Below are 56225 nucleotides of genomic sequence, written 5' to 3'. Positions count from 1 at the left end.
GCCCCGCCTGGATGACCGGCTTCATCCAGGAGCAGGCCAAGGACTCGGCCGGCAAGTGGGACATCGCGGCCGTCCCCGGCGGCTCGGGCAACAGCGGCGGTTCGCACCTCATGGTGCCCAAGCAGAGCAAGCACCCCAAGGAGGCGGCCGAGCTGATCGACTTCCTCACCTCCAAGGAGAACCAGGCCAAGGTTTTCAAGGAGGAGGGCACGTTCCCGTCGATCCCGTCGCTGTACGACGACCCGTCGATCCAGAACTTCACCAAGCCGTTCTTCGGTGACGCCCCCATCGGCAAGATCTACTCCGACGCCGCCAAGGCGCTCAAGCCGCAGCACCTCGGCCCGAAGGAGGCCGACGTACGGACCGTCATCGGCAACGGCCTCGGCCGGGTCGAGCAGGGCAAGCAGACGCCCGACGAGGCGTGGGCCCAGGTGCTCCAGGACGTCAAGAAGATCAAATGAGCTCTCTTCCTCTCGCGGTCACGCAGAGGCGTAGGCGCAGCGTGCGGCACACCCTCGACATGAGGGTGTCGCCGTACGCCTACGTGGCCCCTTTCTTCCTGCTGTTCTGCGCCTTCGGGCTCTTCCCGCTGGTCTACACGGCCTGGGTGAGCCTGCACGAGTGGACGTTGCTGTCGGAGACGCAGGAGTTCATCGGCCTCGGCAACTACACGACGTTGCTGGGCGACTCCTACTTCTGGAACGCCACGTTCAACACCCTGTCCATCGGGATCCTGTCCACCGTGCCGCAGCTCGCGCTGGCCATCTGGCTGGCGCACCTGCTCAACAGGCGGCTGCGGTTCCAGACGCTGTTCCGCGTGGCGCTGCTGCTGCCGAACGTCACCAGCGTCGTCGCGGTGGTCGTGATCTTCAGTCAGCTCTTCGGCCGGGACTTCGGCCTGATCAACTGGATCCTGTCCTGGTTCGGCGTCGGCCACATCGACTGGGCGGCGGGCACCGCCACCTCGCACGTCGCGCTCTCAGTGATGATCATGTGGCGCTGGACCGGGTACAACGCGCTGATCTTCCTCGCGGCCATGCAGGCCGTGCCGCGCGACCTGTACGAGGCCGCCACCCTCGACGGCGCGAGCAGCTTCACCCAGCTCCGCCGCATCACCATCCCCATGATCAGGCCCACGATCATCTTCGTGGTCATCGTCTCGACGATCGGCGCGATGCAGATCATCGCCGAGCCGATGCTGTTCGGCCAGAGCAGCGGCAGCGGCGGCGGCATCGCGACGGGCGGGCCCGACCGGCAGTTCCAGACGCTGGCGCTGTTCGTCTACGAGCAGGGCTTCGCGAACTCGACGTTCGACTTCGGCTACGCCTCCGCGGCCTCCTGGCTGATGTTCGTCGCCGTGGTGATCGTCGCCGGCATCAACTTCCTCATCACCCGTCGCATGAAGGGCGGTCTGGTATGAGGCTGCGCTACCTGACCCTCATCGCGGTGGCGTTCTTCTCGGCCTTCCCGCTGTACTACAGCGTGGTGGTGGCCTCCAGGCACAACTCCGCGCTGGCCCAGGTGCCGCCGCCGCTGCTGCCCGGCGGGAACTTCTTCGCCAACGTCGCCCGCGTCTTCGACACCGTGCCGTTCGGGCTGGCGCTGCTGAACTCCGTCATCGTGGCCGGCTCGATCTCGATCGCGGTGATGTTCTTCTCGACGCTGGCCGGGTTCGCCTTCGCCAAGCTGAGCTTCAGGGGCAAGAACATCATGCTGGTGATCACGGTCGCGACCATGATGGTCCCCGCACAGCTCGGCATCATCCCGCTCTACATGCTCATGGTGAAGCTGGAGTGGACCGGCACCAACTACGCGCTCATCGTGCCCGCGCTGGTCAACGCGTTCGGCGTGTTCTTCATGACGCAGTACCTCCAGCGCGCGCTGCCCACCGAGCTGCTGGAGGCCGGCCGGGTGGACGGCTGCACGACCTGGGGGTTGTTCTGGCACGTCGTGCTGCCCGCCGCGCGGCCCGCGGCGGCGGTGCTGGGCATGCTGACGTTCATGTCGGCGTGGAACGACTACTTCTGGCCCCTGGTCGTGCTCACCCCGGACAACCCGACCGTGCAGGTGGCGCTGTCGACGCTGGCCAGCGGCTACGTCAACGACTACGTGCTCGGCCTGGCGGGCACCGCGATCGGCACGCTGCCGCTCGTGGCCGTCTTCGCGCTGTTCGGCAAGCAAATCATCGGCGGAATCATGCAAGGAGCTGTTAAGGGATGATCTTTCCCGAGGACTTCGTCTGGGGAGCCGCCACGGCCTCCTATCAGATCGAGGGGGCGGTCAAGGAGGACGGGCGGGGCCAGTCGATCTGGGACACCTTCTCCCACACCCCCGGGAACGTGGCCGACGGCGACACCGGCGACGTCGCCTGCGATCACTATCACCGCTTCCGCGATGACGTCGCCCTGATGCGGGAGCTGCGGCTGGGCGCCTACCGGTTCTCGGTGGCCTGGCCGCGCATCCAGCCGGACGGCCATGGAGCGATCAACCCTCGCGGCCTGGCCTTCTACGACCGGCTCGTGGACGAGCTGCTGGCCGCGGGCATCACGCCGTACATCACCCTCTACCACTGGGATCTCCCCCAGGCGCTCGAGGACCGGGGCGGGTGGACCGATCGCGACACCGCGTACCGATTCGCCGATTACGCCCAGGTCGTGCACGACCGGCTCGGCGACCGTGTCCGCAACTGGGCCACGCTCAACGAGCCGTGGGTGTCGGCGTTCCTCGGCTACGGCAACGGCGTGCACGCGCCGGGCCGCCGCGACCCCGCCGAGGCCCTGCGCTCGGCCCATCACCTGCTGCTCGGCCACGGGCTCGCGGCCAGGCGGCTGCGCGATTCTGGTGCGGGGGCCGTGATGCTCGTCGTCAACTCCGCGCCCGTGCTCACCCCCGCACAGGTCAACGACCCGTCGGCGGTGGCGAGCGAGGAGGACGCGGCCGCGGTGGACCGCGTCCACGCGCTGCTGACCCGGCAGTTCCTCGACCCCGCCGTGTACGGCAGGTACCCGGACGAGGTCGTCGCGGCGGCCGAGCGCAACGGCGGCACCGCGCACATCCGGGACGGCGACCTCGCGCTCATCAACGCACCGCTCGACCTGATCGGCATCAACTACTACAACCCGTGCGTGGTCGAGGCCGGTCCCGGGCTGCCCGCCGACCCCGCGTGGCCGGGCTCGGAGGGCGTCAGGTTCGCCGAGGCCGACGCGCCCACCACCGCGATGGGCTGGCCGATCGTCCCCGACGGCCTGTCCCGCCTGCTCATCCGGCTCTCGCAGGACTATAAGCAGGTCGGCCTCATGGTCACTGAGAACGGCGCGGCCTTCGACGACGTCGTCGAGAACGGCAGGGTGCACGACGACGACCGGGTGGCGTACCTGGACGGGCACCTGCGCGAGGTGCACCGGGCCATCGAGGCGGGCGTCGACCTGCGCGGATATCTGGTCTGGTCGCTGCTCGACAACTTCGAGTGGGCCGAGGGTTACCGGCGGCGCTTCGGCATCGTGCACGTCGACTACGCCACCCAGGAGCGGCTGCCCAAGGACAGCGCGTTCTGGTACAGGGACGTGATCGTCAGGAACGGCCTGTAGATTTTTACCGTGGTCTTCCTATCGGTGCAGTCATGAGACGCCCGACCCTGGAGGCGGTCGCCGCCCGGGCGGGTGTCTCGCGCGCCACGGCCTCCCGCGTCGTCAATGGGCAGACGACGGTCGCGCCCGACATCCGCGACGCCGTGCTGCGTGCGATCGACGAGCTGGGCTACGTCCCCAACTCCGCCGCGCGCAGCCTCGTCACCCAGCGCACCGACTCGATCGCCCTGGTCGTCAGCGAGCCGGGCAACCGGGTCTTCTCCGAGGACCCGATGTTCTCCACCGCGATCAGGTCGGCGTCGGTGGAGCTGGAGGCCGTCAACAAGCAGGTCGTGCTCATGCTGGTGTCCTCGCCCAAGAGCCACGCCAGGGTGGAGCGTTACATCGCCGGCGGCCACGTCGACGGCGTGATGCTGCTGTCCATGCACGGCGCCGACCCGCTGCCGTCGGCCCTGTCGCGGCTGCGGGTGCCGGTGGTCTCCTACGGGCGGCCCGCGGTGCCGGTCGACATCCCGTACGTCGACAACGACAACGTCGGCGGGGCCGAGGCGGGCGTACGCCACCTGGTGGAGAGCGGGCGGCGCAGGATCGCCACCATCGCCGGGCCGCAGGACATGATCGCCGGTCAGGACCGCCTGGCCGGCTACCGCAACGTGCTGCGCGATTCCGACCGGCGCTCCATCGTGGCCGTCGGCGACTTCACCCGCGAGTCGGGGGCCGTCGCGATGCGGCAGCTGCTGCGCGACGACCCCGAGCTCGACGCGGTGTTCGTGGCCAACGACCTCATGGCGGTGGGGGCGCTGCAGTCGCTGCGGCAGGCCGGGCGGCGGGTGCCGGACGACGTGGCGGTGGTCGGGTTCGACGACATCGAGGCGGCCAAATACACCGAGCCGCCGCTGACCACGCTCCGCCACCCGATCGCGGAGCAGGCGGCGGCCATGGTGCGCCTGCTGCTCAACCTGTTCGAGGGCGGGCCGACCGACCCGGTCATCCTGCCGACCGAGCTGGTGATCAGGGAGTCGGCCTGAACGGCGAGATGTCCGAGGTGACCGTGCGGGACAACGGTGCCGCCGTGCCAGGAGGCGGTGCCGCCGTGCCAGGAGGCGGTGCGGCCGTGCCGGAAGCCGCTGTGCCCGGGGCCGCCGATGCGGCCGTGGCCGCCGTTCCGGTGTCCACCGAGGCGGCGGTGGCGGCGGCGGTCGCGGTGGCCGAGGAGCACGGGGTGCGGGTGCGGGAGCCCGTGGTGCTCAACGACTCGTTCAACGTCCGCGTCCACCTGCGGCCCGCGCCCGTGGTGGCCCGGGTGCCCACCGTCACCGCGCTCGGCCGGGCCCGCCCGCAGGACGCGCTGGCGCGCGAGCTCTCCGTCGTGTCGTTCCTGGCCGAGGCGGGCGCGCCGGTGGTCCCGCCCAGCGACCTGCTGCCGCCTGGGCCGCACGTACGCGACGGGGTGACGCTCTCCTTCTGGGCGTACGCCGAGCACGACCCGGAGCGCGAGGTGACGCCCGCGACGTTCGGGAGCATGCTGGCCGAGCTGCACACCGCGCTGCGCGGCCACCCCGGCGGGCTGCCGCTGCTCGGGCCCGTGCTGGACGAGCCGCTGCGGCTGCTCGACCTGCTCTCGGCGACCCTCGACCCCGGAACGCTGGCGCGGCTGCGCGAGGCGCACGCCGAGCTGGCGGAGCGGTTCTCCGGCGCGGCGGCGCAGGCGCAGGTCGTGCACGGCGACGCGCACCCGGGCAACCTGCTGGCGACGCCGGGTGGCCTGCGGTGGAACGACTTCGAGGAGTGCATGGCCGCGCCCGTGGCGTGGGACCTCGCCTGCCTGCTGCGCACCAGGCGGCTGGACGGGCGGGCGGCCGTGCGCGCGTACGGCGCCGACCCGGAGGATCCGCTGCTGCGGGCGTGCCTGGCGGCGCGCGGCCTGCAGGGCACGCTGTGGGTGCTGCTCTGGGCGCTGCGGTTCCCCGAGCGGGCCGGTGAGGCCCGCGCGGCGCTGGACGCCTGGCTCCGCGACCCGACCGGCGAAACCCGCTGACCGCCTCACCGCCGAACCACCCCACCGCCGGACCGCCGCGGACCGCCCCACCGCCGGACCGCTGGGATCTTCTCCCCTGCCCCGCCATGCGCCGGAAACCCGGCTATCGCCGGGCCGTATCGCGGTCAGACGCGGAAGACGCGGAGCTGGAGCGCGAGCGTGGTGTAGTAGCCGACCAGCGTGGTCAGCTCGAACAGCTCGCGCTCTCCCAGCAGCGCGTACTCCTCGTCGTCCAGGTCGCCCTTGGTGACCAGGGCGCGGGCGACGCGCAGCACCGCCGCCTCCACCGGGTCGTCGAGCCGGAGCGCGTCGCCGGCGCGCAGGGCGGCGAGCTGCTCGTCGGTGAAGCCCAGCTCGCGCGCGATCGGCTCGTGCGCGGCCTGCTCGAACGCGCTGTCCTGGTGCCCGGCCACCACGAGGATCGCCAGCTCCCTGGCCCGGTCGGGCAGCGTGGAGCGGTAGCGGATGGCCGCGCCGAGCCGCTGCAGCGGGTCGCCGACCGGCGGGCTGAGCAGCATGGCGTTGAACGGCCCGGTGAGCCCGCCATGCTCGTCCACCATGAACCGGCCGCGCGGCCCCGAGGTGATCGAGTCGTAGAGCGCCCGGGCCTCGGGGTCCAGGTCCTGCGGTGGTGTCCGACGCAGCCGTGCCATGCCGCCGATCGTAACGGGAGCATGGGCGCGGCGGCGGTCAGGCAGCCGCTTGAAACGGCCGGCTCAGGCGGTCGAGCCGGACCGCGACGCCGGCTGCTCAGGCGGTCAGCCAGGCCGTGGTGTCGGTGGACAGCAGGCCGTCCTCCAGCGGGCCGCTGGCCAGCACCACCCGGCCCTCCGGCAGCGCGACCGGTGCGGCGCCCAGGTTCGTGACGCTGGTCAGGCCCGAGTCGCGGGTGAAGGCCAGCACCTCCTCCCCCATCGGCAGCCAGGTCAGCGTCCCGTCGCCGAGCAGCTCCCTGCGGATGGCGAGCGCCGACCGGTAGAGGTTGAGCATGGAACCCAGGTCCGTACGCTGCGCCTCGGCGGTCAGCTTGCGCCAGCTCTCCGGCTGCGGCAGCCACGGCGTGCCGGTGCCGAAGCCGAACGGCGGCTCGTCACCCGACCACGGCAGCGGGATGCGGCAGCCGTCGCGGCCCGGGTTCTTGCCGCCCGAGCGGCGATACATCGGGTCCTGGCGCACCTCGTCCGGCAGGTCCTCCACCTCGGGCAGGCCAAGCTCCTCGCCCTGGTAGACGTAGACCGAGCCGGGCAGCGCCATCGCGAGCAGCGCGGCGGCGCGGGCGCGGCGGTAGCCGATCTCCAGGTCCGTCGGGCTGCCGTGCAGGGCGCCGCCGTGGGCGAAGGAGGTGTCGGCGCGGCCGTACCTGGTGACCGGCCTGGTCACGTCGTGGTTGGACAGCACCCACGTGGGCGGGGCGCCGATCGGGGTGTGCGTGGCCAGCGTCAGCTCGATCGACCTGCGCAGGTCGCGCGGGTCCCACGCGCAGGACAGGAAGTCGAAGTTGAACGCGGTGTGCAGCTCGTCGGGGCGCAGGTAGCGGGCGAAGCGCTCCTGGTCCGGCAGCCAGACCTCGCCGATGAGGACGCGGCCGCCGTACTCGTCGGCGATCTTGCGCCACCTGCGGTAGACGTCGTGCACCTCGTCGAGATCCTCGTACGCGGTGTCCGACTTGATCAGCAGGGCGGCCGAGTCGATGCGGAAGCCGTCCACGCCGCGCTCGAACCAGAACCGCAGCACGTCCTCGAACTCCCGGTGCACCTCGGGGTTCGTCCAGTTGAAGTCGGGCTGTTCCGGGGCGAACAGGTGCAGGTACCACTGGCCGTCGGGGACCTGCGTCCACGCCGGGCCGCCGAAGATCGACTGCCAGTCGTTGAGCGGCTCGTCGGCGAACCAGAACCGGTCGCGGGCCGCCGGGTTCGCCAGGGCCTCCTTGAACCAGGCGCTCTCGACCGAGCTGTGGTTCGGCACCACGTCGATGATGACCTTGATGCCGAGCCCGTGCGCCTCGTCGATGAACTGCTCGGCCTCGGCCAGCGTCCCGAAGACCGGCTCGATGTCGCGGTAGTCGGCCACGTCGTAGCCGCCGTCGGCCATCGGCGACGGGTACCACGGGTTGAGCCATATGGCGTCGATGCCGAGGTCCTTCAGGTACGGCAGGCGGGAGCGCAGGCCGGCGAGATCGCCGACGCCGTCGCCGTTCCCGTCGGCGAAACTCCGCAGGTAGACCTGGTAGATCGCGGCCCCCCGCCACCACGTTTGCGACATGCGCTCATCCCTTGATGCTTCCGGCGGTCAGGCCCGCCATGATGTGCCGTTGGAAGATGAAGAAAACGATGATCATGGGGATGCTGGTGATCAGCAGCCCGCCCATGACCTGGTTCTGGGTGACGGCCCCGGCCGTCTGCGACAGGCCCACGCTGATCGTCATCTTCTCGCTGTCCGTCATGACCAGCAGCGGCCAGACGAAGTCCTTGAACGAGGTGACGATTGTGAAGATGGAGACCACACCCAGGATGGGCCGGGAGACCGGTAGGACCACCGACAGCAGGGTCCGTACCGCCCCCGCCCCGTCGATCTGCGCCGCCTCGATCAGCTCCCTGGGGATCGAGTCGAAGAAGCGCTTGAGCAGGAAGATGTTGAAGCCGTTGGCCGCGGCCGGCAGCCACAGCGCCCACGGGTTGTTGAGCAGGCCGAGGTCGACGACCGTGACGTACAGCGGGATCAGCACCACCATCGCCGGGATCATCAGCGTGGCCAGCATCATGCCGAGGATGACGCCGCCGAACATCGGCCGCAGCTTCGACAGCGCGTACGCCGCCGACACGTCCACGGCCATGCAGACCACCCAGCCGCCCAGCGAGTAGTAGGCGGTGTTGAACAGCAGCGTCCCGATGTCGAACAGGTCCCACGCCTCGAAGAACGCCTCCGGCGACGGGTCGGCGGGAAAGAGCGTGGGCGGCATCTGCGCCAGCTCCTCCGGTGTCTTCAGCGCGCCGGTCGCCATCCAGTACAGCGGGAAGACGAACGCCAGCGTGAACAGCACGAGCACCGAGACCAGCACGAGCCAGTAGATGCGCCGGCCCCACCTGCTGTTGAGCTGGTGCGGCGAGACGATGGTGCGGAACTGCACCTCGATCGGCTTCGGCGCGCGCTTGTTCCCGCCCCGGTCGCGCCGGGCGGCCGCCCGGGCTCCGATGGAGATCACGCCTTGTCCTCCCTGGTGAGTCTGAGCTGGAAGGCGGCGAAGACGAGCAGCACGATCATGAGCATCATGCCGAGCGCCCCGGCCGAGCCGTAGTCCTGCAGCGTGAACGCGTTCTGGAACATCAGGTACGCCACCGTGATCGTGGCGTTCTCTGGCCCGCCGCCGGTCAGCATGTACGGCTCGATGAACACCTGCATGGTCGCCACGATCTGGAGCATCAGCATGAGCAGCAGGATCATCCTGGTCTGCGGAATCGTGACGTGCCTGATCCGCTTGACGATGCCGGCCCCGTCGAGCTCGGCCGCTTCGTACAGCTCGGGCGGGATGTTCTGCAGCGCGGCGAGGTAGATCAGCGTCGCGCTGCCCATGTTCATCCACGTCGAGACGATGACCAGGCTGATCAGCGCGGTGGACGAGCTGTCGAGCCAGGCGAGCGGCGGCAGGCCGAAGACGTCGAGCACCTGGTTGAACAGCCCGGGCCCCGGGTCGTAGAACCACCGGAACAGCAACACCGAGACGATCGGCGGCAACATGACCGGCAGGTAGACCACGAACCGCAGGTAGGCCCGGGCGTGGCGCAGCTCGTTCAGCACGAGCGCGACGACGAACGGCACGGCGTAGCCGCACAGCAGCGCGAGGAGCGTGAACTCCAGGGTGTTGAGCCAGGCCTCACCGAAGGCCGGGTCGGAGATCGCCGTCTTGAAGTTGTCGAACCCGACCCAGACCGGCTCGTTGATCAGGTCGGTCTTCTGGAAGCTCAGGATGAACTCCCTGACCATCGGATACCAGGCGAACACCGTGAAGCAGAACAGCGCCGCGCACAGGAACCCGTAGGCCGTCAGGTTGCGCCGGAGAATCCGCATGAAAGGTCAGCCCTTGGAGGCCAGCAGCGCGTTCGCCTTCTTCTCCGCGTCGGCGAGCAACTGGTCGATGTTCGCGTCCTTGCGGCTCAGCACGCCGGACATCGGCACGTCGAGGATGGCGTACAGCTCTTGGGCATGCAGCGGCTCGGCCTTGGGCGGGACGTTGCCCGCGGCCTCCACGTAGGACGCGTAGTTGGCGACCGGCAGCGTCGCGTTCTTCTCCCGCTCGGCCTGGATGGCCTTGCCGGTGAGCGAGTCGCCGTACACCGCGTTGTCCGGCACGCCGACCGGGTTGCCGATGGCCTTGCCGCGGGCGAAGTCGAAGCGGCCCTTGCCGACGGTGTTGTAGCGGAAGTCGAGCCACTGCAGCGCGGCCTTGGCCTGCTCGGGCGTCGCCTTCGGGTTGATCATGAACGCCTCGCCGCCGCTCAGCGACGCCTTGGCCTCGGGGAAGCCGGTGATGCCGTAGTCGTCGACGTCGCCCTTGAACTTGGTGACCACGTCGGTGATCACGTCGGGCGCGCCGAGCATCATGCCGACCTTGCCGCTGCCCATGGCCATCATCAGCGACTCCCAGCCGACCAGGAGCTTGGTGCCCATGCTGTTGTCCACCCAGCGCATGTCGTGCAGGGTCTGGAGCACGGCCTTGCCCTCGGGGGAGTTGAAGGCGGCCTGCTTGCCGTCGGGGGTCAGCACGTCGCCGCCGCGGCCGTAGAGCGCCTGGGTGAAGTGCCAGCCGCCGGTGTTGCCGCCGGAGTACTCGCCGTAGCCGACGTAGCCGGGGCCCAGCCCGGCGATCTTCTTCGCGGCCTCGCGCACCTCGGCCCAGGTCTTCGGCGGGGCGTCGGGGTTGAGCCCGGCCTTCTGGAAGAGCGCGCGGTTGTAGACCAGGCCGACGCTGTAGTGCACGTTGGGGACACCGTAGACCTTGCCGTCCTTGGTGAGCAGCTCCTTGTGGTCGGCGCGCAGGTCGTCCCAGTTCTTGATGAGGTTCGTGTACGGCGTGATGTCCAGCGCCTGACCCTTGGAGATCACGTCGTCGTAGTTGGTCATCGGCACGACGAACGCGGTCTCCATCTGGCCGCCCGCGAGCTTGGGACCGAAGGTCTTGGGGTCGAAGCACGGCTGCTGGTCCGTGCTCTTGACCGTCACGCCAGGGTGTTCCTTCATGAACGTGGCCACGTCGTCGTCCCACGCCTTGCGTTCCTTGGGCGCGGACTTGGCCGGCTGGCAGGCCACCGTGATCGACACGGCCGAGGCGCCGCCGGCGGACGAGGCGGGCTCGTCACCCGAGCCGCATGCGGTGGCCGTGAGGCTCAACGCGGTTACGAGCAGGAGTCCGGTGGATCTCTGCATGGTTGGACCCTTCTTGATGCGAGGTGCCCACACCATAGGTTCCTCGACGGAAGGGCGCAAGATTTCGACTTCATATTGCAAGATAACGACTGCATCACGCAGGCTCTCCGAGCTTGGCACGCTTTGTGGAGGGGCGGAGGAGACTCCGTCACGCGGGCTCTCAGACCTTGGCGCGGGCCGTGGAGGCGCGGACGACGAGCTCGGGCTCGAACAGCAGCTCGTCGGCGGGGACGACGGCCTTATCGATCTGGGCCACCAGCAGGTCCACGGCCGCGCGTCCCATGGCGTCGATGGGCTGGCGCACGGTGGTGAGCGGGGGCTCGGTGCAGTTCATCAGCGCGGAGTCGTCGAAGCCGATGACCGAGACGTCGGCGGGGACGGCGAGCCCGGCGCGGCGGGCGGCCCGCACGGTGCCGAGCGCGAGCAGGTCGCTGGCGCAGACGACGCCGGTGACGCCGCGCCTGACCAGGCGGGTGGCGGCGGCGTGGCCGCCTTCGAGCGAGAACATCGTGTGCTCGACCAGCTCGGGGTCGCCGCCTGAGGCCAGGAAGGTCTCCAGCTTGCGCCGCGACGGCATGTGGTCCTTGGGTCCGAGCACCATGCCGATGCGCTCGTGGCCGAGCGCCCGCAGGTGGGCGATGGCGATCTCGGCGGCCACCGCGTCGTCGCAGGACACCTGAGGGAAGTCGAGGTGCTGGACGGCGGCGTTGACCAGGACGGTGGGCAGCTTGCGCTCGTGCAGCAGCTCGTAGTGCCCGTGGGAGGCGTCGGCCTGGGCGTACAGGCCGCCGGCGAAGACCACCCCGCTGACCTGCTGCTGGAGCAGGAGATCGACGTAGTCGGCCTCGGAGACGCCGCCGACGGTGCGGGTGCACAGCACCGAGGTGAAGCCCTGCTGGGCCAGCGCGCCGCCGACGACCTCGGCGAAGGCGGGGAATATCGGGTTCTGCAGCTCGGGGAGCACCAGGCCGACGAGCCTGGCCCGGTCGCCGCGCAACTGGGTGGGGCGTTCGTAGCCGAGCACGTCGAGCGCCGTCAGCACCGCCTCGCGGGTCGCGTCGGACACCCCGGGCTTGCCGTTGAGCACGCGGCTCACGGTCGCCTCGCTCACTCCGACTTTCTTGGCCACCTCTGCGAGTCGTCGTGTCATGCGCAAACTATACGGCCTTCAGCGCAAGCGCTTGCAACGGCTTACGCTGACCTGACGTCGCGCCTTGCGCGGGGCTCACGGGGTTCGGGCTCGTCGTGCCCGCACTGACCAGCAGGGTTGGGCGAACTCCGACAACAGGAGTCAGTTCACCGTTTGCGAAATCTCGTCGAAATATTGCGGCCATCTGCTCGACATCTTATGGTGCGGCCATCCGCTTCACCCTCGAAGGGCCACCCCCATGAGAGCTCTGTTAGCCGCCCTCTCGTTACTCGTCCCACTCCTCGCCGTACCGCATCAGGCCGCCCTTGCCGCCGCCGAGGAGAACCTCGCGCTCGGCAAGCCGATCACCGCGTCCTCGCACACCCACGTCTACGTCGCCGCCAACGCCAACGACGGCGACGTCGCCACGTACTGGGAGAGCGCCGGATATCCCGCCACGCTCACCGCCGAGCTCGGCGCGGACGTCACGCTCAGTTCCATCACGCTCAGGCTCAACCCCGACCCCATCTGGGGCCGCCGCACCCAGACGCTCGCCGTGCAGGGCCGCACCCAGGACGGCGGGGACGGCGGCGGCTACACGACGCTCGTCCCCGAGGCCACGTACACCTTCGACCCCGCCACCGGCAACAGCGTGACGATCCCCGTCACCGGCCGGGCGGCGGACGTGCGGCTCCGCTTCACCGCCAACACCGGCGCGCCCGGCGGGCAGGTCGCCGAGTTCCAGGTCTTCGGCACCCCAGCCCCCAACCCCGACCTCACCATCACGGACCTGACCTACTCCCCTGCCTCACCCACCGAGACCGACGAGGTCACGCTGTCGGCGACGGTCAAGAACGCGGGCAGCGAAGGCGCGCCCGCGACGTCCGTGACCTTCTACGCGGGCGACGACAGGCTCGGCACCGCCGCCGTCGGCGCGCTGGCCGCGGGCGCGAGCACGACTGTGTCGGCGGACATCGGCGCGCGCGAGGCGGGGACGTACCGGCTCTCGGCCACGGTGGACGAGGACGGCGAGATCCCCGAGCAGGACGAGTCCGACAACACCGCGACCGCGACCCTGACCGTCAGGCCCGCAGAGACGGCCGACCTGGTCGCCTCCCCCGTCTCCTGGACGCCCGGCAACCCGGCCGCGGGCGAGACGGTGACGTTCACCGTCGCCGTCAAGAACCAGGGCACGGTGGCCTCCGCCGGCGGCTCCCACGGCATCACGCTCACCGTCACCGACGCGTCGGGCGACGTGGTCAGGACGCTGACCGGCGCGGTGAGCGGCTCGATCGCCCCCGGCGCCACCACGAGCCCGGTCACGCTCGGCACGTGGACGGCCGCGAACGGCAAGTACACAGTGAGGACCGTGCTCGCCGCCGACGACAACGAGCTGCCGGTCAAGCGCGAGAACAACACCAGCACGCTGCCGCTGTTCGTCGGCAGGGGCGCGAACATGCCGTACGACACGTACGAGGCCGAGGACGCCGTCATCGGCGGCGGCGCGACCCGCGTCGGCCCCAGCAGGGAGATCGGCACGATCGCCGGCGAGGCGTCGGGCCGGCGCGCGGTGACGCTGAACCAGACCGGCGCGTACGTCGAGTTCACCGCGAAGGCGCCGACCAACACCCTGGTCACCCGGTTCTCGATCCCCGACGCGCCGGGCGGCGGCGGCATCGACGCGACGCTCAACGTCTACGTGAACGGCACGTTCCGCAAGGCGATCGAGCTGACCTCGCGCTACGCCTGGCTGTACGGCCCCGAGTCGAGCCCGGTCAACGACCCGAACGCGGGACCGCCCCGGCACATCTACGACGAGGCGCACGTGCTGCTCGGTGAGACCGTCCCGGCGGGCGGCAAGATCCGGCTGCAGAAGGACGCGGCCAACACCTCGACGTACGCGATCGACTTCGTGGACTTCGAGCAGGTCGCTCCGAAGGAGAACCCGGACCCGGCGGCGTACGCCGTACCGGCCGGATCCACCCACCAGGACGTGCAGAACGCGCTCGATAAGGCCCGCATGGACCCCGCGCTGACCGGCGTCTACCTGCCGGCGGGCGACTATCAGACCGACGGCAAGTTCCAGGTCTACGGCAAGGCGATCAAGGTGGTCGGCGCGGGCCCCTGGTTCACCCGCTTCCACGCGCCCGCCGACCGGCGCAACACCGACGTCGGCTTCCGCGTGGACGGCACCGCGGGCGGCTCGTCGTTCTCCGGCTTCGCCTACTTCGGCAACTACGTCGAACGCATCGACGGCCCCGGCAAGGTGTTCGACCTCACCGACGTGGCGAACCTCACCATCGACGACGTGTGGGTCGAGCACCAGGTCTGCATGCTGTGGGGCACGAACGTGGACGACTCCACCATCAGGAACGCGCGGATCAGGAACGTGTTCGCCGACGGGCTCAACCTCACCAACGGCAGCACCGGCAACCGCGTGACCGACATCGAGACCAGGTCCACGGGCGACGACAGCTTCGCGCTGTTCTCGGCCACCGACAAGAACTCCGGCCAGCAGTTCGGCAACGTCTACGAGAACCTGACCTCGCTGCTGACCTGGCGGGCCGCCGGCCTTGCGGTTTACGGCGGCTACGGCAACACCTTCCGCAACATCTACGTGGCGGACACGCTGGTGTACTCGGGCGTCACGATCTCCTCGCTGGACTTCGGCTACCCGATGCACGGCTTCGGCGCCGACCCGCCCACCACCTTCGACGACATCTCGCTGGTCAGAGCGGGCGGGCACTTCTGGGGGCAGCAGACGTTCCCGGCGATGTGGTTGTTCTCCTCATCGAAGGTGTTCCAGGGCATCAGGATCAGCGATCTGGACATCGTGGACCCGACGTACAGCGGGATCATGTTCCAGACCGGCTACCAGAACCCGAGCACGCCGCTGAACCCGATCACGGACACGGTCTTCACGAACGTGTCGATCAGCGGGGCCGAGAAGAGCGGTGACGCCTTCGACGCCAAGTCCGGCTTCGGGATCTGGGTGAACGAGCTGCCCGAGCCCGGTCAGGGACCGGCCGTCGGGTCGGCCACGTTCACCAACCTGCGCTTCAGCGGCAACCACGAGGACATCAGGAACACGACCTCGACGTTCACGCTGACCATCAACTAGATCCCGCCGACTAGATCTCGGCCCTGGTGGGGAGCCCCTGCCAGTCGCTCACGCTGGTCACCGCGGCGGCGCTCAGCAGCGCCCCGCGGTGCAGGCGTTCCTGCGGGGTGAGGCCGTCGAGCGCGGCGCTGATGTAGCCGGCGGCGAACGCCTCGAACGCGCCGCAGGTGTCCACGATCGGCACCTGCCAGCCCTGGACGTCGTAACGCATCCGGTCGGCGCGCACGCTCGCGCCTTTCGCGCCCCTGTCCACGATGACCTCGCGCTCCGGGGTGAGGGCGGGCTTGACCAGGTCCAGCTCGTCCTGGCGGAGGAAGAGCAGGTGGGCGGCGCGGGCCAGCTCGCCCAGCACCTCTTCGGCCTCGCGTACGGAGGACCACAGCTCGGGGACGTACTCGACGGCGAACGAGATCATCACGTCGGCGTTCCTCGCCGCGTTGACGGCGACGCGGACGGCTTCGCGCGCGTCCCTGCTGAGTCCCGCCGTGATGCCGGTCACGTGCAGCATCTTGGCGGCGCCGATCCGGTCGATCGGCACGTTGCCCGGCGAGAGCAGCGAGCCCGCCGAGCAGGTCCGGTAGTGCGAGACGCGGACCTGCCTGGCCACCCGGGTGTCGCGAAGGAGCAGGCCGGTCTGCACGCCGTCCACCACCCGGATGTCGGTGACGTCCACGCCCTCACCGCGCAGCACGGTGAGCGCTCTGGCGCCCAGCTCGTCGTCGCCGACCTTGCCCAGGTACGCACAGCGGTGCCCGAGCCTGGCGAGCGCGACGGCGAGGGTGAACTCGGGGCCGCAGACGTCCAGCCTGGCCTCGCTCTCGTGGCGGACCCTGCCGCTGGAGACGACGCCCAGCGGCTCGCCGAGGGTGTAGACGTCCGTCATGGGCCCAGAGCGTAGTGGATCACGTGTCCTAAATCGCATTTTTGCGACATAAGTCCTGGTCGAAGCATGATCAAATTTTTTTCAGAACTTTGACACAACCTTTTCCCGATCCGGTGCCTCAAAGTAGTAGAGGGAGCCGGCACCCCCGAGGCCGAGCTCTGAAGTCAATACGGGGAGAGGAATCAGCACCCTCATGAGAAAGATCGCAGTAGGCATTCTGACCGCCATGGTCGGCGGCACCATGCTGGTGTCGGGCGCGGGCGTCGCTTCGGCGGCCACCGCGACCACCCCTCACAAGCCCGGCACCAAGCTTTACATCCGCGACATCAGCCCGAACCCGGTCCTGGTCAAGCGGGGCGCTGAGACCACGACGTACTTCAACGTCGGCGCCAGCCGCAACGTGCAGCGCGTCGAGCTGAGCGTAGCGCCCGAGGGCGTCCGCACGCTGGCCGCCAAGAGCGTCAAGGGCCTCGAGAGCTGGCGCTTCGCCGTCGCTTTCAACGAGAACGACCCCGCGGGCAAGTGGAAGGCCACCGCCGTGGCCTTCGACCGTCACGGCCGGAAGCTCGCCACCGACTCGGCGTTCTTCTACGTGAAGCAGATCAAGGGCAAGGACGACACCCGCATCACGCGGTTCAACGCCGGCCCGTCCAAGGTCCGCAAGGGCAAGACGATCACCTTCACCGGTCGTCTCGAGGCCCGCGACGGCCGCCACTGGGAGGGCGTCCGCAACGAGCGGGTGGACATCTACTACCGGGCCACCGGCTCCAGCGTCTGGAAGCGGGTCGCCTCCGACCGCACGTCGCGGAGCGGCGTGTTCTACGCCAAGACCCGTGCCTACAAGAGCGGCACCTTCCGCGCCGTCTTCGACGGTGACCGGCGGCTCGAGGACACCAAGAGCCGTACCGACTACGTGCGGGTCTACTCCTGGCACCACCGTCACTGAACACGTGAGCAGGGCCCGGTGAGGGTCCCGCACATGTGAGGCCATAGTCCGGCGGCCCGGTCCCTCCTCGGGGCCGGGCTTCCGGCTTTTTCAGCTCGGACAGGTTTAGTGATCTTGGGATCGTCGCATGGGAACCCCCATCGCGAAAACCGACCCCCGTGAAGGAGCTTCCGGATGCCGCACCCCGTGATCGCCCTCGTCCTGAGCATCACGAGCACGTTGGGAGCGGCCCCCTCATCCGAGGTGTCCGTACGCTACGAGCAGCCCTCCTCCGCGCGCGCCGAGCAGGCGGAGAAACTGCTGAAGAAGAGCGGCGCGCTGAAGACCGACATCCGCACGCCGCGGCCCGTCGAGGTCGTCGCACGCGACTGCGACTCCCCCAAGGCGACCTGGAACGACGGCAAGCGGCGCATCACGATCTGCTACTCGCTCGTCGATCAGGTGCACCGCACGATCAAAGGCATCTCGCAGACCGAGGAGGCCGACGAGAAGACCACCGGCGCCCGCACCGACGGCGCGCTCGCCGTGCTCTTCCACCGCCAGCTCGGCCATGCGCTGACCAGGCTCAACGGCATGCCCGACAGCCCCGTGCAGGCCGACCAGTTCGCGGCCCTGACGCTGCTCGCCGACGACCCCGAGCACGTCGTGGCCGCCGCCGAGGCCCGCCACCTGCTCGCCGGCCACGACGGCCCCGACCACCTGGACGGCATGAAGGAGTCGGCCTCCTTCGCCTGCCTGCTGTACGGCTCCGACCCCGGCAAGTACGCCCGCATCGCCAAGGGCGGCTGGGTGCCGCCGGAGCGGGCGCCCTCCTGCCCCGCCGAGTACGCGCGGGTCAAGTCGATGATCGGCGGAGCCGTGCGCACCGGGCCGTGATTCGTCGGACCTGACGGGTAGCGTCCCCGGTATGGCCGAGGACCTGCTCAAAGACTTCAACCCGTTCGACATCTTCGACGCCGAGGCCGCGCGGCTCGACCGGTTCTTCTCCGGGCTCGACGAGGCCGGCTGGCAGCGGCCGTCCCGGTGCGCGGGCTGGTCGGTCCGCGACGTGCTCGCGCACCTCGCGGGCGAGGAGATCTACAACCACGCCTGCCTCGACGAGACCGTCCCCGACCTCATGGCGCGGCTGGCCGCCGAGGGCGTGAGCGACTACAACGACTTCAACGAGCTGTGCGTGCGGCAGCGCAGGGACCTGCCGATCGGCCAGGTGCTCGACGAGTGGCGCACCAAGAACGGCGAGACCAGGGCGCGCATGCGGGCGCTCGGCTACGACGCCGCGCTCCAGACCCTGGCCGGGCCCTACCCGGTGGGGCAGCAGACGTTCCACTACGACTCCGAGTACGCCACCCATGCCGACGACGTGGGCGCACCGGTCTCCGACGAGGAGGCCGAGGGCAGGACCGCGTGGCGGGTGGCCGTCGGCCGGTTCGTGCTGGCCGAGCAGGGCGCGAAGGTGCAGGTCGAGCCGATGGGCGAGCAGATCTTCGCCTCAGTGGACGGGGTCAGCGCGACGCTGCCCGCCCCCGACTTCGTGACGGCCACCGTGGGGCGGCTGCCCGCCTCGTACGACCTCGATACGCGCCTGGCGGCGGCTCTGCGCTGCCTGGCCTGAGGAGGACTCCATGTGGTTGCGCGACCGCTCGGGCACCGAGCCGGTCACCGCCCGCAGCGCGCTCAGCGTGCGGCGGGTGCTGTCGATCATCGCGCTGGTGCTCGCCGTGGCGGCGGCGGTGTTCTTCGTCGTCCAGGCCATGAACACCGGCGAGCAGGTGTGGATCTGGGAGGCGGTGATCGCGGCGGTGGTGGCCGTCGTCGCCGCCGTCGATCTGCTGGTGCTGCGGCACCGCCGGGCCTCTGGCGAGGTGGAGGGCCGGCGGCGACGCTGAACGCGTGGACGCTGCGTTGTCGTGCTGGGCGCACCGTCCGCTTGCCGGGCGCACGCCGATTGCCGGGCGCGCACTGCTCGTCGGGCGTGCACCGCTTACCGCTTGCCGGACGCGTACCGCCTCCTTGGAACACGCGGCGCGTCCGTCAGACGCCTAGGGCGACACCGGCGGCGGGCGTCAGGAGGCGGTGCGGCCGTAGCGCTCCATGAAGCGCTCGACGCGGCCGGCCGTGTCGAGGATGCGGCCCTTGCCGGTGTAGAACGGGTGGCTCGCGGACGACACGTCCACATCGATGACCGGGTACGTCTTGCCGTCCTCCCACTCGACGGTCTTGTCGCTGGTCAGCGTGGAGCGGGTGAGGAAGGCGTAGCCGACGCTCGGGTCGCGGAAGACGACGGGACGGTAGGCGGGGTGCAGGTTCTTCTTCATGCCCCCTGCAACCGGATGACAACGGTTTTCATTCCCGAGCTTTCGGGAGCCTTTACGCCGGCGCTTCGGGGTCGAGCCCCAGCACCGCACGGCCCCCGTCCACCGGCACCGTGACCCCGTTGACGAAGGACGCCTCATCCGAGAGGAGATACGCCACGACGGACGCCACCTCCGCCGGCGTGGCCACGCGGCCCAGGGGATGCAGCTTGGCCAGCTCGGCCTCGACGGCCGCCGCGCCCTCGGGGCTCTGCTCGGCCAGGAACCGCTCGTACCGTTCGGTCGCCACCGAGCCGGGCGCCACCGCGTTGACCCGGATGCCGCGCTTGCCGTACTCCACGGCCAACGCCCTGGTCAGACCCTCCGTGGCAGCCTTGGCCGTCGCGTACGGCAGGCTGCCGGGCACGGGTCTCGCGGCCTGGTGCGAGGTGACGTTCACGATGGCGCCGGGGTTTCCGGCGGCCAGGAAGTGACGTACGGCGGTGGCGCAGCCCACCAGCGCGAGGTCGAGGTTGGCCGCGATCAGCTCCCTGACCTCGCCGATCGGCGAGGAGTGCACGGAGGCGTCACGGAAGACGGCCGCGTTGTTCACCCAGCCCGCCAGCCGGCCCGACTCCCCGGCCAGGCGGGCGGCCCTGTCGGCGACCCCCTCGTCGGAGGCGTCCCCGACGAACGGCACCACCCGGTGGCCGTCCGCCCAGGACAGAGCCTCCTTGTCGCGTTCAAGGGCGACCACGGTGACCCGATCGTCGCGTAGCAGCCGCTCCACCACCGCTCTGCCGATGCCTCGTCCACCACCAGTAACCACGTAGGAAATAGGCATATTCTCGATGCTAATCGATCTTTAGCGCCATTGTTGACGCTAAAGTGACTTGCGTCACCATATTCTCCCGAGAATGGACAGATCGTAATCACACGATTGCAGAACCGGCATTTCATGTGCGCATTGGCGATCACCTGGACAGCCGGATAGAGCGCCATTTATCGCGCTTTTTCGCGCCGTATCCCCATCGACGACCGGGCTCCGCACGCACGCGGACGAGGCGGCGGCTCGAGCACTTGAGTACGGTGGAGCCGCAACCGCGATCCTCCGCCGAATGCATGGTCAGCCCAGGGCGGAACCGGACACCAGCCCGCCGCCGAACACGTAAGGTAGCCGCATGGATACCCCCACCGACGTCCTGCACCGCGTGTTCGGCTACGACTCCTTCCGCGAGGGCCAGCAGGAGATCATCGAACACGTCGTGGCCGGGGGTGACGCGCTCGTCCTGATGCCCACCGGCGGCGGCAAGTCGCTCTGCTACCAGATCCCCGCGTTGGTGCGTCCCGGCGCCGGCGTGGTCATCTCCCCTCTGATCGCCCTGATGCAGGACCAGGTCGACGCGCTCAGGGCGCTGGGCGTACGCGCCGGGTTCCTCAACTCCACGCAGGACTTCGACGAACGCCAGCTCGTCGAGGCGGAGTTCCTGGCCGGCGAGCTCGACCTGCTCTATCTCGCCCCCGAGCGGCTGCGGCTCGAGGCGACGCAGCGGCTGCTGTCCAAGGGCGAGATCTCGGTGTTCGCCATCGACGAGGCGCACTGCGTGTCGCAGTGGGGTCACGACTTCCGCCCCGACTACCTCGAGCTGTCCCGGCTTCACGAGCTGTGGCCCGACGTTCCGCGCATCGCGCTCACCGCCACCGCCACGCCGGCCACCCACGCCGAGATCTCATCCAGGCTCGGCCTCGAGCAGGCCCGCCACTTCGTGGCCAGTTTCGACCGTCCCAACATCCACTACCGCATCACGCCCAAGAGCGACCCCAAGCGGCAGCTCCTGGAGTTCCTGCGCACCGAGCACGACGGCGACTCCGGCATCGTCTACTGCCTGTCCCGCTCGTCCGTCGAGAAGATCGCCGAGTTCCTGGTCGGCAACGGCATCCCCGCCGTCCCCTACCACGCGGGGCTCGACGCCCGCACCCGCGCCCACCACCAGGCCCGGTTCCTGCGCGAGGAGGGGCTCGTGGTGGTCGCCACGATCGCGTTCGGCATGGGCATCGACAAGCCCGACGTGCGCTTCGTGGCCCACCTCGACCTGCCGAAGTCGGTGGAGGGCTACTACCAGGAGACCGGGCGGGCGGGGCGCGACGGGCTGCCAGCCACGGCGTGGATGGCGTACGGGCTGCAAGACGTCGTCCAGCACCGGCGCATGGCCATGGAGGGCGACGAAGCCCACCGCCGCCGCCAGGTGCTCCACCTCGACGCGATGCTCGCGCTGTGCGAGACGGTCGGCTGCCGCCGCATGATGCTGCTCGACTACTTCGGGCAGAAGGGCTCCCAGCCCTGCGGAAACTGCGACACCTGCCAGACGCCGCCCGAGTCGTGGGACGGCACCATCCCCGCCCAGAAGGTGCTGTCCACCGTGCTGCGGCTGGCGCGGGAGCGGCGGCAGAAGTTCGGGGTGGGGCAGATCGTCGACATCCTGCTCGGCAAGAAGACCGCCAAGGTGCTGCAGCACAACCACGACACGCTGAAGGTCTTCGGCGTGGGGGCCGACCTGGGCACCGCCGAGTGGCACAGCGTCGTCCGCCAGCTCCTCGCCCAGGGGCTGCTGGCGGTCGAGTCCGACTACGGCGCCCTCGTCCTCACCGACGCCAGCGCCGACGTGCTGCGCGGGCAGCGCGAGGTGCGGCTGCGCCGCGACGTCCTCCGCCCGGCCCGCGCCAAGACGTCCTCCCCCGCCGCGAAGGCCGCCAAGGCCGCCGCCGAGCTACCCGCCGAGGCCGCCCCGATCTTCGAACGCCTGCGTGCGTGGCGCGCCGCGGTCGCGAAGGAGCAGGGGGTGCCCGCCTACGTCATCTTCCACGACGTGACCCTCCGCGAGATCGCCACCGCGCGGCCTGCGACCTTGCAGGAGCTGAGCCGGGTGAACGGCGTGGGGGAGAACAAGCTGGCGAAGTACGGCGAACAGGTCCTGGAGCTGCTGAGCGAAGACGCGCCGGAGGTGTAACCAGGGCGAAGCGCAGCGGACCGGCCATGCCGGGCGCACCGGGCGAATCGCCCAGGGCGCGCCGCTCCGGGGCCAAACGTATCGGGGTGGGTGCACCGTGGGGAGCGTCGGCCCGGCCTCTTGCGGTCTCACACCGCCGCACACCCTGGGCTGGGCACGACCTCGCATCGCGCGGTCGGCCCCAGCATCCCTCCCGCGTCCTTCCGCACCTCGCCGCACGCTGCCTCCCACCTCCCCCGGGTCGCGCGCAACGGGCCCGCGCCTCTCGCGGTCCGCGAGCGGTCCGTGCCTCTCGCGGACCGCTCGCGAAGGGACGGGAGAGCGGACAACGAGCGCGCGGCCACGCAAGCGGTCCGCGAAGCGCACGCCGACTACTACGTACGGACGACGACTACGTATGGACACAGACCGACCCGCCTAAGCGCGCACAGGTCGCCGACGACGAGCGCACACTCGCGAGAGCGCCCTCGCGAAGAGACCGTGAGAACGCCCTCACGAAGAAACCACGAGAGCGCCCTCACGTAGAGACCACCAGAGCGCCTTCGTGAGAGAGACGCGGCGACGACGATCACAGAGGCACGGACAGTCCCGACCCTCCGTGGAGCAGCACGCGACGATCACGGGCCGGCGGGAGGAGCCGCTGACGGGCGTGGACCAGCGAAAGGACTTCTCACAGGGCAGACTGGTCCAGGGCCATCGCGTTGGTTCTCCCTTGGTGTGTGACTTGGCGGTTTCACCCAGAGACTCACGCGATGGCCCCCTTTCGTCGAAGGCGACGCGCCGATGAGGGCCGGTTCTACACCACTTGACGGGACGTAACCCCCGCGCGCGTGGAACGTACGGCGAACGCGGCGTGGGGCGATCACGAAAGGGCGTGGGAACGGCTGCGTAAGGAGCATGGGGTGTGGGGCGCCGGCCGTGCTGAACGATGGTGGTGGCGACGGCCGCACGAAGAACGGTCGTCGCCACCACGTTGGCCGGCCCGTCCGCGCTGGACGAAGGGTCGTCTCGCGGACTTGACCGGACGTCTTACCGGCTCCTCGGCATGGCGTGGCTCACGTGGCATTCCAGCCGCAGCCGAGTGACCCTAACCGATCTTCTCACCGTATCGGTCGGAACGCCGCCGGGTTCTACCAAGAGCCGCGTCAAGGTGTGCGGTTGACATTTCCGTACGAAGTGATCGTACGACGTGCCGGCGGTCAATGTGCAGCCGGGTCCCGCCACTCGGACACTTGACGATCTTCAGAGCTTCCCCTCAACGGCCGGAGGGCTCGCCGACAGGGCGGGCCGTGGCCTGTCGGCTATCAGCGGAAAGGGGTCCATGCGGGGTCGCGGCCGAGGTAGGCCAGGAGATGATCGTGGGCGGGGGCGTGCGGCGGGACGGCGAGGGGTGGGGCAAAGCGGACGAAACGCTCCTCGGCGGTGACGAAGAGGCGGGCCAGGTCGAGCAGTTCCTCGGCCAGAAGCGGTGGCAATGGTCGGCGTTCACCGCACGCCATGGCGACGTCCCAGCCGTGGACGGCCACTTCGATCGCCCCCACCGCGGCCACCATCGGACGGGTCAGGTGCCGGTCGCCGACGGCGACGAGATCGTCCCCTGCGAGAGCCACCCACCGACCGAGCACCTCTGTGGCGCTGTCCCTGAGGAGGAGGGCCGGGTTGCGAAGCCCGGGGTGCCCGGTCGAGTTGCCCGGCCCATCCTGCGGAGCCGGGGTGCACAACTCATCCTGCGGGGTCGGGTTGCACTGCTCATGCTGCGGTGGCAGGTTGTGGAGCTCGTGCCGCAAAGCCGGGTCACGGAGCCTGTCCTGCGCGGCCGGGTCACGGAGCCCGTCTTGCAGGGTCGGGGTGGGTCGGTCCTGCTGCGCGGCTGCATCGCGAGACTCGCGCTGCGGGGCCGAGGTGCCAAGCCCATCCTGCGGAGCCCGGGTGCGGAGCCCATCCTGCGGGGCCGGGGTGGGTCGGTCCTGCTGCGCGGCTGCATCGCGGGACTCGCGTTGCGGGGCGGAGCTGCGGAGGTCATGCTGTGGGGCCGCCCGGGGTGCGGCGATCACGGTCGGCTTGGCTCTCTTGGTCACCTGCCGTTGCATACCGCTCCCCTCGGCGCCGTCCATCGGAGACGCGAGCGAGACGACGGCCCTCTCGGCGGCGCTCGCCGTACCGCCCGCGTTTGTGCAGACAGGGGTGGCGGCTTCGGCGAGGGTCTGGAGGGAGTCGCTCAGGTGGAGCAGCAGGTCGTGCAGCGTCCAGCCGGTGCAGGGAGTCGGACGGCGAAGGATGGCCGGGGTGACCAGGCGCAGGCTGCCGAGGGCGTACGTGGTGGCTCGTTCCAGCAGTGCCACCCCTGCTTTCAGGGCCTTCTCGTGCTCACTCATATCGCCTCCTCATAGATGGAGACCCGTGGGGAGGCGAGAACTCATCGGGCCGGTAGGGGCTCACCCTCTTCTCGCGGGTCGTCACCGACGGGAGGAGCCGGCCGGGCAGGCGGCCTGGACCCGGGGCACGCACTTCATGGTGATACACGGTTCCGGGCACGCGTTGCCGATCACGCGCTGCCGGTGCCTCATCCCGCTCGTGCGATGGCCGTGGAACCTTCTGCCGGGATCCGGAGTAGTGGGGGTGAGGACGGGCGAGGCGAAGGAGGACCGGTGAAAGCGTGGTGGCGTGTCGCGGCCGCTGTCGCGGCGATGGTGGCGGCGGTGGGTGGGTGTGCGGGTCCGAGTTCGGCCCCCGGCGGTAAGGCGGGTGCCGGCATCGAAGCCGGCACCGATGCGAAGTCGAGCGGCGGCCCGGAGGCAAGTACCGGCGTGGAAGCCGGCACCGGCGCGAAGTCGAATGGCGGCCCGGAGGCAAGTACCGGCGTGGAAGCCGGCACCGGCGCGAAGTCGAGCGGCGGCCCGGAGGCGGGTGACGGTCCGAACTCGGCTGATGGTGTGCAAGCGGCTACTGACGCGCCCGTGACGCCGACCGCGACGCCACCGACCATGCCAACAATCACGCCAACGGCCACGCCAACGACCATGCCAACGACAACGGCCACGGCCACGGCGACCGCGACGGAGGGCCCGACGGCGACGGGGAGCGACACTGACGCACAGGCGACGGCGAGGCCCACACGAGCCGGGGCAGGGTGCAAGGGGACGCCGGTGTTCCTCGGCGAAGGGTTCCCGGAGGTGCGGGGGACGGCCGAGGGGGCCGAGCTTTGGGGGTTGCTGTTCGTACGGGCGACTCCGCTGAAGCGCGGGGACGAGGTGAAGATCGTGTGGCGGATGACCGGCGAGGGGCCGCTCAAGGTCCGGGCAAGCCTGCCCGACGGCACCCGCGCCAAGCTGATCTGGGGGCCCGAGGAACACGGCGGGTCCAGTTGGCGCAGGCCCGGCCAGGAGTGGGGTACGGGCTTCGTGTTCCCGAAGGCGGGCTGCTGGAAGATCGAGCTCACCCGTACGCGCGGCTCGGGCCACGTCTGGCTGCCGGTGCATTGACGGCCCTGCCCATGGCCGGCTCACCCCGGCCGACGAGGACAGCACGGGTTACCGGGCCTCGGTGCGGCGAGGGGCGCTGGAAGAAGGAGCAGGTCGAAGCCTTTATGAGCCTGTTCCGCAAGGCGGACCCGGTGTGGACGACCGCACACGGCAAGCGGCTGTCCGGCTGGCAGACCATCCACGACTTCACCGCCCAGGCCCTTCCCGGCGCCACCAAGCACGGCATCGCCGCCTACACCCCCGTGCGCATCCTCTTCATCCGCCCGGACGTGGCCGCCGTCAACGTCCACCAGGTGCCCTTCAACCCTGACGGCACCCCCGCCGACACCCCCGAAGGACGCCCCTTCTACATCCTCGCCAAGGAAGAGGGTGTCTGGAAGATCACGGCCGCCCAGAACACCCAGGTCTACCAGGGCTCCTGAATCGTCTGGAGGCACACCACGGCTTCGGTTCGGACGGTACGAACGGCGGGCCCCGTTCGCTCGCGCCACAGCTCGGGTGCGGGCGGACGACGTCGGGTGGACGGGGTGCCGGGTGACGGCGCGGAGCGGGCGCAGGTGCAGGAGCGGGGAGCCGGGGTGAGGTACGGCGGACAGCGCAGCCCACCGCGCGGAGCTCGTCCGCCGTCGCGCATCGGCCGCTTGATCTGCGCCCGCCGCCTCCGTCCGCGCCGGAACGGGATCCGCGCGGGTGAAGGCGGCGGCGGACGTTCGGCAGGCGGACCCCGTCTGTACTGACGGGACCGACGCGGACGAAGACAGCGCGCCAACAGCGGGCGAGCCCGTGCATGCCGAACGGGATCAGCACGCACAGATGCCGGACGTGCGACTCGCGTCGTTCCCGACCGATCGCCCCTTCCGCCGGAAGTGCCGGCCGACGCCAACCCGCAAGCGCGTTACGACGTGCGTCCGCTCAGGGCGCGGTCGATGAAGGCGGTGACGTCGTCCAGGACCTCGTCCTTGTTCGTCTCGTTGAAGATCTCGTGCCGCGCCCCCGGGTAGATGCGCTCGGTCAGGTCCGTCCCGCGGATGGCGTCGATGCCGGCGCGGGTGCCGGTGATGGGAACGAGCTGATCGTCCTCGCCGTGCGCCCAGAGCGTGGGCAGGGGGCCGAGGCTGCCGGTCTTGCTGATGACGTCCAGGGTGGTCGCGAGCGCCTCCAGCGTGGTCCGCTTGAACGGCCCGTGCCAGACCAGCGGGTCGGCCGCGTACGCCTCCCCCACCGCCGGGTCGCGGGACAGGGTGGACGGGTCGATGGGCGTGTCGGGCGGCTCGGGGTAGGCGAGCAGCTCCGGCACGACCGCCCACTCGCCGAGCACCGGGCCCGACAGGACGAGCGCGGCCAGGCCGGTGCCGTAGCGCTGGGCGTACCGGGCCGCGATCAGGCCGCCCATCGAGTGGCCGATCATCACGACCGGTACGTCCGGATGCGCGGCCCTGGCCTGCTCCTCGACGGTGTGCACGTCGGTGACCACGTCCTCGTAGTCGGCGATGAGGACCCGGTCGCCCTCGGACTTGCCGTGCCCCATGTGGTCGAGCCCGTAGACGGCGGCCCCGTGGCGGACGAGCCGGTCGGCCACGTACTCGTACCGGCCGATGTGCTCCCCGTACCCGTGGACGAGGATGGCGACGTAGCGCGGCCGGTCGTTGGGCCATTCGCGGACGTGGTTGGTGACTCGGCTGCCGGTGAACGTGTACTCGCGTGAGGTGGCCATGCCCGCTCCTGGATGCTCACTTCTGGGTCCGAAGTGCGGTGAGCGTACGCCGTCCGGCACTCGCGATCAAATAGGCGGGCGCGAGGTCCGGGAACCGCACCCGGGTTCCGCTCGCTCCCGTGGCGTCGAAAGAGTCGCGCTGGTGAGGCGGGCAGGCGGGGAGAATAGGGGGATGCGGCGTACGACACCAGAACGGGAGCTGCCGTGATCCCGCTGCCGTTCAGGGAGATCGCCCCGGGTGCGGTGCACGTGCCCGGCTGGCTCAGCCTCGACCAGCAGCGCCATCTCGTCCAAGCCTGCCGGGAATGGGCGAAGGGTCCCGTGCCGATGCGTCACACCGTGCTGCCGGGCGGCGGCGTCATGTCGGTGCAGACGGTCTGCGTGGGCTGGCACTGGCAGCCGTATCGCTACACCCGCCTGGCCCACGACGTGAACGGCCGGCGGGTGGCGGAGTTTCCCGCGTGGCTGGCCGAGCTGGGCCGGCGCGCGCTCGCCGACGCCTACGGCACGGACGTCCCGTACGAACCCGACACCGCACTCATCAACTTCTACGACGGCCAGGCCAAGATGGGCATGCACCAGGACAAGGATGAACGTTCCGACTCCCCCGTGGTGTCGCTGAGCATCGGCGACGCCTGCCTGTTCCGGTTCGGCAACACCGAGACGCGCGGCAAGCCGTACACCGACATCCGGCTCGAATCGGGTGACCTGTTCGTGTTCGGCGGGCCGTCGCGGTTCGCCTACCACGGGGTGCCGAAGGTCTATCCGGGCACCGGAGACCCCGCCACGGGCCTGGCCTCCGGCCGGCTCAACATCACGATGCGCGTCACCGGCCTGCAGTGAGGCGACCGCGGGAACGTGGCCGCCCTGCGGTGAAGCGTCCACGCGCGCAGCCCACGGCAAGCGGCGAACCCGCAGGCACGGCTCACCGCAGGCGATGCGCGCGCAGGCACAGAGGTCGCCCCGGGTGACAGGCCCGCAAGCACGGATCACCCCAGGTGACGGGCCTACGGGGGCGGGGTCATGGGCTTGCGGGGACGTACCCGAACTCGTCGTCCGAGAAGCTGCGCCGGAGCGTGCGCAGCACCCGCCCGGGGTCGTCGTCGGGCCCCTCGACGTAGCAGGGCTTGCCGTGACGGCCGAACGTGATCGCCGCCTCCTCCTCCCACTTGCCGAGGACGTCGGCGCCGAGCGAGAACAGGTCGTGCGGCTCGAACCCGAGCGTGCGGGCGTAGTCGATCGAGCCGAACACCAGGTGCCTGGCGAGCTCGATCGGGGCCTCCTGCCAGCCGGGGTACTCGCCGAAGAAGTACTCGCGAAAGCGCACGAGGTCGCGGTCGTCGAGCACGTCGGGGCCGATGACGGCCTTGACGCCCAGGCACCAGACGTCGGCGAGGTAGCCGCAGACCGTCAGCCGGTCCCAGTTGTACCGCCGCGCGATCAGCACGCTGAGGTTGCCGCCACCGCCGGAGTCGGGGGCCTCGTCGACCCAGCCGCGCGCCGGATCGACGCCGAGCCCTTCGCTCCAGCCGACGTTGATCCAGCAGCCGACCACCTCGGCCTCACCGGGGCCGGCGGCCTGGGCGGTCTCCTCGGCGATGGCGCGCACCAGCGGCGCCACGACGGACGGCGAGACCTTGAGCGCTCGGGCGATCTGCTTGGGCGACATGCCCTGCTCGCGCAGCTCGCGTACCTGGTCCTTCAGTTCCATTGCGGCAGCCTACTGGACCGGGCCTGAGGTGAGGCGGCGGGCGAGCCAGGCTAGGGCAAGCGGATAGCGGTATTCGATGCCGCCATGACCTGCGTCGAAGAGCTCGAAGTGCACCCGGTCGTCCGGCACGCCCGCCGCCTCCACGGCGCGCCGGAACGCCACGGCGCCGAAGTCGAGAAAGTATTCGTCGCGGCGGCCGGCGTCGATCCAGATCGCCCGCATGGAACGCAGCGCATCGGCGCGTCGCGGCTCGCCGGCCATCACCACCGGGTCGTGGGCGAGCCAGCGCTGCCACACCTCGGGCACGACCGCGCCCGTGTCGTCGAACGGCAGCCGTACGGTGCCGTCGTCGTCGGCGGAGTAGGCGGCCGCGTAGGCGTACATCTCCAGCAGCTCCAGGTCGCCCTCCTTGGTGCCGGCGAGCCGGCTGCGGAAGTCGGCGAGGAAGGCGTCGTAGGAGCCGTCGTACATGTCGCGCAGCCGCCGCGCCAGCGCCGGGAACGTGCGCCGCATGCTCACCTCGAACAGCGCGTCACCGGCGTGGGTGGCCAGCGCGCCGAACACGTCGGGCGCCAGCATCGCGGTCACCATCGCGCCGTAGCCGCCGCTGGACTTGCCGGTGACCGCGCGGTGGTCGCGGTCGGCGATCGTGCGATAGTGCGCGTCGACGTACGGGACGATCTCGTCGCGCAGGTACGAGTGGTAGCGGCCGGTGGCCGGCGAGTCGAGGTATTGGCTGCCGCCGAGCGAGGTCCAGGCGTCGACGTAGACGACGATGGCGGGCGGCACGTCGCCCTCGGCGAACAGGGCGTCGGCCAGCTCGGGGTACGGCTGGCGGAACGGCGTCCTGTTGAACCACATGGCGACGTGGCCGGTGTAGCCGAGCAGCACGTAGATGGTGGGATAGCGGCGATCGGGCGCGTCGTCGTAGCCGGGCGGCACGTAGACGACGAGCGGCCGCTCGTGCGGGTCGCCGAGGGGGTTGCCGCGCAGCAGCGCGCTGTCGACGACGTGGTGGTCGAGGCGTCCTGCGAGGTCGGCGGACCAGGGCAGCATGCGGGATCTCCTCGGGGAGCGTGCGGACTCGGCCGGGCGGCGGAAACGTACGGCAGCATGATGCCGCACGCCACCGACGAAAACCGGGCCGAACGCCGGTGGCCCGCCCGGCTCAGGCCGAGCGGCGGCAGAAGCCGCGGTGCCCGCGCCCGCCAGGTCCGGTCACCATGCGGCCCACCCCGCACAGCCGGGCCGTCCCGTTCAGCCGACCGAGGAGGTCACGGTCTCCACGCCCGCCTGGCCCACCGACCGGCCCGAGACCAGTACGAGCGCGAGGTTGCGCAGGTCGGAGAGACGCTCAAGGGGGTTCCCCGCGACCGCGATGATGTCGGCCCGCTTGCCGGGGTCGAGGCTGCCGGCCACCTCGCCCACCCCGCAGGCGTCGGCGGCCAGTACGGTGGCCAGCTCGATGATCTCGGCGTTGCCGTAACCGGCCATCGCGAACACCTCGAGCCCGCCCACGTACCCGTCGGTCCTGTTGGCCACGTCGCCCACCGCGAACCCGGCGTCCGTGCCCGCGATCTGCCGCACCCCGGCCTCCCGCATGCTCGCCACACCCGCCAGCCAGGCGTCGAGCATCTCCTGCCCGTGCACCTTCCTCACGCGGTGGAACGCGCCGTGCACGGTCGGGCAGACGTACGTGCCGCTCGCCGCGACCAGCTCGACCAGCTCCGGGTCGTAGCGGTGGCCCGACGGGGTGAAGAACGTGCAGTGCTCGATCGTGGTGACGCCCGCCTCGACGCTGCCGCGGATGGCGGCGTGCGCATGCGCGTGGGCGGCGACGCCCTTGCCGCGCGACGCGGCCTCCTCGACCACGGCGCGAAGCTGCTCGGTGCCGTACTGCGGGACCCAGCTCGGCGGCGCGCCCGGCGTCATCTGACCACCTGAGGCCATCACCTTGAGGCAGTCGGCCCCGGCGCGCAGGTTCTCCCTGGCCACCCTGCGGATGGCGGCCTCGTCGTCGGCCTCGCCGCCCATGTACCAGCAGTGGCCGCCGGTGATGGTGATCGGCCTGGTGGCGGCCACGATGTGCGGCCCGACGGCCAGGCCCTCCTCGATGGCGTCGCGCAGCTCCAGATCGAGGAAGTCACGCGCGCCCAGATCGCGGGCGGTGGTGACGCCGGCGGAGACGAGCTTGCGGGCGTTCTCGGCCATCCGCAGCAGCAGGTGGGCGTCGCTTTCGGGGCTGCGCCGCGTCACCGGATGGACCTTGTCGTCGAAGCCCAGGTGAACGTGCGCGTCGACCAGGCCGGGCAGCACCGTGTGGCCGGGCAGGTCGATCACCTCCGCCGCCGCGGCCGCCTCTCCGGCGCTGCCGCGCGGCCCCACGGAGACGATGCGCGACCCGTCGATGAGGACCTCGCCGTCGGCGATCATTTCTCCGGGACGTCCGGTGAGCACCCTGGACGCGCGAATGATCCTCATACGTCCCAGCGTGCCACGGCCCTGAAGGCGGCGAGAAGGTTCGCAGTGCTCGCCCTCTGGAGGCATCGTCATCCCGGAGGACCAATCCTGCCGCGCTCTCCCGGACCGTCGCCAACGACCCACCGGCCATTCCACTGACCGCTCCGGCCTCCGGCCGCACCGTAGCCGGGCACGCCGAGTCCGAAGCCTTCTGCCCCGGGCATTGAACGTCGCAGAGAGCCCGCGGTGTCCCGTGGCTAGCCGCAGGAGGGGCTCGTGCTGGTGACGCGGCATTCGCGCACCGCCCGGATCGGCTGGCCCGCCTCAACGCTCATGAGCCATACGGTGCGCCCCTGGGCGTCGTGCTCGGTGAGGTGAGAGGAGAAGGTCACCTTGCCCGAGGCCCCGTCGAAATCCAGGCCACGCAGGTTGTAGTGCACACCGCTGCGTATGTCGAGGGCGTCAGGACTTTGGTTGCGGTAGGTGTTGAACGCCGTCATGACGGCCTCGACGGCATCCCAGCCGAACGCGGCGTGTACGAACGAGTAGTTGCGTGTGACCTTGTCCGCCCACTGCCGCAGCTGCACCTGGTTCTGATTGGCCGAGGAGCCCCTGGCGTCGGTGAGGGACACGAACGACATGGTGACGCTGTGCTTCGCGCCGTCGCGGTGCACCTCGTTGGCGATGCGCCCGGTGACGTCGTCGGACGCCAGCAACCGGACGCCCCGGCTCTCGCACGAGGCGCCCCATGAGCGCTTGACGGTGTCCAGGAAGTCGGCTCTGCCGGTGTAGTAAAGCACCTTGGCATTGGACCGGCACGCGGTCCGGATCGCGTCATCGAGCGAGGCGTCATCGGAGAACTCGAAGGCCGTCTTCTTCCCCCGATACTCACTGAGGAACAGGTTTCGCAGATCCTGGCTGTAGAGCTCGTTGTCCTCTCGTTGCCAGATGACGGCCACCTCGGGCTTCTTGCCCACCTTCGGGTCGAGCCCGATCCGCTCGAGCCAGTGCACGGTGGCTTTCACCTGCATGCTGTCCACAACCGCGAGGCGATAGAAGTACGGCGATCGCTTCTTCCCCTCACCCGCGATCTGGTCGACGGTGGTCACCGTGCTGACCATCGGAATGTCCGCCTTCGTCAGCTCCGCCACCGCACTCTTCACCTCATCGCGACTCCAGGCGAATCCGACGACGGCCGCCAACGACTGATCGTCTCTGGCGAATCTCGCGATCCCGGTGGCCGCTTCCTTCGCACCGACGAAATCCTGACCGGTATTGGCGAACAGCACCTTGATCTTCCAGTCGGATTTGCCTTTGTTGAAGTCCGCTTGATAGGCGCCGACGCCGGCCAGTTCGCCGGCGACCGCCGCCATCTGACCGTCTTTGAACTGGGCATTGGGCTTCGTGGTCAGTGGACCGAAATACGCGATCTTGATGATCTTCGAGCCGAAGGGGATCGCGGCGTTCTGCTGCTCGATCTTGTGCGCCACCGGTTGCACCATCTCATGCGGCTCTATCTGGTCCAGCGAGCCGAGACCGACGCACTGTTCATCGACTTGACGCAGTTCAGAACCGCATCCGAAGGTTTCCACCGTGACCGCCGTCACCGGAGCGGCCACCAGCGCGAACACGAACGCCCAGAAGCCCATCGCCCTTAGCGGACGTAGCTTCACCAGCGCGTTGCCGCCGCCGCTGTCGCCGAGCGTTCTCGGGGTGTATATGAGATACGGGCTCGGCTGAAGTCGGCGCATGGCCTCTTGCCACTTGCCGTAGGGATCCCCCGACTTTTTCGTCTTACCTTTACTGGAATCATTCTTGCCGTTATCGGCTCTGACAAGAGGGCGACGTGGATTCGGTGCCGTCGACGTGGAGACGACCAGCAGTAGCGGACTGCGCTGCCCGGTATCGACCCTGACCTCCTCGACCAGTTCCATGAACCGGCGCTCCGGCGTGCCGGGCTCGGCGTTCTTGATGCCCACCACGGGATAGGTGTGCCGCCCCCAGCCAGGCCACGACCACCCGAAGGGGTGCCGCCGGTAAGCTTGGCGAAGGTCCTCTAGGAATGCGGCGACGAGCAGCCGCTCAAGCTGCGGCTCGGCCGCCATCCTGAGAAAACCTGCATAGTCGGCGAGTCTATCTCCTTCAGCACGCTGCAAATATGGCGCATGATAGAACCAGCGGCAAGAGATTTTGCCACGAATCAAGAGCACCGCATGCAGCAACGCGACGCTGACGGCGACAATCGGGCTGACCGACCAGAGGACCAAATTGACACCGTCCATGAACTGTTGCAGCCCGAAAGCCGCAAGCCCTGAGGCCGGCAGCCAGGTCGTCACGGTCCTGCCGATATAATCAGCCCAGCGTTGCAGCTCCTGGCCCTTGGACTTCTTTTTCCTTCGCCAGGCAAAGAACCGTTGCCGGCCGCCGTCTGCCGATTTTTCGTCCCGCAAGGCCCAGAGGATGAAGTCGGTTCGCGGGAAACGAGGAGGCGGAAGCAGCGTGCCGGGGACCCATCGCGCCAGGCTAGAGCTCAGGCCGTCGATGATTGCCTTCACGTCCGGCTTCTTGTCGGCGTCCAGGTTGACCTCTATGACAGTGCACTGCGCCCACCGGTTGAGCAGCTTCACATCATCAATCGCCTTATCAGCTGCCGGCCCGGTGAACACCAAGATCGGCCTACCCCCCTCTCTCGCGAATATGGAGGGACGTCGCGCAGTGTTGATTATCAACTGGTATGCAGAGGTACTCGGCATGCGTGATCAATCCTCCCCATTGATGCCCGCCTGCACGACTCGGTGCAGCAGAGGGTACTCGGATCGCGCTGCCACATGGACAAAAACCGGCAATCAACTCTGAGGCTTGTCCACAAGCGTTCACTTATGAGATTAAGTCGTATATTTATGAATTTTATGCCGTTTTCAGATACTTGGAACGCTTGTCCAGTTTGGTAGGGTTTGTTGATCGCCTCGAAAGATCACTTTTCGCTCGGCGGGGCCTTTTTCGCCGAACCCCGGTAACGCTCGGCGTCGTACCGGCGATCGTTGTCCTCCAGCTTGGCGTGCGCCGCCGCCATCAGATCGACTCCCAGGACGTCGGCGAGCCGCACCAGGTAGAGCGTGACGTCCCCCAGCTCCTTGCGGATGCGGGCCAGCGTCTCGGGGTCGGGCCGCGCGGACTCCTCGGCGGTCAGCCACTGGAACTCCGCCACCAGCTCCCCCACCTCGCCGGCCAGCGCCATCGCCAGGTTCTTCGGCGTGTGGAACTGCTCCCAGTCTCTGACCCGCGCGAACTCGCGCAGCCGCGCGGCCAGGCACTCCAACTCGCTCGTCACGTCTCAGGACCCTACCGAGCCGCACCTGCGCGTCGCCGAGGCGTGAACGGCGGCACGATAAGCGGCCTGCGCACCCGTCCGGACGCGGCCGTGAGCGAGATCACCGCGTACGGGCCTGCCGCGAAGAACCGTTTCCGCCGCCGTCGCCCGGGCCGCCCGGCCCGGCCCGCAGCCCTACTGCGTCGCGGCCTTCAGCAGCACGCGCAGCCGCCTCACGGCCTCCTCGTCGCCTGAAACTTTCAGCGCCGCGTCGTCCCCGCGGCCCCACAGCCACAGCAGCGTCTCCTGCGCGGGCCCCGACACCACGGCGTGCGCCTCGGCGTCGTCGGAGATGTCGATGCCCGACGGCGCCATGCGGACCGTCCAGCGCCGGCCGCCCGCCTCGATCGCCACCGCCCTGCCGTCGGCGGCCGTGAGCGCTTCGCCCAGCTCGTCGGGCCAGGTGGCGGCGACATAGGCCAGGAACGCCACCAGCACCTCGTCGATGCCGTCGAGCGCCAGGTCGTCGGGGATCGGCGTGATCGGCACTCCCGCCGCCAGCTCGGCGTCCACCCGATGGACGACGGTCTCCAGCGCCATCCTGCGGATCCAGAAGCCGACCGTCCGGTCCGGCGCGTACCAGGTGAAGCTCGCGTCCTCGGGCTTGCGCGCGGCGAACTCGGCCCGCAGCTCTCGCAGGCCGCGGTCGAAGTAGCCGGCGGGCTCGTCGGGGTCGGGCTCCGGAGGCCAAGGGTCGGGCCAGCCGTTCAGCCGCATCGCCTCGACCTTGTGCAGGAACACCTCCCCCACGTGGAAGAGCAGGTCGGACGCCGTCCAGCCTGGACAGGACGGCACGGGGGCGGCGAGGTCGCGCACGGCGGCCGCCCGCAGGCGGTCGCAGTCGGCGTCGAGCAGCTGAAGGTAGCGGGTGAATTCCATCTCGTGATTCAAACACGCATTCGATTGGCGCGCCACCACATGCCGAATTTTTTGCGGTTCGCCACTTCGGGCACGCTCGCCTGAACCGCGCCTCGCCCTCTGAGCAGGTTCGCGTGAACCGCGCCTCGCCACGTCAGGCGAGCCCGTGCCAACCACGCCTCGCCATGTCAGTGCGGGTTCGTGTGAACCGCGGCTCGCCGCCGTACGCCTCACAGCAGGCCACGGCTCAGCACCGCCGGCTCGCGCCCGTGAACAGGCGCGGCCGGCCGCCGCCCCCGCGGATCAGCCTTCGTAGCGGGCCGTGCTCTCGCGAACGATCAGCTCCGTGGCGAGCTCCACCCGCTTGGTCTCCGGCACCTCCCCGTGCCCCATCGCCAGCACCGTCTTGGTGGCCAGCGCGGCCATCTCCTGGAGCGGCTGGCGGACGGTGGTGAGCGGCGGCCAGGCGGACTTGGCCAGGGGCAGGTCGTCGAAGCCGACGACGCTGAGGTCTTCGGGAACGCGCAGGCCGCGCTGGCGGGCGGCCTCGAAGACGCCGAAGGCCATCAAATCGCTGGCGGCGAAGATGGCGGTGGGCGGCTCGGGCAGGGACAGCAGGGCGTGGCCCTCGTCGTGGCCGGACTCGACGAGGAAGGTGCCGCGCCGGATGAGCTCGGGCACGACGGGCAGCCCGGCGGTTTCCAGCGCGGCGCGGTAGCCGTCGATGCGGGCCTGGCTGCACAGCATGTCGGCCGGGCCGCTGATCATGCCGATGCGGCGGTGGCCGAGCTCGATGAGGTGGCGGGTGGCGGCGAGGCCGCCGTTCCAGTTGGTGGCGCCGACGGAGACGACACCGGGCGCGGGCTCGCCTTCGGGATCGACCACCGCGAACGGCAGCGAGCGGGCACTGAGCTGGGCCTGGATGCCGGTGGACAGGCGGGAGGCGACGATGACGACGCCGTCGGTCCGCCGCGCGGCCAGGCGTTCGAGCCAGTCGCGGCCGGGGCCCGCATGGGTGTGCAGGACGGAGATGACGACGCTGGCACCGGCGTCGTGTGCGGCGCTCTCGGCTCCGCGCACGATCTCCATGGCCCAGGGCGACTCGATCTCGGCGAAGACGAGGTCGACCAGGCCGGCCGGGGTGTCGTCCTGGCTGATGCGCCGCTGGTAGCCGTGCTCTTGGAGCAGGCGTTCGACGCGGTGGCGGGTCGCCGGAGCGACCTCCGGACGCCCGTTGATGACCTTTGAGACCGTGGGGATGGATACGCCGGCCTCTTGGGCGATCAGTGCGATCGTGACCCGCCTCTTCGCTGCTGACACAAATCGGGAGTGTATCCGAAAGTTTCGGTTTGGGATCGCTCCCACGGCAGGTGTTGACGCTTTACGTGGCGTTTACCTACGATCACGGCAACGAAACTATCGGGGGGTTCACGAAAGTTTCAATACGCCAGCTGAGGAAGGAACCCCATGAAACGCAGTCTGGTGATACTCGCAACCGCCGTGCTCGTGGCCGGTTGCAGTGGCGGTGGTGGTGGGGAGTCCGCTCCTCAAGAAGAAGGCGGCGCTCCCCAGAAGGTGACGCTCGAGTGGTGGCACCTGTCGACGGCGGATCCGCTCAAGACGCTGTGGGACAAGCGCGCCAAGGAGTTCATGGCCGCGAACCCGCATGTCACGATCAAGGCGACGGTCCTGGAGAACGAGGCCTACAAGGCCAAGCTCACCACGATCACGCAGTCGGGCAAGGCGCCCGACATCTTCGCCACCTGGGGCGGCGGCGTGCTCAAGCAGCAGATCGACGCCGGCCTGGTCAAGGACATCTCGCAGGACGTCGCCGACGTGCTGCCGAACTTCACGCCCGCCTCGCTGAGCGCGTACCAGGTGGACGGCAAGACGTACGGTCTGCCGACCGACATCGGCCTGGTGGGCTTCTGGTACAACAAGAAACTCTTCAAGCAGGCGGGCATCGACGAGCCGCCCACGACCTGGTCGGCGTTCCTTGAGGACGTCAAGAAGCTCAAGGCGTCCGGGACCATCCCGATCGCCCTGGCGGGCAAGGAGAAGTGGCCGGGCCACTACTACTGGGCCTACCTCGCGCTGCGCATCGGCGGCCTGGAGGCGCTCAAGCAGGCCGAGACCGACCACGACTTCACCAAGCCCGACTTCATCGAGGCGGGCCGGCAGGTGAAGGCGCTGGCCGACCTGCAGCCGTTCCAGAAGGGCTTCCTCAACGCGGCGTACTCGTCGCCCGACGGCCAGGCCGCGCTGGTCAGCAACGGCAAGGCCGCCATGGAGCTGATGGGCCAGTGGGCGCCCGCCACGCAGAACGACGCGGGCAAGGGCCTCGGCGACGACCTCGGCTTCTTCAAGTTCCCCGCGGTCGAGGGCGGCAAGGGCTCGATCGACGACGCGTTCGGCGGCGGCGGCGGGCTGGCCGTGGGCGCGGACGCGCCGAAGGAGGCCGTCGAGTTCGTCAAGTTCATGACCCAGATGGACAAGCACTCCGAGGCCGTGGAGGCCGGCGGCGTGCTGCCGGTGCTCAAGGGCGAGGAGAGCGCGGTCAAGGACCCGAACCTCAAGGAGGTCGCGGAGTCGCTGGCGAGCGCCAGCGGCTACCAGCTCTACCTGGACCAGGCCTACCCGCCCGCGGTCGGCGCGCAGGTGAACGACAGCGTCGCCGAGCTGTTCGCCGGGACGAAGACACCGGAACAGGTCGGCGCCGAAATCACCGAAGTGGCCAAGAGCGAAGGATGACGACGCTCACGAGAGGGCCGGAGGCGGTCAAGCTTCCGGCCCCCGCCCCTGCGACGAAGCGACGTGGCCGGTGGATCAGCATCGTGCTGTTCCTGCTCCCCGCGCTGGTGCTGTTCCTGCTGCTGGTCGTGGCCCCCATGCTGGTGGCCGTCTACTCCAGCGCCTTCAAGTGGAACGGCTTCGGCGGCCTGCCGACCGACTTCATCGGCCTGGACAACTTCACCCGTCTCTTCACCAGCGAGATCTTCGCCCAGGACCTGTGGCACCTGCTGGTCCTGGTGCTGTTCTCGATCTGCATCCAGCTGCCGTTCTCGCTGGCCATCGCCATGCTGCTGAACCAGCGCATCCGCGGCAGGACGCTCTACCGGGTGGTGTTCTTCGCCCCGTACGTGCTCAGCGAGGTCATCACGGGCGTGCTGTTCTCGCTGATCCTCTCGCCCGGCTCCGGCATGGCGAACCAGATCCTCTCGCTGGTCGGCCTGGAGTCGGAGTGGCTGGCCGACCCCGACACCGTGATGCCGTCGCTGTTCCTGGTCATGACCTGGAAGTACTTCGGCTTCCACATGATGATCTACCTGGCGGGGCGGCAGAACATCCCGAACGAGCTGATCGAGGCCGCCCAGATCGACGGGGCGACGGGCTGGAAAACGTTCAGGTACGTGACGCTGCCGCTGCTCGGCCCGACGATCCGGATCAGCGTCTTCCTGTCGGTCATCTACACGATCCAGCTCTTCGACCTGGTCTGGATCCTGACGGGCGGCGGGCCCTCGCACTCGTCGGAGACGATGGCGGTCACCATGATGGAGTGGGGCTTCAAGCGCTCCCAGGTCGGCTACGCCAGCGCGATCAGCGTCGTGATGTTCGCGCTCAGCCTCGTCTTCGCCCTCCTCTACCAGCGTTTCGTGATGCGCCGCGACCTTGAGGGCGCGACCACCTCGATGGGAGACAGGCGATGAGCAGCAGGACAAAGCCGCTCAAGAGGCGGCGCAACACGCTGCCGCTGCACGTGATCGCGGTGATCGTGGGCGCCTTCATGGTCGCCCCGGTCGTGTACGCGCTGCTCGGCGGCTTCAAGGACAACAGCGAGCTGTCGGAGAACCCGTTCGGGCTGCCCGCGACGTGGATCACCGCCAACTACACCGACGTGCTCGGCTCGCTGTCCTTCTGGCGGCAGATGTGGAACAGCACGTTCATCGCGGTCGCCACGACCGTGCTGACGGTGGCGCTGTCAGCGCTGGCCGCGTTCGTCTTCGCCCGGTTCGCCTTCCGCGGCAGGGAGCTGTTCTTCACGCTCTTCACGGCCGGGCTGATGTTCCCGTTCGCGGTGGCGATCCTGCCGATCTTCGTGCTGCTGCGCACGCTGGGGCTGCTGGACAACCCCATGGGTGTGATCCTCACGCAGGCGGCCTTCGGGCTGCCGCTGACGATCATCATCCTGCGCGGCTTCTTCCGCAGCATCCCCGGCGAGATCGAGGAGGCCGCCACGCTCGACGGGTGCTCGCCGTTCGGGTTCTTCTGGCGCATCCTGCTGCCGATGGCCAAGCCCGCCATCGCCACCGTCTCCGTGCTGGCCATCGTGGGGAGCTGGAACAACTTCATGCTCCCGCTGGTGGTGTTCAGCGACGAGACGAGCTGGACGCTGCCGCTCGGCATCCAGCAGTTCCAGGGACAGTACGCCTCCGACACCGCGCGCATCCTGGCCTACCTGATCCTGGCCATGGTGCCCGCGCTCGCTTTCTACGCCATCGCGGAACGACACCTTGTCGGTGGGCTCACCGCCGGCGCGACGAAGGGGTGAGTGAGTCCATGCTGCACGTGTCAGGGACCCGTCTGGTCACCGAGGACGGCACGCCGGTACGGCTGCGCGGGGTCGGCCTCGGCGGCTGGATGAACATGGAGAACTTCATCACCGGCTATCCGGCCAACGAGTCCGCCATGCGCGAGGCCGTGCGCGCCGTGCTGGGCGACGAGCGGGCGGAGCTGTTCTTCGAACGGCTGCTGACCTCGTTCTTCACCGAGAAGGACGCCGACCTGCTGGCCGGGCTGGGCATGAACTGCGTGCGCATCCCGGTCAACTACCGCCACTGGGAGTCCGACGACCGGCCGATGGAGATCGACCCGCGCGGCTTCCGGCACCTCGACCGGGTCATCGACATGCTGGGCGAACGCGGCATCTACAGCGTGATCGACCTGCACGCGCTGCCCGGCGCGCAGAACCAGCACTGGCACAGCGACAATCCCACCCACGTCGCCGCGTTCTGGCAGCACCGGCACTTCCAGGACCGGGCGGTGCACCTGTGGGAGGTGATCGCCGACCACTACCGCGACCATCCGTGGGTCGCCGGATACAACCCGGCCAACGAGCCGGCCGACGTGTCGGGGAAGGCGATCGGGCCGTTCTACGACCGGCTGGTGAAGGCGATCAGGGCGACGGATCCGCACCATGTGCTGTTCCTGGACGGCAACCGCTACTCCACCGACTTCTCGATATTTCGGGAGGTGTACGAGAACACGGTCTTCGTCATGCACGACTACGCGCTGGCCGGGTTCGCCCATGGAGGCCCGTACCCCGGCTACACGCGCGGCGAGTGGTGCGACCGCGACGAGCTGGAGCGCACGTTCGCCAAGCGCTCAAGCTTCCAGCGGGAGACCGGCACGCCGCTGTGGGTGGGCGAGTTCGGGCCCGTCTACACCGGCGACCCCGCCGTGGACGAGCAGCGCTACCAGATCCTGCGCGACCAGCTTTCGATCTACGACGAGCAGGACGCGGGCTGGTCGCTGTGGACGTACAAGGACGTCGGCCTGCAGGGCCTGGTACACGCGACGGGGGCGTACCTGGACCGGTTCGGCGAGGTCATCGCCAAGAAGCGGCGGCTCGGCGTGGACCGCTGGGGCTCCACGATGGAGGAGTGCGCGGACGCGCTCGCCCCGCTGCACGCGCTGGTCGAGACCGAGTTCCCCGACTGGGATCCCTACCCGTGGGGCGCCCGCTACCAGACCGACGACCTGATCAGGCACATCCTGCTGGCCCAGGCGATGCTGCCGGAGTACGCCGAGCGCTTCCGCGGGCTCGGCGACGACGAGCTGATCGAGCTGGCCGACTCGTTCCTGCTGGAGCACTGCGTACGCCGCGAGCCCCTGCTGGAATTGCTGTCGGCGAACCTCCAGGGCTGAGACCCCGGATTTGTCGGGCGGATCTAGTAGAACAGGAGCCGCTGTAACCCCCGACATCCGAGGATCATCCGTGCTCTTCGACGACCAACCCAGCCACGACGACACTTATGACGACTTCTACGCCGGGCTCCCCGTGTACTCCGTGCTGTCCGAGGAGAGCCTGGTGAAGTCGCCACCCCCGGATCCGGGGGCGGTCGCCTGGAAGCTCCAGGCGAGCGAGTGGAGCGAAGAGGTCCCCGACGACATCATGGAGGTCCTCGGCTGATTCTTCGACCACGCCGACACGGCGAAGGTCAAGGCGATCGTGATCGGCGAGTGGGAGGAGAACGCCGACCAGAGCTCCGAGCAGATCGTCAAGCTGCTCGCCGACAACGCGGGCCGGCTGCCCGAGCTGCGCTCGATCTTCCTCGGTGCGATCTCGCCCGAGCAGTCGGAGATCTCCTGGATCCAGCAGTCCGACGTCACGCCGCTGCTGACGGCCTTCCCCCGGCTGGAGCGGCTGGAGGTGCGCGGCGGGTCGGAGCTGCGCTTCCCCCCGGTGCGCCACGAGTCGCTGCGCGTGCTCAGGTTCGAGACCGGCGGCCTGCCCGCCACGGTCGTCCGCGGGGTCGGCGACTCCGACCTGCCCGCTCTGGAACACCTGGAGCTCTGGTTCGGCATCGACGATTACGGCGGCGACTCCACGGTCGACGACGTCGCCGGCATACTCTCCGGCGCGCGGCTGCCCGCGCTGCGCTACCTCGGCCTGCAGAACTGCCCGTACGCCGATGAGCTGGCCGGTGCGGTGGCGGCCGCCCCGGTCGTGGCCCGGCTGGAGACGCTGAGCCTGTCGATGGGCTCGCTCGGCGACGACGGCGCGGCGGCCCTGCTCAGCGGCCAGCCGCTCACCCACCTGCGCCGGCTCGACCTGCGCCACCACTACCTCGGCGAGGCCATGGCCGCCCGCGTGACGGCGGCGCTGCCGGGCGTCGAGGTCCTGCTCGGCGAGCCCGCCGACCCCGAGGACTACTGGCAGTACGTCGCGGTGAGCGAGTGAGGCCGGCATGACCCACGAGCCGGCCGTCACCGACCCGGGGGCCACCTTCCTCGCCGACCCCGACATCTACGGCGGCGAACACTTCGCCGGCCTGCCGGTCAAGCCGTTCGACGCGGCGCTCTGCGAGCCTCCCGAGCGGGTCGCCTGGGAGGTCACCGACTTCGACGACCTCCACGGGAGCGGGAGCGTCCTGCCCAACGGGCTCGACGAGCTGCTCGGCCACGTCGGGCCCGAGCGCGTGCGGGCCCTGGCGGTCTCCGGCTACAGCGTGGCCCAGGCGCCTGAGGGGCTGGCCCGCTACGCCGACCGGCTGCCCGCGCTGCGCGCGGTCTTCCTCGGGTTCATGCCCACCGAGATGTGGGAGCTGTCGTGGATCGGGCACGGCGACATCACGCCGGTCCTGGAGGCGTATCCGCTGCTGGAGCGGCTGGAGGTGCGCGGCTCGGAGGGGCTGGTGATGCAGCCCGTCGTCCACGACCATCTCAAGGTGCTGCGGTTCGAGACCGGCGGCCTGCCCGGCGTCGTGGTCAGGGCCGTGGGCGCGAGCTCGTTCCCCGCGCTTGAGCACCTGGAGCTGTGGCTCGGCACCGCGGCCTACCACGGCGACAACACCCTCGCCGACCTCGACGGGGTGCTGTCCGGCTCGCGCCTGCCCGCGCTCAAGCGGCTCGGCCTGCGCAACAGCGAATACCAGGACGACATCGCCGCCGCCATGGCCACCGCGCCCGTGGTGGCCGGGCTGGAGGAGCTCAGCCTCGGCCGGGGCACGCTCACCGACCGCGGCATGGAGGCGCTGCTCGCCGGGCAGCCGCTGACCCACCTGCGGGTGCTCGACCTGCACCATCACTTCCTCAGCGAGCCCATGGCCGAACGGGTGCGCAAGGCGCTGCCCGGCGTGACCGTCGAGCTGACCCGGGCGCCCGACCTGCCCGGCGACGGCACCCCCTACATCGCGGAGTGGGAGTGACGGTGCGCTTCGCCGTGGTCGGCACGCCGGGAGACCGGCGGGTCACGCTGTTCCGCGACGCCGTAGTGGCGCGCGGGCTCGCCGAGCCCTGCGTCGTGCCCTGGCACGACGTGCTCGCCGGGCGGGAGATCGGCGCGCCCGATGGCGCGCTGCTGCGCATCGACTCTCCCGGCGAGGACGCGCGGGCCGACGAGCTGCTGCGCGGCCCCGGTGACCCGGCGCGGGTCGGGGGCGGCGCGACCTGGCACAAGACGTTCAGCGCCGGGCTCGACCGGGTGGCGGCGATCCCGGGCGTGCGGCTGCTCGGCGACGTCGAAGAGATCAAGGTGATGTTCGACAAGCGGCGCTGCCACGCGGTGCTGGCGGCGGCCGGGGTGCCGGTGCCCGAGGCGTTCGAGACCCGCTCGTACGACGAGCTGCGCGCGGAGATGGCGCGGCGGGGCTGGGCCAGGGTGTTCGTCAAGCCCGCCCACGGCTCGTCGGCGTCCGGCGTGATCGCCTTCCAGACCCACGCGGGCCAGGTCCGCGCGGTCACCTCGGCCGTCTGGATCGGCGGCGTGCTGTGCAACTCGCTGCGGGTCAGGACCATCACCGAGGAGGCGGAGGTGCGCCGGCTGGTCGACGTGCTGGCTCCTGACGGGCTGCACGTCGAGCGGTGGTTTCCCAAGGCGATGACCGGCGGGCGGGCGTTCGACCTGCGGGTGGTGACGGTGGCGGGCACTCCCACCCACGCCGTCGTGCGGACCAGCCGCGTCCCCATGACCAACCTGCATCTCGGGGGCGCGCGCGGCGACCTCGACGTCGTACGCCGCCGGGCCGGGCTGTGGGAGCGGGTGCTGGAGGTGTGCACCGCGGTGGCCCGGTGCTTCCCTGGCAGCCTGACCACGGGCGTCGACGTGATGGTGGGGGCCGACTGGCGGTCGGTGGCGGTGGCGGAGGTCAACGCCTTCGGCGACCTCCTCCCGAGACTGGGAGACTTTTCAGGACATGGGCGTGACACCTATGCCGAACAGGTCGAGGCGGTGCTGAGTGGCCGGTTCTGACCTCGACACGAGCCTCGACATGAACACCATCGTGGGCACCCACGACCTGCTCATGATCACCCTTGACACCCTGCGCTACGACGTCGCCGCCGCGCAGGCCGAGGCCGGGCTGCTGCCCAATCTGCTGCCGCCCGGCGTGCGCTGGGAGCGCCGGCACAGCCCCGGCAGCTTCACCTACGCCGCCCACGCCGCCATGTTCGCCGGGTTCCTGCCCACCCCGGTCACTCCCGGGCCTCATCCCCGGCTGTTCGCGGCCACGTTCCCCGGCAGCGAGACGACCGCGCCCGGCACGTGGGTGTTCGACGCGCCCGACCTGCCCACCGGCTTGGCACGGGCCGGCTACCACACCGTCTGCATCGGCGGCGTGGGCTTCTTCAACAAGCTGACCCCGCTAGGGTCGGCGCTGCCCGGCCTGTTCCGCGAGAGCCACTGGGAGCCGGAGTTCGGCGTCACCAACCCCGCCTCGCTGGAGCGCCAGATCGACCGCGCCGCCGAGGTGCTCGAGCGCGTGCCCGGCCTGGTCATGCTCTTCCTCAACGTCTCGGCGCTGCACCAGCCCAACCACTTCTACCTGCCGGGCGCCCGCGAGGACTCCATCGACAGCCACGCCGCCGCCCTGCGCTACGTCGACCGGCACATCGGCCGCCTCTATGACCTCATGCGCCGCCGTCGCCGTCCGTGCCTGGCCATCGTGTGCTCCGACCACGGCACCGCGTACGGCGAGGACGGCCACACCGGCCACCGGATCGGCCACGAGGTGGTCTGGGCCGTCCCCTACACCCACTTTGTCCTGGAGAACCATGCGGCCGTATGAGGGCCCTTATCAGGGCTACGTCTACGCCTATCCCCACAAGACCGCCTACCGCCCTCTCGATCCGCGCCCGCACCTTGAGGAGGTCTGGGCCGGTGAGCGGCCTGGCGCCCTCTACGTGCACATCCCGTTCTGCGAGATGCGCTGCGGCTTCTGCAACCTGTTCACCCGCACCGGCGCCCCCGAGGAGCTGGTCACCGCCTACCTCGACGCGCTCGAACGCCAGGCCGGGCAGGTCCGCGACGCCCTGGAGGAGACGGCGTTCACCACGGCGGCCTTCGGCGGCGGCACCCCCACCTACCTCAGCGCCCGCGAGCTGACCCGCCTGTTCGACATCACCGAGCAGACGATGGGCGTCGATCTCACGCGCATCCCGCTGTCCGTCGAGACCTCGCCCGCCACCGCCACCCCCGACCGCCTGTCGGTGCTGACCGAACGCGGCGCCTCGCGCATCTCGATCGGCGTGCAGAGCTTCGTGCCGGAGGAGGCGCGCTCGGCCGTACGGCCGCAGAAACGCGCCGAGGTGGACGCCGCGCTCGACGCCATCAGGGCCTCCGGAGTGCCGGTGCTGAACATCGACCTCATCTACGGCATCGACGGGCAGACGCCGCGCTCGTGGCGCTATTCGCTCGACACGGCGCTCGGCTGGCGGCCCGAGGAGATCTACCTCTACCCGCTCTACGTCCGGCCGCTGACCGGGCTCGGCAAGCAGGGGCGGGCCTGGGACGACCAGCGGCTCGAGCTGTACCGGGCGGGCCGCGACCACCTGCTGGCCGCCGGATACGAGCAGGTCTCGATGCGTATGTTCCGCCTGCCTGGCATCGAGTCAGGCACCGGCTACTGCTGCCAGACCGACGGCATGGTCGGCCTCGGCTGCGGCGCCCGCTCGTACACCAGCGGCCTGCACTACTCCTTCGAGTACGCCGTCGAGGCCCGGCACGTCCGCGCGATCATCGACGACTACATCGCCAGGGACGACTTCGACGTCGCCAACGTCGGCTTCGTCCTCGACGACGACGAGCGCAAGCGGCGCCACCTCATCCAGTCGCTGCTGCGCGCCGAGGGCATGTCGCGTTCCCTGTACGCCTCCCGCTTCGGCACCGACGTGCTCGACGACTTCCCGCTCGACGCGTTCGCCCCTTACCTGACGATCACCGACGAGACCATCACGCTCACCCCAGAAGGGCTCGCCCGCTCCGACGCCATCGGACCCGCCCTGTTCTCGCCCCGCGTGCGGGCCCTCATGGAGTCCTACCGGCCATGCTGACCATCCTCTATCGCGGCCCGCTCGCGAGCTGCGACTACGACTGCGCCTACTGCCCGTTCGCCAAGCGCCGCGACACGCCCGAGCAGCTGCGCGCCGACCGGGCCGCGCTCGAACGCTTCACCGCCTGGGCCGCCGCGCAGGACGAGGAGCTGTCGATCCTGTTCACGCCGTGGGGCGAGGGGCTCGTCAGGTCGTGGTACCGGCGGGCCCTCGTCGAGCTGTCCTGGCTGCCTCATGTCGCCAAGGTGGCCATTCAGACGAATCTGAGCTGCCGTACCGAGTGGCTGGCCGAGGCGTCCGAGCGGGCCGCGCTGTGGGTGACGTACCACCCGACCCAGGTTCCCTATGAGCGGTTCCTGGCCAAGGTACGCTCCCTGCCGGTCCGCCACAGCGTGGGCATCGTCGGCGACCCGGCCCACCTGCCGCACGCCCGGCGGCTGCGCGCCGACCTGCCGCCCGAGACGTACCTGTGGGTCAACGCCGAGGAAGGCCGCCTCTACACCGACGACGAGGCCGCCGAGTGGACGGCCATCGACCCCCTCTTCCCCTACAGCCGCTTCCCGCACGCCAGCGCCGGCCTGCCCTGCCGCACCGGCGACACCGTGATCTCGGTTTACGGCGACGGGACCGTGCGCCGCTGCCACTTCATCCCGGAGGTCTTGGGGAACCTGTACGACGGCTCGTACCGCGCCGCCCGCCGCCCCCGCCCCTGCCCCGCCACCGCGTGCGACTGCCACATCGGCTACGTCCACCTTGAGTCTTTGGGCCTGTACGACGTCTTCGCCGGCGGCATCTTGGAACGCATCCCCCACGCCTGGGGCACACCACCGGCCGCACGGAGTCACCCCACCGCCACCCCTGCACCGCAACACCCCTGCTCCAGCAGCGGTGAACCTGCCCCAGGACCCCTCCGCTGACCGCGAACCGCCCCTCGCCCGCGACTCGGGCATGGACGCTCGCCGCCGGCGACGTCCCGCTCAACGATCCGGCCCCACACCCCGCCTCCCCAAGACCCGGACGCCCGCCAGGCCAGGACTCCCGTCCGGCAGACGCTCATCACCACGCGCGCCAAGGCACTCGTAGCGGTTCCAGCACCCCGTTCCCGATGTGCACCCGCACCCCAGGACCTGAGCCCGTGGCCGGCGCAGGCAAAGCCACCACGCGCAGCACCTCCACAGGCACGACCGATGGAGGCAAGGCCGGCTCGGGCGGGCCACCACATGCGGGCCCGGGGCGGGCAGGACCGCCGCATGCGAACCCGGGGCAGGTAGGACCGCCACGCGCTGCGCATCTGCGAGTGATCCGTCGCGGGCTGGACCCGCACGGACGGACCCACGCGCGGACCGGCGCGAGCAGGACTGCCACCACCGAGACCAGCGCGGCCGGACCGAAGCAGCGGCGTGGGCCGAGAGGAGGCAGCGCGAGCCGGGCCTGGCCAGGACAGCGCAAGCCCGGCCGGGGCGGCGGAGGGCGAACCGAGACAGCGGCGTCAGCCTGGCCGGGCCGGCGGCGTGGGCCGGGCCAGGGCCGCGTAGCAGGGACGGCGTGTGGGCCGGTCTCGCGGCAGCCGCGGCAACGGCTCAGGTTTCGCGTTGGGGGTCGTACTCGTTTTCGGCCAGGCCGAAGGTCCAGGCCACGCCCTGCTTGGCACGCTGAATCCACGGGGGCACGCGCAGGAAGTAGGTGCGGCGGGTGCCGTCGGGCTCGGGCGTGGAGTTGACCACCTCCACCATGGTCAGCGGCTCGTCGCCCGGCAGATCGACTCGCCACAGCGTGCCGGTCTCGTCGGAGTGGATCCGCTTGGCGTCGGACTCGGCGAGATAGCGCTCGAAGCCGAAGTGTTCCAGCATGACGCGGCGCAGCTCGGCGTTGCGCTCGGCGCGGATGCGCTCGACGGTGAGATCGCTCATCACGGCGCCGAAGCCGGCCGGTACGGGCATGCCGTGCCAGGCGTGCAGGGCGAACCCGTCGGCGTAGGCCATGGCGGGCCCGTCGGCGCGGTGCAGCCGGCCGAGGTCGTCGAGGTGCAGCTCAACGGGACGCTCGGTGACGATGGCCACCCGCTCGTACGGCCACCACCACCCCGCCTGCTCGGCCACCCGCATGAGCCCGTCAAGATCCGGGATGTCGTCAAGGCCCGCAGGACCGCCACGCTCGTCGAGCCCGTCAGAGCCATCCCGGCCCTCTCCGGCGCCCGGCCCCGGCTCGCTAGGTCCGCCACGCTCATCCCGGCCACCGAGCCTGCTGAGCCCGTCGCGGCCAGCGAGCCCCTCACCACCATCCCGGCTGTCGCGGGCGCCCGGCCCGCCGAACCCGTCACCCTCACTCGGATCGCCGGGACGAGCGAGCCCGGCGAGGCCGGCGAGGCCGTCGCGGCTCCCCTTACCGGCGCTTCCGTCAGGTGCGGCGAGGCCGTAACGAATGGCGTCGAGGGCGTCGAAGGTGAACAGCCACGGGGCGTCGTGCTGGCCGAGTACGGCGTCGAGGGTGGCCTCGCGGAGCACCGCGCCGACGTCGCGGCCGCCCCTGGACCGGTCGCTCGGCGTCTCCTGCGGGGCGCCCCGCTCCCCCACCGAGCTGGACGGGTCGTCACCCAGCCGGCCGATCGCTCGCCGGAGGTCGCTGATCAGGCGTTCGGCCTGCGGCCAGAGCCTGCCGCCCGTCTCGGCCCAGTGCTCGGCCCAGCCGACGGGCCCGAGCTCGGCGTACGCCGCCGCCCTGGCGCGCTCCCACGGCTTGGTGCGAAGGTCATCGCGCACCGAACGCCCGGGACCGGCGTCCCCGAGCAGGCCGGGCAGCTCCGGCGCCGGAAAGGCCCCCGCAGGACTTTCCGGCGCGAGCCCCGCCTCGGCCAGTGCCGCGCGCGCCTGCTCGTCACCCGTCAGCCAGGCCGCCACAACCGCTCCCGCCGCCGGAGACGGCAACATCAGGACCAGCTCGGGCTCGGGCAGGCCCGCCTCCTTGTACGCCTGGCGCACCGCCGCCTCGGCCCCCTCGCCGGGCCCGGTGGCCAGCGCGACCTGCTCCCATGTCGGCGTGGCCATCAGTCGGCCACCACCTGGTAGGAGCCCGGCACGTATTCGCGCTGCCTGACGACGCGGTACCAGCCCTTGGGCAGCACGATCGCCGCGTGCTCCTCGTGGACGAGCCGCCCGCCCTCCGGCAGGTGGAGGAAACCCTGAGACAGCGTGCCGGGCCCTGCGATGGCGTGCGCGTGTCCGGTGGCCTCGCCGTACGCCAGCACCATCCGCCCGCGCGCGTCACGCGGCTCGGGACGCAACGTGGTGGGCGCGGACTCCTCGGGAACGGGCACGAGCAGAATGTCGCCCTGTCGGTACATCGACCAACCTCCATCGATCGGGGGATGATCGAAAGCTAGCGACCGCCACCGACAAATCCGGGGCCCGAAAGCTCGGGTGCGGGCAAGGGCACCGGACCAGGGCTTGCGCGAAGGCTCAGGACGGCGGAAGGATCGGTGGCCGGGGGTAGCGCACGACGCAGGGGCAGCGCTCAGCGTGGAACCCACGGCGTGGGGCGGGGCAACCCCTCCTGCCAACGCGCGGCGCAGGAGCAGCGCACGGCGCGGGAACAGCGCACGGCGCGGGAACAGCGCACGGCGCGGGAACAGCGCAGGCCGCAGCGGCGGCTCGCAGCCTCCGAGAGCCGATACACGCCGCAACCCCGGCCGACGGCCTCCGAGAACCAGTGCACCCCGTTGAGAGGTCAGCGCATCACGTACGGGCTCGTGCTCGACTCCCCCGCCTCGTTCGTGGCGGTGATCGGGACCCAAGGGGACGTGGGGACGAACGGCGCCCAGGCGGACTCCAGGCGGGAAGTGCGGCCGTACCACTCCTGCTTCACCCGCGTCCCACCGAAATCCAGAGTGCCGCCGCGCAGGTTGTAGCCCTCGACCTGTACGCCGGCCCGCCCGTTCAGCTCCTTCCTGTACGCCGCCACGATGATCGGCTGCCGCCACCCTGCCGCGATGTCGTCGGCCAGGGAGGGCGTGTCATGGCGAGCTTGGCAGGTGAAGAACGGGTCCCAACCGTACGAAATGATCTTCGAAGGATGCGGGCCCGCCGCCATGATCTGCTGGTCGAGCCGGGCCTTGGTGGTGCGCCCGCGCAGCGGCAGCGGGTCCACCCGGCCGCACTCCCCCGGGACGGGCGTGGGTTCGAAGCCTTCGATGTTCACCCACAGCTCGACCCCGTCGGGCACCCGCCGGGCGGCGGCCTCGACGTAGTCGGCGGTGGACCCGTAGTACGCCTCCGAGTTGGTCACCGCGCCGACGACCGGCTCGAGCCGGGCGGCAACGGCGGCGCCGGCCTCGTGCGGGCCGTGGACGGGCACCTTGCCGGTGCCGCGCCCGTCCTGGACGGCGATGGCCATGGGCAGCCCGGCCCGGGTGCCCGCGATGTCCGCGATGCCCGCAGGCACCTGCGACGGCGGGAACCCGCGCCCCCGTCGCGCGTCGATGTACGGGCTGACGACGATCTTCTTGCCCGGCAGGGCGTCGGCGACCACGGCGTGCTGGGCGGCGTACAGGGAGATGATCGGATCGCGCGCGGACCGGGCCCGCGCGGCCAGCTCGAACGACTGGTACACCCCACCGAACGCCGCCAGCGAGCCGAACCGCGCCCGGTAGTCGGCGAGCACCCGCGCGGTGAAGGCGTTGAGCGCGGCGGTGTGGGCGAGGTCGGGCTCCCACGGCTTGCCGGGGCGCTGGGGCGCGGCGGGCAGTCCGGGGAAGACGGTCATCCCGTACGCGGTCGCCTCCCGGATCAGATGACCGATCCCGTCACCGTCAGTCGAGACCAGCACCAGGTCGTGCTCGCGGGCGGCACACGACTCGGCCAGCGACAGGCGGTAGAAGACGCGCCCCTCGACCTCGACGCGCCGGTCGATCCCGGGGCAGCGCAGCATGCCGTCGCCGAACTCCTCGCTGGTGACGTACGTGTAGACGCGCCGCACCCGCGCGCCGGGCGGCTCGGCGCACGGCCGCCCGTCCACCTGGCAGGCGGCGAAGTCGGGGCCGGGACGGCCGGCCGCGAACCGGGGCCCGAACGTGATCAGGGTGTCGCCGCCGATGGAGTGGACGGCCTCGACCATGCGGCGGGTGACGCACGGGTCGGCGCGCGGGATCACCCAGTAGCCGGTCACCGCGTAGAGGGCGGGGACCCGCAGGTCGCGCGGCGGGCATCCGTCGTCCGTCGCCGGTGATTCGGTCTCGGGCACCACCAGGCTCGCCACGAAGGCGGCCGCCACCACCAGCCACAGGATCCGGTGCACCCACACCCCCTCACGCCCACTCCAGACTACGCAGCGGCCCCCGGATGCGGGCAGTCCCGGGCGATCATCGACAATGGCGGGCAGGGGGTGAGAACATCGTGCGCATCGATCTCACAGGCAAGACCGCCCTCGTGACCGGCTCGACCCAGGGCATCGGCGCCGCCATCGCCACCGGGCTCGCGCGGGCCGGGGCCCGGGTGGGGATCAACGGCCGCAGCGAGGGCTCGGTCACGGCGGCCATCGAACGCATCAACGGGGGACAGCAGTACGACCTGGTCGCCGCGCCCGGCGACGTCGCCACGGAGGAGGGCAGCGAGCAGGTCGTACGGACACTGCCGGACGTCGACATCCTCATCAACAACCTCGGCATCTTCGGCGCCAAGCCGCCGCTGGAGATCGACGACGCCGAGTGGCGGCGGTACTTCGAGGTCAACGTGCTGGCCGCGGTCCGGCTCACCCGGGCCTATCTGCCCGCCATGAAGGGGCGGGGCTGGGGCCGCATCCAGTACATCGCCAGCGACTCCGCCATCGTCATCCCGGCCGAGATGATCCATTACGGCATGTCGAAGACGGCGCTGCTGGCCGTCTCCCGCGGCTTCGCCAAGGAGGCGGCGGGCAGCGGCGTCACGGTCAACTCGGTCATCGCGGGCCCGACGCACACCGGCGGTGTGGCGGACTTCGTCTACCAGCTCGTGGACCGCGACCTGCCGTGGGAGGAGGCGCAGCGCGAGTTCATGCGGCTGCACCGGCCGCAGTCGCTGCTGCAGCGCCTGATCGAGCCTGAGGAGATCGCGAACCTGGTGGTCTATCTCAGTTCGCCGCTCGCCTCGGCCACGACGGGCGCGGCGGTGCGGGTGGACGGCGGCTACGTGGACTCGATCCTCCCGTAAGAGACTCCGCCCGCCCGTAAGCGGCTGCGTCCCCGTGACGGGCTCGGGTCAGTACGACTGGAGCTCGATGAGGGTGCCCTCCGGGTCGCGCAGGTGCGCGGTGCGCAGCGTGGGCCCCCACGCGGGACGGTCCTGGGGCGGGGCGGCCATGGTGGCGCCGTGCCGTTCCAGGATCGCGGCCGCCTTCTCCACGTCGTCCACCTTCATGACCAGCATCGCCCGGTCCGCGCCGCCCTCCTGGGACGGCGACGCCGGAGGGATGCCGAGCTGGGCGTGGTCGAACAGGACCAGGCCGGCCTCTCCGGCGATGTCCCAGTTGGCGTAGCCGGGCAGCACCTTGACCGGCTCGACGCCGAGCAGGTCGCGCAGCACGCCCTGGTAGAAGGCGAGGCTCTTCGGGAAGTCGCGCACGAGGAGCCGGGGGTAGAGAGCGTCCATGGAAAGCCTCCAAGCCAAATAGTTGGTAATAACCAATTATTGGTAAGCACCATACACTTGGTCGTATGGATCTTCCGCCCACCCTCCTCGCGTTCCCGACCTTCGTGCTGCACAAGGTCGGCACGGGCAGCCGGCGGGCGCTGGCCGGGCGGCTGTCGGAGGAGGTGGGGCTGAGCCTGTGGGAGTTCGCGGTGCTGGCGGCGCTGGCCGATTTCGGTGCTGCGGCGCAGCGCGAGGTCGGCGATCGGCTGGGGCTCGACCCGAGTGACATGGTGCGGCTGATGGACGGGCTGATCGCGGCAGGGCTTGCGGTACGTGACCGCGACCCCGCCGATCGGCGCCGCTACCGCATCTCGCTCACCCCCGACGGGCAGGAGGCGCTGACCCGGGCCCGAGCGCTGGTGGCGGAGGTGGAACGCGAGACCCTGGCTCCGCTCACGGCCGAGGAGCGGGAGCTCCTGCACGAGCTGGTCACCAAGGTCTTCACCCGCTGACGCGGAGTGCACGCCCGGCGCGCCGAAGCGCCGCACGGACTGAAACGGCGGACGGCCAAGGCGTCATGGGGCCCGAACACGACGGGCGGCCGCAGGTCCACCGAGTCAGCGTCGGTCCAGGCCGCTGAGCTGCCAGGCCAGGCGGCGGCGGACGGCGGGGACGCGGCCGGCGAGCGCGAGCACCGCGTTGCGCAGCGGGCGGGCCGCCGCGCGGGCCGTGGCCAGCGCGGTGAGCCGGGACGCGAGCCGCACGACCTTCTCGGCGACCGGCCGCCGACCGGCGGCGTACGCGTCGAGCAGCGCGTCGGGGCCGCCCTTGAGCACGTCGGAGAGCGTCTCGCCCAGGCGGACGGCGTCCTCGATGCCCAGGTTCATGCCCTGGCCTCCGGCGGGCGAGTGCACGTGGGCGGCGTCACCGGCGAGCAGCACCCGGCCGTGCCTGTAGCTGTCGGCGATGCGGTGGTGCACGCGGAAGCGCGAGCCCCAGATCACCTCTTCGACCACGGCGGGCTCGGCCTCGGGCCCGCGCGTGTCGAGCAGCCGCTGCACGAACGCGACGTCCGGCTCGCGCGGCGCCTCGTCCACGGTGGCGACGATCCGGTACATGCCGTCGGGCAGCGGCGCGACGACCACCAGGCCGTCGGGCGAGAAGTAGAGGATGACCTCGCCCTTCGGCACTCCGCCGCGCAGCCGCACGTCGGCGAGGACGAACGACTCCTCGTACGTGCCGCCGGTGAAGCCGATCCCGGCCTGCTCGCGGACGAGGCTGTGCATCCCGTCGGCGCCCACCAGGTAGGCGGCGCGCAGCACGGTCCCGTCGGCGAGGGTGGCGGTGACGCCGGTGGCGTCCTGGGCGACGGCGGTGACGCGGGCCGGCCGCAGCACCCGGCCGCCCAGCTCCTCCAGCCGGGCCAGCAGGTAAGCCTCGGTGTCGGCCTGGGAGATCATCAGCGTGTACGGGTACCGCGTGGGCAGCCCGTCGAAGGGCACCGGCACCAGCACCCTGTCGCGGTCGCGGATGGTGAAGCGCGGCGTGTGCACCCCGCGGGCGACCAGGTCGCCGGTGACCCCGTACGGCTCGAGCAGTTCCAGGGTGCGCGAGTGCACGACGGCGGCGCGCGAGGTGTTCGCGCCTTCGGCCTGGCCGTCCACGATGACGACGCGGTGACCGCGCCGGATCAGGACCAGGGCGGTGGTCAGCCCGACGGGCCGGCTCCGACGACGATGACGTCCGTGGCGTTCATGTCTCCTCCTCAACTGTTGGCCAACATCCGTTGACCAACACACGTTGACATTAAGCCCGGCACCCCATGGACGTCAACACATGTTGGCCTACAGTTGTTGGCATGACGAGAAGATCCGGAGCCGCGACCAAGGCGGGCATCCTGGAGGCCGCGCGGGCCCGCTTCGCAGAAGACGGCTACGAACGGGCCACGATCAGGGCCGTCGCGGCCGACGCCGGCATCGACCCGGCCATGGTCATGCGCTACTTCGGCAGCAAGGAACGGCTGTTCGCGGCCGCCTGCGAGGTGGACCTCGGCCTGCCCGACCTGCGCGGCGCGCCGCGCGATGAGGTCGCGGCCGCGCTCGTGCGCCACTTCCTGTCGCACTGGGAGCCGGGCGAGAGCCTGCCGGTCCTGCTGCGCGCGGGAGTGACGAACGCCCAGGCGGAGGAGCGGCTGCGCGAGGTCTTCGCCGCCCAGGTCATGCCGGCGGTGGCGGCGCTGACCCCTGATCCCCGGCGGGCGGGGCTGATCTCGGCCCAGCTCCTCGGCATGGCCCTATGCCGATACATCCTGAAATTTCCCCCGTTGACCACGATGACCAGGGAGGAAATCGTCGCCGCGATAGCCCCCGCCGTTCACCGCTTCCTCGACCTTGACAATGAAGAGAAAACCTGAGTAACACCCGCAACAAATGCCACTACAGCGACCTTTGCAGGCCGAACCAGATCATGTATGAAGGGAGGGAAGCAGAGAGGACCGGGCACCGTGACGGTGATTCTCGACGGCGTCTCCGTGCGTTCGCGCGGGGAGATCTGGCTCG

52 protein-coding genes and 1 pseudogene (2 of these 53 running past the window's edge) are annotated in these 56225 nt (G+C 70.2%); 30 read left to right on the top strand and 23 right to left on the bottom strand.

Going from position 1 to position 56225, the window contains the following annotated elements:
• The 6 genes from ACFMQL_RS21180 to ACFMQL_RS21155 all read left to right on the top strand — a co-directional run.
• Positions 1 to 461, top strand: partial view of an extracellular solute-binding protein gene (locus ACFMQL_RS21180; protein WP_378786734.1) — the 3' end only. Its footprint begins 835 nt before the window's first position; only the last 461 of its 1296 coding nucleotides appear in the window; its start codon lies beyond the left edge, outside the window; the stop codon is at positions 459 to 461.
• On the top strand, positions 458 to 1420 hold the full coding sequence (locus ACFMQL_RS21175) for a sugar ABC transporter permease (protein ID WP_364060783.1): 963 nt from the start codon (positions 458 to 460) through the stop codon (positions 1418 to 1420). The genes ACFMQL_RS21180 and ACFMQL_RS21175 overlap by 4 nt, the downstream gene beginning before the upstream one ends.
• Positions 1417 to 2220 (top strand): carbohydrate ABC transporter permease, encoded by an 804-nt coding sequence (locus ACFMQL_RS21170; RefSeq protein WP_364060780.1) that lies wholly within the window; start codon positions 1417 to 1419, stop codon positions 2218 to 2220. Before ACFMQL_RS21175 ends, ACFMQL_RS21170 begins: the two co-directional genes overlap by 4 nt.
• Positions 2217 to 3587 (top strand): GH1 family beta-glucosidase, encoded by a 1371-nt coding sequence (locus ACFMQL_RS21165; protein ID WP_378786732.1) that lies wholly within the window; start codon positions 2217 to 2219, stop codon positions 3585 to 3587. The genes ACFMQL_RS21170 and ACFMQL_RS21165 overlap by 4 nt, the downstream gene beginning before the upstream one ends.
• Positions 3588 to 3619: 32 nt before the next feature.
• Positions 3620 to 4615 (top strand): LacI family DNA-binding transcriptional regulator, encoded by a 996-nt coding sequence (locus tag ACFMQL_RS21160; RefSeq protein WP_364060774.1) that lies wholly within the window; start codon positions 3620 to 3622, stop codon positions 4613 to 4615.
• An 86-nt stretch (positions 4616 to 4701) separates the two neighbouring features.
• On the top strand, positions 4702 to 5625 hold the full coding sequence (locus ACFMQL_RS21155; RefSeq protein WP_378786730.1) for a phosphotransferase: 924 nt from the start codon (positions 4702 to 4704) through the stop codon (positions 5623 to 5625).
• A gap of 125 nt (positions 5626 to 5750) precedes the next feature.
• Here ACFMQL_RS21155 and ACFMQL_RS21150 read toward each other — a convergent pair whose 3' ends face one another.
• The 6 genes from ACFMQL_RS21150 to ACFMQL_RS21125 all read right to left on the bottom strand — a co-directional run bounded on the left by ACFMQL_RS21150 (position 5751) and on the right by ACFMQL_RS21125 (position 12196).
• Entirely contained in the window at positions 5751 to 6278 is a 528-nt protein-coding gene (locus ACFMQL_RS21150; RefSeq protein ID WP_378786728.1) for a carboxymuconolactone decarboxylase family protein, read from the bottom strand.
• Between the two features lie 97 nt (positions 6279 to 6375).
• Entirely contained in the window at positions 6376 to 7887 is a 1512-nt protein-coding gene (locus ACFMQL_RS21145) for a glycoside hydrolase family 13 protein (protein WP_378786727.1), read from the bottom strand.
• Between the two features lie 4 nt (positions 7888 to 7891).
• Positions 7892 to 8827 (bottom strand): carbohydrate ABC transporter permease, encoded by a 936-nt coding sequence (locus ACFMQL_RS21140; protein WP_364060763.1) that lies wholly within the window; start codon positions 8825 to 8827, stop codon positions 7892 to 7894.
• Positions 8824 to 9690, bottom strand: a complete 867-nt coding sequence (locus ACFMQL_RS21135; protein WP_364060760.1) for a sugar ABC transporter permease — start codon at positions 9688 to 9690, stop codon at positions 8824 to 8826. Before ACFMQL_RS21135 ends, ACFMQL_RS21140 begins: the two co-directional genes overlap by 4 nt.
• A gap of 6 nt (positions 9691 to 9696) precedes the next feature.
• On the bottom strand, positions 9697 to 11046 hold the full coding sequence (locus ACFMQL_RS21130) for an extracellular solute-binding protein (protein ID WP_364060756.1): 1350 nt from the start codon (positions 11044 to 11046) through the stop codon (positions 9697 to 9699).
• A 160-nt stretch (positions 11047 to 11206) separates the two neighbouring features.
• Complete coding sequence (locus ACFMQL_RS21125) at positions 11207 to 12196, bottom strand: LacI family DNA-binding transcriptional regulator (RefSeq protein WP_364060753.1); 990 nt, start codon at positions 12194 to 12196, stop codon at positions 11207 to 11209.
• A 238-nt stretch (positions 12197 to 12434) separates the two neighbouring features.
• Between ACFMQL_RS21125 and ACFMQL_RS21120 the strand changes: the two genes are divergently transcribed.
• Positions 12435 to 15296 carry a CARDB domain-containing protein gene (locus ACFMQL_RS21120; RefSeq protein WP_378786724.1) on the top strand — a complete coding sequence of 954 codons (2862 nt, stop codon included), beginning with the start codon at positions 12435 to 12437 and terminating at the stop codon, positions 15294 to 15296.
• A gap of 10 nt (positions 15297 to 15306) precedes the next feature.
• On the opposite strand, the gene ACFMQL_RS21115 is transcribed toward ACFMQL_RS21120, so the two are convergent.
• Entirely contained in the window at positions 15307 to 16179 is an 873-nt protein-coding gene (locus tag ACFMQL_RS21115; RefSeq protein WP_378786722.1) for a sugar kinase, read from the bottom strand.
• A gap of 193 nt (positions 16180 to 16372) precedes the next feature.
• Here ACFMQL_RS21115 and ACFMQL_RS21110 point away from each other — a divergent pair, with 193 nt between their 5' ends.
• The 4 genes from ACFMQL_RS21110 to ACFMQL_RS21095 all read left to right on the top strand — a co-directional run bounded on the left by ACFMQL_RS21110 (position 16373) and on the right by ACFMQL_RS21095 (position 19011).
• The gene (locus ACFMQL_RS21110; RefSeq protein WP_364060744.1) at positions 16373 to 17125 is read left to right on the top strand and encodes a hypothetical protein; all 753 of its coding nucleotides are present in this window, start codon (positions 16373 to 16375) and stop codon (positions 17123 to 17125) included.
• 174 nt (positions 17126 to 17299) lie between these two features.
• Complete coding sequence (locus tag ACFMQL_RS21105) at positions 17300 to 18001, top strand: DUF4344 domain-containing metallopeptidase (protein WP_364060741.1); 702 nt, start codon at positions 17300 to 17302, stop codon at positions 17999 to 18001.
• Positions 18002 to 18032: 31 nt separating this feature from the next.
• A complete protein-coding gene (locus ACFMQL_RS21100) occupies positions 18033 to 18737 on the top strand; it encodes a maleylpyruvate isomerase family mycothiol-dependent enzyme (RefSeq protein ID WP_364060738.1) in 705 nt (234 codons plus the stop codon).
• A gap of 10 nt (positions 18738 to 18747) precedes the next feature.
• Entirely contained in the window at positions 18748 to 19011 is a 264-nt protein-coding gene (locus ACFMQL_RS21095; protein WP_364060735.1) for a DUF6343 family protein, read from the top strand.
• 177 nt (positions 19012 to 19188) lie between these two features.
• Here the strand turns inward: ACFMQL_RS21095 and ACFMQL_RS21090 are convergent, their stop codons facing one another.
• Together ACFMQL_RS21090 and ACFMQL_RS21085 are read right to left on the bottom strand one after the other, a co-directional pair.
• Positions 19189 to 19440: a type B 50S ribosomal protein L31 gene (locus tag ACFMQL_RS21090; RefSeq protein ID WP_364060732.1), complete on the bottom strand. Its 252-nt coding sequence runs from the start codon at positions 19438 to 19440 to the stop codon at positions 19189 to 19191.
• A 52-nt stretch (positions 19441 to 19492) separates the two neighbouring features.
• Positions 19493 to 20260, bottom strand: coding sequence for an SDR family oxidoreductase (locus tag ACFMQL_RS21085; RefSeq protein ID WP_364060729.1), 768 nt, complete (start codon positions 20258 to 20260; stop codon positions 19493 to 19495).
• Between the two features lie 337 nt (positions 20261 to 20597).
• Here ACFMQL_RS21085 and recQ point away from each other — a divergent pair, with 337 nt between their 5' ends.
• Positions 20598 to 22424 (top strand): DNA helicase RecQ, encoded by a 1827-nt coding sequence (gene recQ / locus ACFMQL_RS21080; protein WP_364060726.1) that lies wholly within the window; start codon positions 20598 to 20600, stop codon positions 22422 to 22424.
• Between the two features lie 1304 nt (positions 22425 to 23728).
• Here recQ and ACFMQL_RS21075 read toward each other — a convergent pair.
• Complete coding sequence (locus ACFMQL_RS21075; protein WP_378786718.1) at positions 23729 to 24799, bottom strand: maleylpyruvate isomerase N-terminal domain-containing protein; 1071 nt, start codon at positions 24797 to 24799, stop codon at positions 23729 to 23731.
• A gap of 273 nt (positions 24800 to 25072) precedes the next feature.
• Here ACFMQL_RS21075 and ACFMQL_RS21070 point away from each other — a divergent pair, with 273 nt between their 5' ends.
• Together ACFMQL_RS21070 and ACFMQL_RS21065 are read left to right on the top strand one after the other, a co-directional pair.
• Positions 25073 to 25906 carry a hypothetical protein gene (locus ACFMQL_RS21070; RefSeq protein WP_378786716.1) on the top strand — a complete coding sequence of 278 codons (834 nt, stop codon included), beginning with the start codon at positions 25073 to 25075 and terminating at the stop codon, positions 25904 to 25906.
• 11 nt (positions 25907 to 25917) lie between these two features.
• Positions 25918 to 26328, top strand: a complete 411-nt coding sequence (locus ACFMQL_RS21065) for an SgcJ/EcaC family oxidoreductase (RefSeq protein WP_364060717.1) — start codon at positions 25918 to 25920, stop codon at positions 26326 to 26328.
• A gap of 473 nt (positions 26329 to 26801) precedes the next feature.
• Here the strand turns inward: ACFMQL_RS21065 and ACFMQL_RS21060 are convergent, their stop codons facing one another.
• On the bottom strand, positions 26802 to 27620 hold the full coding sequence (locus ACFMQL_RS21060; RefSeq protein WP_378786713.1) for an alpha/beta hydrolase: 819 nt from the start codon (positions 27618 to 27620) through the stop codon (positions 26802 to 26804).
• Positions 27621 to 27824: 204 nt separating this feature from the next.
• Here ACFMQL_RS21060 and ACFMQL_RS21055 point away from each other — a divergent pair, with 204 nt between their 5' ends.
• The gene (locus ACFMQL_RS21055) at positions 27825 to 28463 is read left to right on the top strand and encodes an alpha-ketoglutarate-dependent dioxygenase AlkB (protein WP_364060711.1); all 639 of its coding nucleotides are present in this window, start codon (positions 27825 to 27827) and stop codon (positions 28461 to 28463) included.
• Positions 28464 to 28641: 178 nt separating this feature from the next.
• On the opposite strand, the gene ACFMQL_RS21050 is transcribed toward ACFMQL_RS21055, so the two are convergent.
• The 7 genes from ACFMQL_RS21050 to ACFMQL_RS21020 all read right to left on the bottom strand — a co-directional run bounded on the left by ACFMQL_RS21050 (position 28642) and on the right by ACFMQL_RS21020 (position 37339).
• Positions 28642 to 29331, bottom strand: a complete 690-nt coding sequence (locus ACFMQL_RS21050; protein WP_364060709.1) for a helix-turn-helix domain-containing protein — start codon at positions 29329 to 29331, stop codon at positions 28642 to 28644.
• Between the two features lie 9 nt (positions 29332 to 29340).
• Positions 29341 to 30387, bottom strand: coding sequence for an alpha/beta hydrolase-fold protein (locus tag ACFMQL_RS21045; protein WP_364060706.1), 1047 nt, complete (start codon positions 30385 to 30387; stop codon positions 29341 to 29343).
• Positions 30388 to 30588: 201 nt separating this feature from the next.
• The gene (locus ACFMQL_RS21040) at positions 30589 to 31812 is read right to left on the bottom strand and encodes an amidohydrolase family protein (protein ID WP_378786710.1); all 1224 of its coding nucleotides are present in this window, start codon (positions 31810 to 31812) and stop codon (positions 30589 to 30591) included.
• 236 nt (positions 31813 to 32048) lie between these two features.
• A complete protein-coding gene (locus ACFMQL_RS21035; protein ID WP_364060700.1) occupies positions 32049 to 34457 on the bottom strand; it encodes an ABC transporter substrate-binding protein in 2409 nt (802 codons plus the stop codon).
• A 308-nt stretch (positions 34458 to 34765) separates the two neighbouring features.
• Complete coding sequence (locus ACFMQL_RS21030) at positions 34766 to 35122, bottom strand: nucleotide pyrophosphohydrolase (RefSeq protein ID WP_364060697.1); 357 nt, start codon at positions 35120 to 35122, stop codon at positions 34766 to 34768.
• A gap of 174 nt (positions 35123 to 35296) precedes the next feature.
• A complete protein-coding gene (locus ACFMQL_RS21025) occupies positions 35297 to 36040 on the bottom strand; it encodes a maleylpyruvate isomerase family mycothiol-dependent enzyme (protein WP_378786707.1) in 744 nt (247 codons plus the stop codon).
• Between the two features lie 282 nt (positions 36041 to 36322).
• Positions 36323 to 37339: a LacI family DNA-binding transcriptional regulator gene (locus ACFMQL_RS21020; protein ID WP_364060691.1), complete on the bottom strand. Its 1017-nt coding sequence runs from the start codon at positions 37337 to 37339 to the stop codon at positions 36323 to 36325.
• A 147-nt stretch (positions 37340 to 37486) separates the two neighbouring features.
• Between ACFMQL_RS21020 and ACFMQL_RS21015 the strand changes: the two genes are divergently transcribed.
• From ACFMQL_RS21015 to ACFMQL_RS20965, 11 genes and pseudogenes are all read left to right on the top strand, one after another.
• Entirely contained in the window at positions 37487 to 38770 is a 1284-nt protein-coding gene (locus ACFMQL_RS21015) for an extracellular solute-binding protein (protein ID WP_378786705.1), read from the top strand.
• Between the two features lie 83 nt (positions 38771 to 38853).
• Positions 38854 to 39726 (top strand): sugar ABC transporter permease, encoded by an 873-nt coding sequence (locus tag ACFMQL_RS21010; protein ID WP_364060685.1) that lies wholly within the window; start codon positions 38854 to 38856, stop codon positions 39724 to 39726.
• Positions 39723 to 40568, top strand: coding sequence for a carbohydrate ABC transporter permease (locus tag ACFMQL_RS21005; protein WP_364060682.1), 846 nt, complete (start codon positions 39723 to 39725; stop codon positions 40566 to 40568). The genes ACFMQL_RS21010 and ACFMQL_RS21005 overlap by 4 nt, the downstream gene beginning before the upstream one ends.
• Positions 40569 to 40576: 8 nt before the next feature.
• Positions 40577 to 41944, top strand: a complete 1368-nt coding sequence (locus tag ACFMQL_RS21000) for a glycoside hydrolase family 5 protein (protein WP_378786704.1) — start codon at positions 40577 to 40579, stop codon at positions 41942 to 41944.
• Between the two features lie 70 nt (positions 41945 to 42014).
• Positions 42015 to 42209: a hypothetical protein gene (locus tag ACFMQL_RS20995; protein ID WP_378786703.1), complete on the top strand. Its 195-nt coding sequence runs from the start codon at positions 42015 to 42017 to the stop codon at positions 42207 to 42209.
• A gap of 12 nt (positions 42210 to 42221) precedes the next feature.
• Positions 42222 to 42980 (top strand): annotated as a pseudogene (locus tag ACFMQL_RS20990) (STM4015 family protein); the annotation flags it as partial.
• 7 nt (positions 42981 to 42987) lie between these two features.
• Complete coding sequence (locus ACFMQL_RS20985; RefSeq protein WP_364060673.1) at positions 42988 to 43947, top strand: STM4015 family protein; 960 nt, start codon at positions 42988 to 42990, stop codon at positions 43945 to 43947.
• On the top strand, positions 43944 to 44990 hold the full coding sequence (locus ACFMQL_RS20980; RefSeq protein WP_378786701.1) for an STM4014 family protein: 1047 nt from the start codon (positions 43944 to 43946) through the stop codon (positions 44988 to 44990). The genes ACFMQL_RS20985 and ACFMQL_RS20980 overlap by 4 nt, the downstream gene beginning before the upstream one ends.
• Before the next feature lie 19 nt (positions 44991 to 45009).
• Entirely contained in the window at positions 45010 to 45804 is a 795-nt protein-coding gene (locus tag ACFMQL_RS20975) for an STM4013/SEN3800 family hydrolase (protein ID WP_378790187.1), read from the top strand.
• Positions 45791 to 47068: an STM4012 family radical SAM protein gene (locus ACFMQL_RS20970; RefSeq protein ID WP_364060667.1), complete on the top strand. Its 1278-nt coding sequence runs from the start codon at positions 45791 to 45793 to the stop codon at positions 47066 to 47068. The genes ACFMQL_RS20975 and ACFMQL_RS20970 overlap by 14 nt, the downstream gene beginning before the upstream one ends.
• Positions 47062 to 47985: an STM4011 family radical SAM protein gene (locus ACFMQL_RS20965; RefSeq protein ID WP_378786700.1), complete on the top strand. Its 924-nt coding sequence runs from the start codon at positions 47062 to 47064 to the stop codon at positions 47983 to 47985. Before ACFMQL_RS20970 ends, ACFMQL_RS20965 begins: the two co-directional genes overlap by 7 nt.
• A gap of 663 nt (positions 47986 to 48648) precedes the next feature.
• On the opposite strand, the gene ACFMQL_RS20960 is transcribed toward ACFMQL_RS20965, so the two are convergent.
• The 3 genes from ACFMQL_RS20960 to ACFMQL_RS20950 all read right to left on the bottom strand — a co-directional run bounded on the left by ACFMQL_RS20960 (position 48649) and on the right by ACFMQL_RS20950 (position 52357).
• Positions 48649 to 50112, bottom strand: a complete 1464-nt coding sequence (locus ACFMQL_RS20960; protein ID WP_378786699.1) for a DUF6745 domain-containing protein — start codon at positions 50110 to 50112, stop codon at positions 48649 to 48651.
• On the bottom strand, positions 50112 to 50408 hold the full coding sequence (locus ACFMQL_RS20955; RefSeq protein WP_364060658.1) for a hypothetical protein: 297 nt from the start codon (positions 50406 to 50408) through the stop codon (positions 50112 to 50114). The genes ACFMQL_RS20960 and ACFMQL_RS20955 overlap by 1 nt, the downstream gene beginning before the upstream one ends.
• A 383-nt stretch (positions 50409 to 50791) precedes the next feature.
• Positions 50792 to 52357, bottom strand: coding sequence for a DUF4434 domain-containing protein (locus ACFMQL_RS20950; protein WP_378786697.1), 1566 nt, complete (start codon positions 52355 to 52357; stop codon positions 50792 to 50794).
• Between the two features lie 98 nt (positions 52358 to 52455).
• On the opposite strand from ACFMQL_RS20950, the gene ACFMQL_RS20945 reads away from it, so the two are divergent.
• Positions 52456 to 53247 carry an SDR family NAD(P)-dependent oxidoreductase gene (locus tag ACFMQL_RS20945; protein ID WP_378786695.1) on the top strand — a complete coding sequence of 264 codons (792 nt, stop codon included), beginning with the start codon at positions 52456 to 52458 and terminating at the stop codon, positions 53245 to 53247.
• Between the two features lie 48 nt (positions 53248 to 53295).
• Here ACFMQL_RS20945 and ACFMQL_RS20940 read toward each other — a convergent pair whose 3' ends face one another.
• Positions 53296 to 53685, bottom strand: a complete 390-nt coding sequence (locus tag ACFMQL_RS20940) for a VOC family protein (RefSeq protein WP_364060649.1) — start codon at positions 53683 to 53685, stop codon at positions 53296 to 53298.
• A 65-nt stretch (positions 53686 to 53750) separates the two neighbouring features.
• Between ACFMQL_RS20940 and ACFMQL_RS20935 the strand changes: the two genes are divergently transcribed.
• On the top strand, positions 53751 to 54179 hold the full coding sequence (locus ACFMQL_RS20935; RefSeq protein WP_364060646.1) for a MarR family winged helix-turn-helix transcriptional regulator: 429 nt from the start codon (positions 53751 to 53753) through the stop codon (positions 54177 to 54179).
• Between the two features lie 105 nt (positions 54180 to 54284).
• Here the strand turns inward: ACFMQL_RS20935 and ACFMQL_RS20930 are convergent, their stop codons facing one another.
• A complete protein-coding gene (locus tag ACFMQL_RS20930; protein WP_378786693.1) occupies positions 54285 to 55466 on the bottom strand; it encodes an FAD-dependent oxidoreductase in 1182 nt (393 codons plus the stop codon).
• A 59-nt stretch (positions 55467 to 55525) separates the two neighbouring features.
• Between ACFMQL_RS20930 and ACFMQL_RS20925 the strand changes: the two genes are divergently transcribed.
• Together ACFMQL_RS20925 and ACFMQL_RS20920 are read left to right on the top strand one after the other, a co-directional pair.
• Positions 55526 to 56080, top strand: a complete 555-nt coding sequence (locus tag ACFMQL_RS20925; RefSeq protein WP_378786692.1) for a TetR family transcriptional regulator — start codon at positions 55526 to 55528, stop codon at positions 56078 to 56080.
• Between the two features lie 90 nt (positions 56081 to 56170).
• Positions 56171 to 56225: the 5' end (the start) of an ABC transporter ATP-binding protein gene (locus ACFMQL_RS20920; RefSeq protein ID WP_378786691.1), read on the top strand. 1037 nt of this gene lie beyond the right edge of the window; only the first 55 of its 1092 coding nucleotides appear in the window; its start codon is at positions 56171 to 56173; its stop codon lies beyond the right edge, outside the window.

Origin of the sequence: Nonomuraea fastidiosa (genome assembly GCF_042751225.1) — a bacterium.
Taxonomy (GTDB): Bacteria; Actinomycetota; Actinomycetes; order Streptosporangiales; family Streptosporangiaceae; genus Nonomuraea; species Nonomuraea fastidiosa.
The sequence above is the reverse complement of the archived record's forward strand: the minus strand, read 5'-3'. Positions and strand labels throughout refer to the sequence as shown.

Excerpts from the sequence above, each read along its gene's own strand:
- ACFMQL_RS21075 (WP_378786718.1), bottom strand. The coding sequence starts at position 24,799 with ATGAGTGAGCACGAGAAGGCCCTGAAAGCAGGGGTGGCACTGCTGGAA.
- ACFMQL_RS21025 (WP_378786707.1), bottom strand. The coding sequence starts at position 36,040 with ATGGAATTCACCCGCTACCTTCAGCTGCTCGACGCCGACTGCGACCGC.
- ACFMQL_RS20965 (WP_378786700.1), top strand. The coding sequence starts at position 47,062 with ATGCTGACCATCCTCTATCGCGGCCCGCTCGCGAGCTGCGACTACGAC.
- ACFMQL_RS20975 (WP_378790187.1), top strand. The coding sequence starts at position 45,010 with ATGAACACCATCGTGGGCACCCACGACCTGCTCATGATCACCCTTGAC.
- ACFMQL_RS21130 (WP_364060756.1), bottom strand. The coding sequence starts at position 11,046 with ATGCAGAGATCCACCGGACTCCTGCTCGTAACCGCGTTGAGCCTCACG.
- ACFMQL_RS20985 (WP_364060673.1), top strand. The coding sequence starts at position 42,988 with ATGACCCACGAGCCGGCCGTCACCGACCCGGGGGCCACCTTCCTCGCC.
- recQ (WP_364060726.1), top strand. The coding sequence starts at position 20,598 with ATGGATACCCCCACCGACGTCCTGCACCGCGTGTTCGGCTACGACTCC.
- ACFMQL_RS20925 (WP_378786692.1), top strand. The coding sequence starts at position 55,526 with ATGACGAGAAGATCCGGAGCCGCGACCAAGGCGGGCATCCTGGAGGCC.
- ACFMQL_RS21125 (WP_364060753.1), bottom strand. The coding sequence starts at position 12,196 with ATGACACGACGACTCGCAGAGGTGGCCAAGAAAGTCGGAGTGAGCGAG.
- ACFMQL_RS21175 (WP_364060783.1), top strand. The coding sequence starts at position 458 with ATGAGCTCTCTTCCTCTCGCGGTCACGCAGAGGCGTAGGCGCAGCGTG.
- ACFMQL_RS21160 (WP_364060774.1), top strand. The coding sequence starts at position 3,620 with ATGAGACGCCCGACCCTGGAGGCGGTCGCCGCCCGGGCGGGTGTCTCG.
- ACFMQL_RS21090 (WP_364060732.1), bottom strand. The coding sequence starts at position 19,440 with ATGAAGAAGAACCTGCACCCCGCCTACCGTCCCGTCGTCTTCCGCGAC.
- ACFMQL_RS21095 (WP_364060735.1), top strand. The coding sequence starts at position 18,748 with ATGTGGTTGCGCGACCGCTCGGGCACCGAGCCGGTCACCGCCCGCAGC.
- ACFMQL_RS20955 (WP_364060658.1), bottom strand. The coding sequence starts at position 50,408 with ATGTACCGACAGGGCGACATTCTGCTCGTGCCCGTTCCCGAGGAGTCC.
- ACFMQL_RS21045 (WP_364060706.1), bottom strand. The coding sequence starts at position 30,387 with ATGCTGCCCTGGTCCGCCGACCTCGCAGGACGCCTCGACCACCACGTC.
- ACFMQL_RS21040 (WP_378786710.1), bottom strand. The coding sequence starts at position 31,812 with ATGAGGATCATTCGCGCGTCCAGGGTGCTCACCGGACGTCCCGGAGAA.
- ACFMQL_RS21110 (WP_364060744.1), top strand. The coding sequence starts at position 16,373 with ATGAGAAAGATCGCAGTAGGCATTCTGACCGCCATGGTCGGCGGCACC.
- ACFMQL_RS21170 (WP_364060780.1), top strand. The coding sequence starts at position 1,417 with ATGAGGCTGCGCTACCTGACCCTCATCGCGGTGGCGTTCTTCTCGGCC.
- ACFMQL_RS21060 (WP_378786713.1), bottom strand. The coding sequence starts at position 27,620 with ATGGCCACCTCACGCGAGTACACGTTCACCGGCAGCCGAGTCACCAAC.
- ACFMQL_RS21115 (WP_378786722.1), bottom strand. The coding sequence starts at position 16,179 with ATGACGGACGTCTACACCCTCGGCGAGCCGCTGGGCGTCGTCTCCAGC.
- ACFMQL_RS21100 (WP_364060738.1), top strand. The coding sequence starts at position 18,033 with ATGGCCGAGGACCTGCTCAAAGACTTCAACCCGTTCGACATCTTCGAC.
- ACFMQL_RS21065 (WP_364060717.1), top strand. The coding sequence starts at position 25,918 with ATGGCCGGCTCACCCCGGCCGACGAGGACAGCACGGGTTACCGGGCCT.
- ACFMQL_RS21145 (WP_378786727.1), bottom strand. The coding sequence starts at position 7,887 with ATGTCGCAAACGTGGTGGCGGGGGGCCGCGATCTACCAGGTCTACCTG.
- ACFMQL_RS21120 (WP_378786724.1), top strand. The coding sequence starts at position 12,435 with ATGAGAGCTCTGTTAGCCGCCCTCTCGTTACTCGTCCCACTCCTCGCC.
- ACFMQL_RS21015 (WP_378786705.1), top strand. The coding sequence starts at position 37,487 with ATGAAACGCAGTCTGGTGATACTCGCAACCGCCGTGCTCGTGGCCGGT.
- ACFMQL_RS20960 (WP_378786699.1), bottom strand. The coding sequence starts at position 50,112 with ATGGCCACGCCGACATGGGAGCAGGTCGCGCTGGCCACCGGGCCCGGC.
- ACFMQL_RS21135 (WP_364060760.1), bottom strand. The coding sequence starts at position 9,690 with ATGCGGATTCTCCGGCGCAACCTGACGGCCTACGGGTTCCTGTGCGCG.
- ACFMQL_RS21165 (WP_378786732.1), top strand. The coding sequence starts at position 2,217 with ATGATCTTTCCCGAGGACTTCGTCTGGGGAGCCGCCACGGCCTCCTAT.
- ACFMQL_RS21005 (WP_364060682.1), top strand. The coding sequence starts at position 39,723 with ATGAGCAGCAGGACAAAGCCGCTCAAGAGGCGGCGCAACACGCTGCCG.
- ACFMQL_RS21050 (WP_364060709.1), bottom strand. The coding sequence starts at position 29,331 with ATGGAACTGAAGGACCAGGTACGCGAGCTGCGCGAGCAGGGCATGTCG.
- ACFMQL_RS21105 (WP_364060741.1), top strand. The coding sequence starts at position 17,300 with ATGCCGCACCCCGTGATCGCCCTCGTCCTGAGCATCACGAGCACGTTG.
- ACFMQL_RS21150 (WP_378786728.1), bottom strand. The coding sequence starts at position 6,278 with ATGGCACGGCTGCGTCGGACACCACCGCAGGACCTGGACCCCGAGGCC.
- ACFMQL_RS20935 (WP_364060646.1), top strand. The coding sequence starts at position 53,751 with ATGGATCTTCCGCCCACCCTCCTCGCGTTCCCGACCTTCGTGCTGCAC.
- ACFMQL_RS21000 (WP_378786704.1), top strand. The coding sequence starts at position 40,577 with ATGCTGCACGTGTCAGGGACCCGTCTGGTCACCGAGGACGGCACGCCG.
- ACFMQL_RS20940 (WP_364060649.1), bottom strand. The coding sequence starts at position 53,685 with ATGGACGCTCTCTACCCCCGGCTCCTCGTGCGCGACTTCCCGAAGAGC.
- ACFMQL_RS21085 (WP_364060729.1), bottom strand. The coding sequence starts at position 20,260 with ATGCCTATTTCCTACGTGGTTACTGGTGGTGGACGAGGCATCGGCAGA.
- ACFMQL_RS20970 (WP_364060667.1), top strand. The coding sequence starts at position 45,791 with ATGCGGCCGTATGAGGGCCCTTATCAGGGCTACGTCTACGCCTATCCC.